This window comes from Acinetobacter sp. IK23 (genome assembly GCF_035615275.1).
GTDB lineage: Bacteria > Pseudomonadota > Gammaproteobacteria > Pseudomonadales > Moraxellaceae > Acinetobacter > Acinetobacter seifertii.
Window position 1 is genome coordinate 57,457 of the sequence record NZ_JANBNX010000001.1, and the last position, 54,974, is coordinate 112,430.

Sequence of the window (54,974 nt, forward strand, 5' to 3'; positions counted from 1 at the left end):
ACTATTCAAGAAGCTCAGCAAGCATTAAAAGCGCTTTAGCTTTTAATGCTTTTATATCTTTTTAAAAATTACGAATACCTGCCAAGCCATACGCACCGTGTTGCTGTGCTGTGGCTAAATCATCAGGACTCATCCCCCCCAAAGCAAAGACGGGAATCTGGCATTTCTCAATCAAGTCAGCAAAACGATCCCACCCAAGTGCTCTCGCTTCTGGGTGAGTTTCAGTTACTTTGACAGGACTTACAAAAACAGCATCACAGCCGATTTGCTGTGCGTGTTGTAAAGAAACTGCATCGTGGCAAGCTGCAATAAAACGCACTCCCACCTCTAAATCACCTTTATGCAAACTCATTAATTGGGACTGTTTAAGATGAACTGTTTTTATGTGGCTTTTTAACTCAGGTTTTAGTTTGCGCCAAATATCGATATTTATGATTAATTTTGAAAGCTGCTCTGTATTTAACAGCACTAATTTTTCTATATCTTCTGGATTAAAACTATCTTTTTCACTACGCCAATACACTAAAGTGTCCTTATTTTCGGTTAGTACGAGCGTAGAATTAATTTTAATGAAATGTGGCCAATACAATCTTTTTATGATGTCTTTATTGGCTTTCGGGAAGTTTAAGTTAACTAGCTGATCACGCGTATACCATGTCCAAGGCTGGTGAATAAGATTTAATAACTCATCAGGTACATAGCTATGGAACAAATGAAGATTGACAATAATGTCATCATATTCATGGTGAATATAATCAAATTGATGCCATTCTTTTAAACCGATACCGACTTCTTCATAAATTTCACGGCGGCAGGCTTCTTTTGGTGTTTCACCTTGCTCGACCTTTCCTCCTGGAAACTCATGCTTGCCACCTTGATGCTGCTGCTCCCCACGCCATCCAACTAATATTTTCCCACGATGAATTAAGATAGCTATTGCAACATCGACGATCGGTTTAGGCATTTTTCTACTCACTCAAGTTTTTCACAAGTGTAAGCAAATTTTATCAATTTATAAATTCTTTAAAATCTCATTGACAGATCTATTCGATAATGATTATCATTTAAATCGTTCAAGAATATACCACGGAGCACAACAAATGAACGCACCTTTTAGCTTATTTACTCGTAACACTGATTCAGCTCATGCCTTACCAATGCTGCATTCTAACAACCTATTTGCATTAGGTCGTGAAATTCGAATTATGCATGCTGGCGAGGAATATCGTTTACGCCTTACACGCAATAACCGTCTCATTTTAACTAAATAAGAACCATCCTCGCGTTTCAACAATATTCGTGGGAAAACAAAAAATGGATAGCATGGGCAACCATGCTATTTTTGTATTTCCTGATTAAAAGGCATTATCACTTCAACTTTTAAACCACCTTGGCTTGCATGCATAAATTGTAGTTCTCCACTATGGAGTTGAATAATTTTTTTAGTAATTGAGAGCCCTAGTCCTGACCCTTGCTGCTGCGTACCTAATACCCGAAAAAAACGCTGTCCTAGACGTCTTAAAACTTCATCATCTACCCCATTTCCAGCGTCTTCTATAGAAATTTTCAGTTGTTGCTGGGACTGACTCAGTTCAACATGAATAAATCCTAAAGTAGGACTATAGCGAATCGCGTTATCAAATAGATTTCGAAAAGCAATAAAGAGTAACTCTTCATTCGCAAATACTTTAGTTTCATTTGACAAAATATTGGTCTCAATCATCATTTGTTTGGCTTGCGCATCAATATTTACGGTTTCAATGACTCGAGCCAATATATGGTTTAAATCAATCACACTCTTAAACAGATCTGGCTGTTCTGTTTCATTAGGCTCTAAACGAGCAAGTAGTAGTAAATTTTCAAGAATCTTTGTACTTCTTGAAACGTCTTGTTGGATGCGTTCGAAGTCTTGGTCAAGCTCTGGAACATGCTGGTATTTACGCTGTAAAACTTGAAGCCTCATTTGTATTGCTGATAAAGGTGAACGTAACTCATGTGAGGCATCTGCGGTAAAGCGTTGTTCAGCAACAAGCGCCCGCTGGAGTCTTGCAAGTAACTGATTTAAAGCATCTATGACTGGTTGAATTTCTGTAATGACATCCGGGTCTTGAATAGGTTCTAAATTTGATGCAGTTTTTTGAGCAATACGCTTAGAAAGTAGATTTAAAGCCGCCAATTGTTGTTCTGTACGCCAGCTTACAATCACCCATTGTAATAGCCAGAACAGAACCATAAGACCGCTATATCCAGCGAGTGCTTTGAGTACCTCTTCAACACGTGTACTCATGGGCTGAAAGACTTCAACTTGCAGCTCTGAATCTTTTTGCTGTGTGGCTAGACTACGCCATAATTGACCATCAAACCAAAAGTATGAAAACCCTTTGGATAAATTACCCTGCTCAAAAAGCTCATGTTGATAAGTATGAGAATGGGTAAGCAATTGACCAGAGTCTAATAATTCATACTGAATATCAAATTCATCACTAAGCTCATCAAACTGCTTCATAGGATGGTTAGAAAGATCAGAAACCAACAAAGTATCTGAAATTTCATCCATAATTTGATCTTGCACGGACATGTTGTGGTAAATCGAGAATATAGTCAGCAAACCTAAAGCCAACAGCCCTACCACTACACTGCTCCACATGGTGGTCTTAACCAGTTGAGACTGTAAAGATGAACGGTTCAATTTCATTTTAAATCTCCCATACGGTAGCCTAGTCCCCGTATGGTTTTAATGCTGCTATTGCCGATTTTTTTTCGAAGTTGATAAATAAAAACTTCTATCGCATTACTTTCAATCTCGTCACCCCATGCATAGAGCGCTTCTTCTAACTGATCACGCGTAATAATATGTTCAGGATGAACCATGAGCTTACGTAAGATTTGGAACTCTTTTGCTGTTAAATCAATAGAGATTCCCGCCAATAATACAACTTTTGCTTGAGTATCAAGATGTAAATCTCCCCAAGTTAAAACCGATTGCTGACTCAAAGTTTGTTTACGTAATTGAGCCCGAATACGGGCAGATAACTCTTCTAAGCTAAAAGGTTTAACCAAGTAGTCATTAGCACCTAAATCTAGCCCCTCTACTCGGTCATGAATGCTGTCACGCGCCGTAATAAAAATGACTGGTACATTTTTTTGTTTATAACGTATTGTTGCTAAGACTTTTTCACCCGCCAATTCAGGCAAACCTCGATCAAGTAGAATACAGTCATAGTCATGCTGTTCAATCGCAGTAAGCGCGTAATCACCTCTTTCAACCCAGTCGACTTGATAGCCATCTAACTCTAACCAAGATTGAATACTTTCCGCTTGAGAGCGATCATCTTCTGCAAGCAAAATTCTCATCTATTTATCCTGTTATATTCTGACTTGATCTTGCCAAGCATTTATTAAAAAAGCAAAGCCGCATCATTCGTGCGGCTATAAATGGTATAAGCAAAGTCCAATGCTTAAAATTGGACTTGCTCTACATCAATTTCTACATGTTTTGAGGGTTTAAAGTCTATATCGACTTCACCAACCAGACCAATATTAGTCGTTGGAGAAATAGGATGACCCTGCCAAAGTTCATCATCTACATTAATAATGATAGTGCCTGTTTTATCTCGGAACTGATATTTCTCATCGCCTATAGACTTCACTACTTGCCCATGTAATTTTACAGGCGTATTGTCTTTTGCCTTTAATGCTTGCTTAACAGTAGTAACCGTTGCAGGTATCGCTGCTGCCTGACTCGTAGATAGATGTGCTATGGCGATACCAGTAATAGCTGTCATCAAGATCACTTTAAATGTTTTCATAAAATCACCTATTTGATTACATCTTGGAATGACATCAGTAAAACAAGCATAAATGAGGTGAATCTTAAGAAAAATTTAATTTAAAGGCACAACACGTAATACCTCTTCCAAAGTAGTAAGTCCTTCAATGACTTTATGCGCTCCAGCAATTCGCAAAGGCTCCACACTTTCTTTTTTAGTTTGGCTTCTTAGTTCATTTAATGTTGCGTGACTACCAATCAAATGCTTAAGCTCAAGACTAACAGGCATAAATTCATAAATACCGACTCGGCCTTTATAGCCTGTATGACGGCATTGTTCACAGCCTACTGCTTGATACACTTTTTCTGGCATTTCCATAATGTAGTCGAAAGTTAGGTGCTGCCATTCATCCTCATTAATATGAGTTTGCTGCTTACAGTGCGGGCAAAGCTGTCGCACTAAACGCTGTGCCAATACACCTAAAATAGTCGCTGCTGTTAAAAAGGGTTGCACGCCCAAATCGTGTAAACGAGTCAAACTTGACGGCGCATCATTGGTATGTAAAGTTGACAGCACCAAATGCCCTGTGAGTGCCGCCTGAATGGCCATGTTCGCAGTGTCTTGGTCACGAATTTCCCCAATCATAATAATGTCTGGGTCTTGACGCATCAGGGCACGCACACCATCAGCAAAGCCCAGATCAATTGCATTATTGACCTGCATTTGGTTAAAACTAGGCTCTAGCATTTCAATCGGGTCTTCAATGGTACAGACATTGACTTGATCGGTTGCGAGTTGCTTTAAAGAAGAATATAACGTTGTGGTTTTACCAGAACCTGTTGGACCAGTAACCAAAATAATGCCGTGACTATTTTGTGTTATGCGTTGCCACTGTTGTAATAAAGACTGATCAAAACCCAATTGCTGAAAAGAACGTACCAATACATCTGGGTCGAAAATACGCATAACCAGTTTTTCACCAAATGCAGTCGGCAAAGTTGATAAACGTAGTTCGGTTTCTTGTCCTTTCGGTGTCCGTGTTTTTAATCGACCATCTTGCGGTTTACGCTTTTCCGCTACATTTAACCGCCCTAAAATTTTAATTCGGGAAATCACGGCGGTCAGTGTATTTGAAGGCATGTTATAAATGGTGTGTAAAACGCCATCAATACGGAACCGAACGTTACCATTGTCTTTACGCGGTTCCATGTGAATGTCACTGGCGCTTTGTTCAAACGCAAACTGTAAAATCCAGTCGACCAATTTCACAATGTGTTGATCATTGGCATCAGGGTTTTGGCTATCACCAAGCTGTAAAAGTGCTTCTACCCCCTTGTTATCACGGTCATGAGCTGCATCTTTCTGAGCTGAGTTTACTGCACGGCTAACCTGATAATACTCTCGCAAATAACGTTGCAACTGTTCGGGATTAAGCAGTACCCGTTCAATTTTCTTCGGTGCCAAACTGCGTTCCAGATTATTTAACCAATCTATTTTAAAAGGCTGGTCGGTACCAATCACAATTCGGTCCGCATGGACTTCTACAGCTAAAATGTGGTTTCGAATCGCAAACTCTTGTGACATGACTTGAGTTAAAGCGCTGACATCTGCCTTTAAAGGATCAATCACAAATAATGGTAATTGCGCCCGATCGGCAAACCATTGGCACAGGCGGTTTAAACTTAAATGTGCCTGTACGTGGTGTTGATCTTTTAAATTAAAATGGGCAATCCACTGTAATGGATGCCATTTCAATTGATCTTTTTGTCTATTTGTCGTTTGTACCAGTAATTTATCACGCTCAGTAATACGGCCTTCTTGTAATAGTTGTTCTAGGCACCAATGTGCGTCTATTTCTACATGTGCATTCATGTGTTATCCCCAATATATTTTTATAATATAGCAGAGATGTTTTAGATTTAACTGGTATGAAAATTTCCAAATTCAGCTTTTAAATACCTTTTAACTTCAATTAATTAAACCAATTCTCAACTTATTATTGTTTTGTGGCATAGATCATATTTATAAAGATATTTATTGTGATAGTTTGATTAAAAAAGAGAATAGGCTCAATACAATAAAAAGCATACACTGCATATGAATACATGATTTAAATATGATTAACACCTGTATATAACAATAAACCAAAGAGGAAGTATTATGAATCTTCCAATGACAATGTCATTACAAACTGCATCTTTTGAAGAATTTATCACCATTATTGCAGCGGCATTAGGCTGTGGGTTATTAATTGGTTTGGAACGTGAACGCAGCAAGCTCAAACATGAATACAAAACGTTTGCAGGTTTTCGATCTTTTGCAATTAGCTCCCTACTTGGTGCAATCTGCTTTTTATTTGGTACTGAAATTGGAATTGTAGGCGCTCTACTTATTGGCGCAATCAGCATAGTCTCCCTTAAAAATCAGCCGAATGACCCCGGTGTTACTACAGAACTCGCTTTTATTATGACTTACTTTATAGGAGCACTTTGTATCTGGAATATTTCGTTAGCTGCGGGTCTCGCCGTCATCATGACGATTATTTTATTAGCAAAACAATCCATGCATGGCATAGCCAGTCAATGGATTACAGAATCAGAATTGCGTGATGGGATTTTTTTACTGGCATTACTTTTAATTGCCTTACCGTTAGTCCCCAATAAACCATTTTGGGGACCTGTTTTAAACCCACATGTGATTTTAAAATTACTGACTTTGATTTTATTTGTTCAAGCGCTCGCACATATTGCAAAGCGGCTTTTGTCATCGAAAAATGCTCTATTACTTTCTTCTTTAGCATCTGGTTTTGTATCGAGTACAGCGACTATTGCAACTCTAGGTTTAGAAGTTCGTTCTGGTCGTGCGAACGCCACCACAAATGCAGGTGCTGCATTGATGTCGTGTGTTTCTACACTCATTCAGACCTTAATTATTGTGATTGGAATTAGCTTAGCATGGTTCAAAGTCATTATATTTCCAATGCTGATTGCATTGGTTTTTTTAGCGGTGTGGGCCTTTATTTTATTGCGTAAGGCGGAACCAAGTACGACTTCAGCCGAATTAGACTCCAGAATGTTCAGCTTAAAAGAAGCCGTGATTATTGCGGGAACACTCACACTCATTCAGATTGGTGTTTATGGTCTAAGTCTATATTTAGGAGATGCAGGCTTAATCGCAGGGACCTTACTTGCCTCTTTATTCGAAATACATGCAGCTATTGCAGCAGTAATTGTACAAGGAGAACCGAATAACGCTCACACATCGCTACTAATCGCTTTTATGAGTGGTTTTGCAGTGCATGCAATTGCCAAGAGTATTAATTCGGCTATTTCAGGTGGAATACGCTATGCCCTTGCTTTTATTCCCGCACAACTCACTCACATGGCGATATTAATTTGCCTACTCTGGATGAACATACATTGGTTTTGAAATGAGATGTTTAAGCGAGTAAAACATCTTCTACCATATCAACCACTGTAATTACATTATCATTCACTTTAAAATGAATATCAAAATTAGAAAACTTCATTTTATAGACTCGTTCAGGGTCTTCTTGATAGGCAGGCCTTGGGTCTAAAGCTAGAACTTGCTCTAATTCATCCAGATATTGCCCGTTAATTTTTTTATTTTTTAGAAGATTTTGCTGGATATTCACTGCACTTTCCGACCAGATGACTTGCTTTCGTTCTGGTTCAGCTTGTGCATAGCCACTTTGAGCATCAACAATGGCATCTGAATATTGAATATAAGGTTTAATATCTAAAATTGGCGTGCCATTTAGTAAATCACTGCCCGTAACATACACTCTTAAAGACTTACCGACTTTTTCAACCTTTTTTAAACGTACTACAGATAAACCTACAGGCGCTGGACGATACATACTGCGTGTTGCAAATACACCAATTTTTTCATTCCCCCCTAAACGTGGTGGGCGAACCTGAGGTCGAAACTTAGTTGCAGTCTCCTGATTTTTATTGTCATGAAACTGCCAGATGAGCCAGAGATGAGTAAATTGCTCAATTCCCTCAAAAGCCAATAAGTCATTATAAGGTTCAACCATTTCGATATAAGACTCGATATTGACCAAGTTGGGCTGACGTGGAATACCAAATTTTTCTCGAAAAGGTGAGCACATGTGCCCGACTATTGGGAGGGTGACAGAGTTCATCATCACTTTTTCTTATAAACACAATTAAATATATTCAGTTTATCGGGAATGAAATTAGATTAGAATAGCAATCTGTTTTCTTTTAATCGTGATCGAGACCTTTAATGGCTGCTTTTAACGTTGAACGCATTACTCATGTGCACCACTGGAATGACACCCTTTTCAGTTTTAAAACTACACGCGACACTAGCTTACGTTTTAAAAATGGTCAGTTCGTGATGATCGGACTTGAAGTGAATGGCAAACCGTTAATGCGTGCGTATTCGATTGCAAGTGCGAACTACGAAGAAGAGTTAGAATTCTTCTCAATTAAAGTACAAGACGGTCCTTTAACTTCGATTTTGCAAAAAGTACAAGTTGGTGACGAAATTTTAGTTTCTAAAAAACCAACAGGTACATTGGTTCATGATGATCTTTTACCGGGTAAAAACTTGTACCTTTTATCTTCTGGTACTGGTCTTGCTCCATTCTTATCAATTATTCGTGACCCAGAAACTTACGAACGCTTTGAAAAAGTCATCGTTGTTCATGGTACACGCTATATTTCTGAATTAGCGTATCAAGACCTGATTTTGAACGAATTACCAAACCATGAATTCTTTGAAGAATTAGGTATTAAAGACAAACTTGTTTACTACCCTACTGTTACTCGTGAACCTTTCCACACTCAAGGCCGTGTAACAACTGCAATTGAAACTGGCGCTTTATTTGAAAAAATTGGTTTACCACGTTTTAACCGTGAAACTGACCGTGCAATGCTTTGCGGTAGCCCCGCATTCTTAAAAGACGTTGCTGCGTTACTTGACCAACATGGTTTAGTTGAATCACCTCGTATGGGTGAAATGGGCGACTACGTAATTGAACGTGCGTTCGTAGAAAAATAAGATTTTTCTAAATAAAAAAACCGAGGTAAAGTCCTCGGTTTTTTATTTCTTTTTATAAGGTGATACTGCCATCAATACAGGTAACAGCTGTTCCACCCACTAAAATTTTATCTTGGTGCAATTCAAGTTGAAGCTGTCCATCTCGGCCTAAAGCCCGACCTTGTGAAGAAAGCACCACATCATTTTGTGCTGGCAAAATTTCATGGTAACGAATAAATGAAGCTACGCTACCATTACCACTCCCACAAACTGGATCTTCATTTATTCCAATAGAAGGAGCAAATGAGCGGACTTCTATATGTTTTTGCTCATCATTATTTTCATAAAAACCATAAACCGTCGCTCCACCAACTTTCATTTCTAAATCATGTTCTTTTAAAGCAGCAAAGTCTGGTTGGCTATCTAAAACAGCTTCGGCATTCACCGCTTGTAATACAATCCAACGTGCGCCTACATCAACCAATGTAGCATTCCATTGAGTATCAATCTGACATTTTAAAATTTCAGCCAGTTTTTCAGTGTGCATTGGGTCAAGTGGAGTAATTTTAGGCTTAGGTAGTTCAAATGAAATATGCTTTGAGTCACTTACGGTCAGAGTCACCAAACCCGCAGCACATTGCTGTACCAGTTTACCATCTTTAGGTGTCACGAGGCCTGCTTCAAGCAAAGCATAGGCAGTACCAATTGTAGGATGTCCTGCAAATGGCAACTCACTTTGCGGAGTAAAAATTCGAACCTGATAGTCAGCTTGAGAATCGGTCGCAGGGAGCACAAATGTTGTTTCAGAAAGATTAGTCCAATTCGCAATTTCCTGCATCTGTTCAGATGTTAAGGCACTGGCGTCCATAATGACTGCAACAGGATTACCTTTAAATGCTTGTGAAGTAAAAACATCAACTTGTTTAAATGCAACAACAGACATAGACCACTCCTACTGATTTTGTAATTAAAAATTATGGCTTTTAAATCCTTACCATTTTTTGATCTTACTGATTTATTTTTAATGGTTACAGTATCAGTTCATATGAAAAATAATAGACACAGTTTTTAAGTTAGATTTGTGTTAAATGAACTAATCAAAAGCAATCACTATATTTGAGTTAAATATAAGATCACTATAAAGTGTATCCATTGCTTTGGCTTTTTAATGAATTGACATGTACAAATATAAAAAAGTGAGTGATGACCTCACCCTGCAAATTCAGAATGGCAGACAGCCTATCGGCTCTCGCTTACCATCAATTCGCGACTGCGCAAATCATTATCAGGTCAGCATTAACACCGTAAAAGAAGCTTATCGTCAGCTTGAAGACCAAGGTTTAATTTCAGTTCGTCCACAGTCTGGCTATTATGTTTGTCATGCACCTTCAAACTTACTCGAACTCGAAGAACGTTATGTCAGTGAAGAAAAAGTATCTCTTTCAGGAATTAGCTGTTTTCTCGCGCAAATTATTAAAAAGCAGATGGACACCGACTATGTCAATTTGGCCTTAGCTTGCCCTACAGGTGAAAACTTCTATCCAATTGAACGCTTAAAACGCTTAACTGCTCAAGTTTTACGGACGCAGCCAGACATTTTTAAAAACTATACTTTACCGCCCGGCTCTATGCGTTTACGTACTCAAGTTGCGAGGCGAAGTTTACAACTTGGTATGTTTCTTTCAGCAGATGATATTGTGCTGACTCACGGCACAATGGAGGCTTTGAGTCTTGCGATTATGGCAACCACACAAGCAGGTGACAGCATTGCTCTTGAGATTCCTACTTTTCATAACCTGTACCCGCTTCTTCATAATTTAGGCCGAAAAATCGTAGAAGTGCCGACTTCGCCGCATACAGGTATGTGCCTTGATGCTCTTGAAGAACTGTTAAAATCTAAAAGTGTAAAAGTTATATTAACCATTCCAACAGGTCACAATCCTCTCGGTTTTAGCATGCCTGAAACTAACCGTCGTCGCTTGGCAGAGTTAGCTAATCAGTTTCAAGTTCCTGTCATTGAAGATGCGATGTACGCCGAATTGCAACTGACAGAACCGCTTTTACCCAACATTAAGGCGTTTGATCAAAATGGATGGGTTTTGGTGTGTGGTAGCTATACGAAAACCGTAGCACCCGACTATCGAATTGGTTGGGTAGAAGCTGGGCGCTTTCGTAATATTGTGCAGCAACTTAAATTTACGACCACTGTTGCTGAACCGGCTTTGCTCACGGAAACGTTGGGACTTTTTTTAGAAAATGGCGGATATGATCTACATTTAAGGCAGCTCAAAAAACGCTATCAACAGCAAATCGATACCGTCAAATCTTATATTTGCCGTTATTTTCCACTCGGTACTCGAGTCAGTCGACCACAAGCAGGATTTATTTTATGGTTAGAGCTACCCGAATCAATTGATACTCTAGAACTGTTTCATCAGGCCATGGATGAAAAAATCTTATGTATGCCGGGAATTTTATGTTCGGCTGATAAACGTTTTAGACATTGTTTACGTATTGCAGCTTGTTTTGAGCCAAATCCTAAAATGTTAAATGCTTTGATGCGCTTAGGAGAGTTAGCAAAAAATATGCTACCCGCGCAAAATGATATAGATCAAATCCCTACTAATTCAGTAGGTTGAATCCAACATGTGGAGTTAATAAAATAAAACCATATATTTTTTATGCCTTTTTATTTTATGAAAACTGAACTCCTCTCTCCCGCAGGTTCACTAAAAAACATGCGCTATGCATTTGCCTATGGAGCAGATGCCGTATATGCAGGCCAACCACGTTACAGTTTACGTGTGCGTAATAATGCTTTTGATCATGACAACTTAAAAATTGGAATTGATGAAGCGCATGCTTTGGGTAAAAAGTTTTATGTTGTGGTGAATATTCAGCCTCATAACAGCAAATTAAAGAACTTTATTCGTGACCTTGAACCGATTGTAGCGATGCAGCCAGATGCACTTATTATGTCTGATCCGGGTTTAATTATGATGGTGCGTGAGCATTTCCCAGAAGTGCAAATTCATCTATCGGTTCAAGCCAACGCTATTAACTGGGCCACTGTTAAATTTTGGAAAGACTACGGTCTAAGCCGCGTGATTTTATCACGTGAGTTGTCATTAGAAGAAATCGAAGAAATCCAGCAACACGTCCCAGATATTGAACTCGAAGTTTTTGTACATGGCGCACTATGCATGGCCTACTCAGGTCGCTGCTTACTTTCTGGTTATATGAATAAACGTGATGCCAACCAAGGTGCTTGTACCAATGCTTGCCGTTGGGACTATAAGTTGCATGAAGCTCAAGAAGATGTGAACGGCGATGTGATTCCAGTCACTCAGCTCAACACCTTAGAAAAGTCTTGCTGCTCATCTGCACAATCAGAGACAACTTCAGCTCAAACTTTGCTTGTACAACGTAATGATGAAGAAATGTTTGCTGCCGAAGAAGATGAACATGGCACCTATTTTATGAACTCTAAAGATTTACGTGCGGTACAACATGTAGATCATTTAACCAAAATGGGCATCGCCTCACTGAAAATTGAAGGCCGTACTAAGTCGTATTTTTACTGTGCGCGTACTGCTCAAATTTATCGAAAGGCCATTGATGATGCTTTAGCAGGTAAACCATTTGACCCAAGCTTAATGACTCAGCTCGAAGGGTTGGCAAATCGCGGTTATACCGAAGGTTTTTTAAGACGTCATGTTCATAGCGAATATCAAAACTATGCTGATGGTTCATCACATTTTGACTATCAACAATTTTGTGGAGAGGTTTTAGAACGTCGCGGTGATTATATTCGCATTGAAGTTAAAAATCGTTTTGTGGTTGGCGACTCACTTGAACTCATGACACCTCAAGGCAATATCACCTTTACCTTAACCGAAATGCGCGATTTAAAAGGTAACCCAATTATAGATGCTAAAGGTTCGGGGTATTTTGTTGAAATTCCACTCTCACAAGATGTTGATATCAGTTATGCCCTACTCGTACGCAATTTGCCGCATGCGAAAGAAAGTATTACTGCATCTACATTGGCTTATTCAGCGAGTTAAACATGGCACTTTTGATTACGAGTGACTGCATCAACTGTGATATGTGCTTACCTGAATGTCCCAACATCGCTATTTTTGAAGGGAGCAAAGTTTATGAAATTGATCCACTTCGTTGTACCGAGTGCGTAGGTTTTTACGATGCGCCAACATGTAAAGCGGTTTGCCCTATCGATTGCATAAAACCAGACCCTGCGCATATTGAAAATAAAGAGCAACTGTTAGAGAAATTTAAAGGGTTAAATTTACTCAACTAATTTATCTCATTAAAAATTCTATAGAGGATCAAGCTAAGGTTGCTGATTCTCTTAAATGACTATACAGATCAATGATTAAATAAATGAATAAATAGCTTAAGCCACTTTGCTAATATAAAATCAAATGATCAGTTCAGTTTGGTTTACTGGTAATGTTGTACCAAAAAAATTGCACAATCGTTAAAACTGGCAAACCATTTCAACATTTCATATAGATTGATTAAAACTCATTCTGGCGCAGTTCCCCATGTCTTATCTTTATTTAGCAATTGCGATTGCTTGTGAAGTCATTGCAACTTCAGCCTTAAAAGCATCTCAAGGTTTTACTGTTCCCATTCCATCCATCGTTACGGTTGTGGGCTATGCGATTGCTTTTTATTTATTGTCCCTGACGCTAAAAACGATCCCAATTGGAATTGCATACGCCATTTGGTCGGGCGCGGGTATTATTTTAATTTCTGCAATTGGCTGGATATTTTACAAACAACATTTAGACTTAGCGGCCTGTATTGGTCTTACTTTAATGATTGCAGGTATTATCATTATTAATGTGTTTTCTAAAAACACTCATCTATAAAATATAACCAAAAAGAAACCGAGTACGATGAAAATCTTTTTATAAAAAATTTCATCTTACTCGGTATCAATGGCTTATTTTAAACTGCCTGTTAAAAATTGCTTTAAACGCTCACTTTTCGGATTGTTGAGTACTTCATCAGGATGGCCCTGTTCCTCAATTTTTCCTTGATGCAAGAAAATCACTTGATTAGACACATGACGTGCAAAGCCCATTTCATGTGTCACCACAATCATGGTACGGCCTTCTTCAGCCAAACTCTGCATAACCTTGAGCACTTCACCCACCAACTCCGGATCAAGTGCACTGGTTGGTTCATCAAATAGCATCACTTCCGGTTCCATTGCCAAAGCACGAGCAATCGCTACCCGTTGTTGTTGCCCACCAGATAAAAATGCTGGATATTTGCTTTCAACACTTTCAGGCAATCCAACTTTGCGTAGATATTTGCGTGCACGCTCTTCTGCTTCTGCACGTTTTACTCCAAGCACATGAATTGGCCCTTCAATGACATTTTCCAGCACTGTCATATGTGACCATAAATTAAAGTGCTGGAACACCATCATCAGTTGAGTACGCATTTTTTGTAGTTGCTTTGGATCAACCACTTTTAAATTGCCTTTTTTATCAAAGACTGTGCGTAGTTTTTCACCATTGAGTTTAATGGTGCCATTGCTCGGTTGTTCTAAAAAATTGATACAACGCAGCAAGGTACTTTTACCCGAACCAGATGAACCGATGATACTAATTACATCACCAGCATTTGCATCAAGTGATATCCCTTTCAGTACTTCATGATCGCCAAATGTTTTGTGTAAATCACGAATCACTAGTTTTGCAACGTGTTCCATTTATGTCTCCTAATGATTCGATGGCTTTAAAAATGCCAACCAACGTTTTTCCAACTTACGAAATATCCAAATCAAAATAAATGCCAACACTGCATACAACACAGCAGCAATTCCAAAAGCATTGAAAGTGTCATAGGTTGCGGCATTCACATCGCGCGCAATTTTTAAAATGTCGGGAACAGTTGCTGTAAATGCAATGGTTGTCGCATGCAACATTAAAATGACTTCATTGCCATAAAATGGCAGAGCGCGGCGTAACATCGACGGAATGATAATCCGTGTGTAGAGTTTCCATCTTGACATACCGAAAGCTTGAGCAGCTTCAATCTCACCATGTGGAATAGAACGGATCGCTCCAGCGAAGATTTCAGTCGTATATGCACCAGTATTGAGCGCGAATGCCAAAATGGTGCAATTTATGCCCTCTCGAAAGAATGCATCGAGCGCTTGATGTTCATGAACATAATCAAAGCTATAAATGCCCGAGTAAATAATTAACAATTGGATGTACAGTGGTGTTCCACGAAACACATAAGTAAACAGCCAAACTGGGCCACGCAACCAGATATTTTCTGATACTCGTGCAAGTGATAAAGGCACAGCAAGCACAAACCCAATACCGATTGAAAGCACCAATAACCAAGCAGTCATCGCGACACCGGTCATCTGTAGGCCATCGGTCCAAAGGTATGCCTTCCAATATTGTTGAAGGATTTCAATCATAATTGCCCCTTCCTTACACCAGCAGAATAACGACGTTCAAGCCACATTAAAATCAGGTTTGACACGGTGGTAATTGCCAAATAAATTGCAGCAGCGACGATGCTGAAAAAGAACAATTGCATGGTACTTCTACCTGCATCTTGCGTAATTTTTACAATGTCAGTTAGGCCAATAATGGAAACCAGTGCGGTCGCTTTAATCAAAACTTGCCAGTTGTTACCAATACCAGGCAATGCAAAACGCATCATTTGAGGGAATAAAACACGTCGAAAAACCTGCCACGGCGTCATCCCATAGGCCATTGCTGCTTCAATTTGTCCCGTTGGAACAGATTGAAATGCACCACGAAAGGTCTCTGTAAAATATGCACCATAAATGAACGCTAAGGTAATCACACCAGCCACAAATGGGTTGATATCAATCTGATCCATTTGCAGTGCTTCAGTAATTTGATTTAGACCCAACTGCAAGCTATAAAATAACAGCAGCATAATCACTAAGTCAGGCACACTACGAATGAGCGTGGTATAGCCGGTCGCAATATAACGTAAAGCTTTAATATTAGAGAGTTTTGAACTCGCACCAATTAAGCCAATAATGACAGAAAGCAAGAGTGACAACAGCGCAAGCTGTATGGTCATCCATGTTCCGCTGAGAAGGAGTGGCCCATAGCCAGAAAAAGACATGACTCATCTTCTCCTTAAAAACAATATCTAATATTGATGAGATGAGAATAGATTTAAAAATGTCGGCACTTAGCCGACATTTTTCACATCATTAGTAAATGCTAAAAGAGAAGTATTTTTTCTCGAGTTTCTTGTATGTGCCATCAGCAATGATTGCAGCCAAAGCTTTGTCGATATTCGCTTTCAAATCTGCATCTTCTTTGCGTAAACCAATAGCCGCACCTACACCCAATGTTTTGACATCAACCACATTGCCACCAGCAAAAGCGAAGTTTTTGCCTTTCGGTTGTTTTAAGAAAGCACCATCAACCATGATTGCATCTTGTAACGTTGCATCTAAACGACCAGACATCATGTCTTGGTAAATCAAGTCTTGAGTTGGATAAGGAACAACACTCACACCTTTTGGAGCCCAATAGGTTTTAGCGTATGTTTCTTGAATTGTGCCCTGTTGTACCCCTACACGCTTACCTTTTAATGAAGTAGGTGTTGGCAATAACGGTGAGCCTTTTTTTGCAACCATACGCGTTGGGGTATTGTAGATTTTGCTACTAAATAAAATTTGTTTCGCACGTTCATCAGTCACTGTCATTGATGAAAGAATGCCATCAAATTTTTTCGCTTTAAGTGCGGGAATCATCCCGTCAAAAGAGTTTTCAACCCAAACACATTTGGCTTTAAGCTTTGCACAAATGGCATTACCTAAATCAACATCAAAACCAGTTAACTTGCCATCTGGTGTTTTATATTCAAATGGAGCATAAGACGACTCAGTACCAAAACGAATCACCTTCCAATCCTTTGCTTGAACATTCGTTGCAACAGCAGCCAAAACTAAGGTTGTTGAAACGAACATTTTTTTCATAAAGCTTGCCATCTTGAAGCTTCTCCTTAAAATCCAAATAAGGTGATAAAAACTTGAGCAATTTCTAAATTACTCTTCTGCCGAAATAATTGCAATTTCTATACCAGTAAATTAAGGATTTATGAATATGTCTAAACAATGGATTGGATTAACTATCTAAATGTTGAAAAATCACTCAAATTTTAAATTAGTTTTTGAGTGTATAGGCTTCTGCCATATTTTCATTTTCAACCAATGTCCGAATAGTATATTCATGGTTATTTTCTTTAGCGCTGGCAAATTCACATTTCGAATCCCATGCCATTGAACAACCACTCAACAATGGACAACTTGCAAATAATTCAGCTACCCAGTCTACAAATACACGAACTTTAGGCGATAAATGACGGTTTTGTAGATAAACGACTGATATTGGCATCGGTGCAGGTAACCATTCAGTCAATACCTCTCTAAGTGCACCAGATTCTAAATGTTTTGCCGCCATGTAATATGGACATTGAATTAAGCCGAAACCTTGCACTGCCAAATCAATATATGAATCACTATCATTGACAGAAACACGCCCTTTCACACCGACGCTATGAATCTCGCCATCCACCATAAAATCCCAGTCAATATTGCGTCCAGTACGACTATTAAAATAATGCACCACTTGATGTTTTTGTAAATCTTCAATGGTTTTTGGTTCGCCATGTTCCATCAAATAACGAGGCGCAGCAACAGTGACACACTGAATTGTTCCGATACGACGTGCAACTAAACTTGAATCTTTCAATTGACCAATACGAATAACACAGTCCACTGCATCTTGAACCAAATCGACTGGACGATCACTCATTCCAATCACCAAATCAATATCGGGGTACTTGGCATGAAAATCACAAAGCATTGGAATAAGGATGAGTCGTCCAATTGACGCTTTAACATCAATGCGCAGTCGACCTCGAGGGCCACGTTCAGAATCATGAAAATTCGATTCTACATCTTCTACGTCGGCTAAAATTCGTGCAGTCCTTTCATAATAAACTGCACCATCTGGTGTCAAACTCAGTTTACGAGTGGTTCGGTTCAATAAACGAACTTGCAAATGTTTTTCTAAACCTTGAATGGTTGTCGTCACAGAAGCACGCGGTAGTCCTAAACTGTCAGCCGCTAAACTGAAACTATTTGTTTCGACAACTTTGTTAAATACTTTCATCGCATGAAATAGATCCACACGCACACTCCTATCAATGCATTTATTTAATCAAACACATCAATTGTTATAAAAATACGAATAGTGTTATCGAATTTAATATATTTATTCGTGATTGACAAACTTTTATGCTCCGTCCATCCCATAAACCCTGTTTCTCCCATACGGACCACAACTAAAAGTCTGAAAACAGGTATCCAAATAACTAGGAGCACCTCATGTCATTTTCCCGCAAACAGTTCGCACTGTCTGCCATCTTTGTCGCCATTTTGGCTACAGGGGGTAGTTTTATGTTTTTACATGAAAATGCCGATGCAAAAGCTGCACCGACCAGTGCCCAACAAGCTGCAACAGTTGATATTTCTAATGTCATTAGCAAAACGATTACCGATTGGCAAGAATATTCCGGTCGCTTAGAAGCGATTGATCAAGTCGATATTCGGCCACAGGTTTCAGGTAAACTCATTTCCGTACACTTCAAAGATGGCAGTCTTGTAAAAAAAGGCGATTTACTTTTTACAATCGACCCACGTCCTTTCCAAGCAGAACTCAATCGTGCTCAAGCTCAACTTGCTTCGGCTGAGGCACAAGTCACTTATACGGGATCTAACCTTTCTCGTATTCAACGTTTAATTCAGAGTAATGCTGTATCACGCCAAGAGCTGGATCTAGCTGAAAATGATGCACGTTCAGCCAATGCCAACCTACAAGCTGCTAGAGCCGCTGTTCAGTCTGCACGTTTAAATCTTGAGTACACTCGTATTACTGCACCAGTCAGCGGCCGAATTTCCCGTGCCGAAGTAACCGTTGGTAATGTGGTGTCTGCCGGTAATGGCGCACAGGTCTTAACAAGCTTGGTGTCTGTATCTCGCCTTTACGCCTCTTTCGACGTTGATGAACAAACTTATCTAAAATATATCAGTAATCAGCGTAATTCAGCACAAGTTCCTGTCTATATGGGGCTTGCCAATGAAACAGGTTTCTCTCGTGAAGGAACCATCAACTCCATCGATAACAACCTGAATACGACCTCAGGTACGATTCGTGTTCGCGCAACTTTTGATAATCCTAACGGCGTTTTATTACCGGGTTTATATGCTCGAATCCGTTTGGGTGGTGGTCAACCTCGTTCAGCAATTCTGATTAGCCCAACTGCAATTAGTGTCGATCAAGATAAACGTTTTGTTGTGGTCGTCGATGCTAAAAATCAAACTGCTTACCGTGAAGTAAAACTCGGTGCACAACAAGATGGCTTGCAAATCGTAAATAGCGGATTACAAGCGGGTGACCGTATTGTGGTGAATGGTTTACAGCGGATTCGTCCGGGTGACCCTGTTACACCTCATCTTGTACCTATGCCAAACGCGCAAATCACTGCGAACAGCACTACTCCTCAACCTCAGCCAACAGAAAAAACTTCAACTCCGGCAAAAGGTTAATCACATATGAATATCTCTAAATTTTTTATTGATCGGCCGATCTTTGCTGGCGTGTTATCAGTACTGATTTTACTTGCCGGTCTTCTTTCGGTATTTAAATTACCGATTTCAGAATATCCGGAAGTTGTTCCACCCTCTGTGGTGGTACGTGCTCAATATCCGGGTGCAAACCCGAAAGTGATTGCTGAAACTGTTGCTTCTCCGCTTGAAGAATCCATCAACGGCGTTGAAGACATGCTGTATATGCAATCTCAGGCAAACAGCGACGGTAATTTAACCATTACGGTGAACTTTAAGCTCGGTATCGACCCAGATAAAGCACAGCAATTGGTTCAAAACCGTGTATCTCAAGCCCTGCCTCGTTTACCTGAAGACGTACAGCGTTTAGGCGTTACTACTTTAAAAAGCTCACCGACTTTAACCATGGTTGTGCATCTGACCTCACCAGATAATCGCTATGACATGACTTACTTACGTAACTACGCGGTGCTCAACGTAAAAGACCGTTTGGCACGCTTACAAGGTGTAGGTGAAGTCGGTTTATTTGGTTCTGGTGACTATGCGATGCGTGTGTGGCTCGACCCACAGAAAGTAGCGCAACGTAATCTCACAGCCACTGAAATTGTCAGTGCAATCCGCGAACAAAACATTCAAGTTGCAGCAGGAACCATTGGTGCATCACCAAGTAATTCCCCTTTACAACTTTCGGTAAACGCTCAAGGTCGTTTAACCACTGAGCAAGAATTTTCCGATATCATTTTAAAAACGGCTCCTGATGGCGCGGTTACTCGATTGGGTGATGTTGCACGCGTTGAACTTGCAGCTTCACAATATGGCTTACGTTCATTACTTGATAACAAACAAGCGATCGCCATTCCAATTTTCCAAGCACCAGGTGCTAATGCTTTGCAAGTTTCTGATCAAGTGCGTAGCACAATGAAAGAACTTTCAAAAGATTTCCCATCTTCAATTAAATACGACATTGTGTACGATCCGACTCAATTCGTACGTGCCAGTATTAAAGCAGTCGTTCATACCTTACTTGAAGCGATTGCACTGGTTGTTGTGGTTGTTATTTTATTCTTACAAACATGGCGTGCCTCAATCATTCCATTACTTGCTGTACCAGTTTCAATTATTGGTACATTCGCTCTCATGCTTGCTTTTGGTTACTCAATCAATGCGCTTTCGCTATTCGGGATGGTGCTTGCCATCGGGATTGTGGTCGATGACGCGATTGTCGTCGTCGAAAACGTCGAGAGGAATATTGAAGCTGGCTTAAATCCAAGGGAAGCGACGTACCGTGCCATGCGAGAAGTAAGCGGACCGATTATTGCAATTGCTTTAACGCTGGTTGCTGTATTCGTACCTCTTGCCTTTATGACAGGCTTAACAGGGCAATTTTATAAACAATTTGCCATGACTATTGCCATTTCAACGGTTATTTCGGCATTTAACTCACTTACTCTATCTCCTGCTTTAGCAGCCATGTTACTAAAAGGACATGATGCGAAACCTGATGCATTAACACGCCTTATGAACCGTGTATTTGGACGTTTCTTTGCGCTGTTTAACCGCGTATTTACCCGTGCATCAGACAACTATGGTAAAGGCGTAAGTCGTGTTATCTCCCATAAAGCATCGGCAATGGGTGTCTATGCAGCACTTTTAGGTTTAACCGTTGGTATTTCTTATATTGTTCCGGGTGGCTTTGTTCCCGCTCAAGACAAACAATATTTGATTAGTTTTGCGCAGCTACCAAACGGCGCATCATTAGATCGTACCGAAGCTGTCATTCGTAAAATGAGTGATACGGCACTTAAACAACCTGGTGTAGAAAGCGCGGTTGCCTTCCCTGGTCTCTCAATTAACGGTTTCACCAATAGCTCAAGTGCCGGTATTGTCTTTGTGACCTTAAAGCCATTCGATGAACGTAAGGCCAAAGACTTATCTGCAAATGCTATTGCAGGTGCCTTAAACCAGAAATACTCAGCTATTCAAGATGCTTATATTGCGGTTTTCCCACCACCACCTGTGATGGGCTTAGGGACTATGGGCGGCTTTAAACTTCAACTTGAAGACCGAGGTGCCTTAGGCTATTCAGCCTTGAATGATGCTGCACAAAACTTTATGAAAGCAGCTCAATCAGCTCCTGAGCTTGGTCCAATGTTCTCAAGTTATCAAATTAACGTACCTCAACTCAACGTAGATTTGGATCGTGTAAAAGCCAAACAGCAAGGTGTTGCTGTGACAGATGTTTTCAACACTATGCAGATTTATTTAGGTTCGCAGTATGTTAACGACTTTAACCGCTTTGGACGTGTTTATCAGGTTCGCGCACAAGCCGATGCGCCTTTCCGTTCAAATCCTGAAGATATTTTGCAGCTTAAAACCCGTAATAGTGCCGGACAAATGGTTCCATTATCTTCATTGGTAAATGTAACTCAAACCTATGGCCCTGAAATGGTGGTGCGTTATAACGGTTATACCGCAGCAGATATTAATGGCGGTCCTGCACCAGGTTATTCATCTAGCCAAGCAGAAGCTGCGGTTGAACGTATTGCTGCTCAAACTCTACCACGTGGTATCAAGTTTGAATGGACAGATTTAACTTACCAAAAAATCTTGGCTGGTAATGCAGGACTTTGGGTATTCCCAATTAGCGTATTGCTCGTGTTCTTAGTTTTAGCCGCTCAATATGAAAGTCTAACTTTACCATTAGCAGTCATATTAATTGTACCGATGGGAATTTTGGCGGCTCTGACAGGTGTTTGGCTCACCAGTGGAGATAACAACATCTTTACCCAAATCGGTCTGATGGTACTGGTTGGGCTGGCCTGTAAAAATGCCATTTTGATTGTTGAATTTGCGCGGGAACTCGAAATGCAAGGTGCAACTGCTTTTAAAGCAGCAGTTGAAGCAAGTCGTCTTCGTTTACGTCCAATTTTAATGACCTCTATTGCATTCATTATGGGTGTCGTCCCACTGGTTACTTCAACTGGTGCAGGTTCTGAAATGCGTCATGCCATGGGTGTTGCAGTGTTCTTCGGAATGATCGGGGTAACTTTCTTTGGTTTGTTCCTGACGCCAGCCTTTTACGTCCTTATTCGTACATTGAATAGCAAACATAAATTGCATTCGGCAGCAGTTCATGAAGCACCATTAGCTAACCCACACGATCATTAAGGAGGACATTTAATGACTACAGCAAAACAAAGCTTGTTATTGTCCTCACTGATGGGGAGCCTGCTTCTTGCAGGCTGCTCTTTGGCTCCGGAATATCAACCTGCAAAAGTTATAGTTCCTGTCAAATTCAAGGAGTCAGACCCTAAACTTGAAGACAATAATTGGAAAATTGCCCAGCCTGCCGATCAGCAAGTTCGAGGTGAATGGTGGCGTGTTTTTAATGATGCTCAATTGAATAAGCTAGAACAACAAGCGATTGCCGGCAACCAAAATCTTAAAGCGGTAGCAGCTAATATTCAGGCTTCACGTGCAATACGTTCGGCAGCACAAGCCGAACGTTTGCCAAGTATTGGTGCTGGCTTTGGCCCAACTCGTCAAAAACCTTCTCCTGCTTCATTGGGGTTAGATGACAATGCGCATACATCTGCACAAACCTTATGGCGCGCTCAAGCAAATGTTTCATATGAGCTCGATTTATTTGGTCGTATCGCCAGTAGTGTCAATGCAGCAACAGCGGATCTACAACAGCAAGAAGCGTTATATCAGTCGGCACTTTTAGCGTTACAGGCCGATGTTGCACAAGGTTATTTTCTCATTCGCCAGCTTGATGCTGAACAAGCAATTTATACTCGTACTATTAAATTACTTGGTGAGACACGAGATCTCGTTCAAACCCGATTTAAAAATGGTTTAGTCAGTGAATTAGATGTTTCTCGTGCACAAACTGAACTTGCTACAGCTCAAACCAATGCACTGAGCATTGCTCGTAACAGAGCCAATGCAGAACATGCACTTGCAGTATTGTTAGGCAAAACACCAGCTGACTTTAGCTTAACTGTCCAACCTTTAACTACAAATAGTCTTCGTCTTCCAGCAGGATTACCATCGAGTTTACTTGAAAGGCGACCTGACATTGCTGCTGCTGAACGTGCTATGGCAGCAGATAATGCACGTATTGGAATTGCCCGTGCAGCTTTTTTCCCGAAAGTTAATCTAACGGGTGCCTTAGGTTATGAATCTTCAAGTTTAAGCGAGTTAGGTAAATGGTCGAGCCGTACCTTCTTGCTTGGTCCAGTCGCAGGTACTATTTTATCTTTACCACTATTTGATGGCGGACAACGTAAAGCAGGTATTGCTCAAGCACGAGCAGCTTATGAAGAAAGTGTTGCCAACTATAGACAAACTGTACTAAACGCCTTTCGTGAAGTTGAAAATGGTTTGTCCGATCAACGTATTCTTGATCAGCAAATTCAAGCTCAAAACCAAGCACTCTCATCGTCTCGCCATGCAAATCAACTGTCTCATCTACGCTATCGAGAAGGTGCGATTAGCTATCTTGATGTGATTGACTCCGACCGGACTATTTTGCAGCAAGAACAATTGGCAGCTCAGCTTAAAGGTGGCCAAATCATTGCAAGTGTAAACTTAATCCGTGCTTTAGGTGGGGGTTGGAATAATTGATATAAAAAAAGCGCCTTACGGCGCTTTTTTTATACACTCAAATTATTTTGCATATACAGGGAATTTCGCACAAACAGCTTCAACTTTCGCTTTTACATCAGCAATAACTTTTTCGTCACCTTTGCTGTCAATCACGTCAGCGATCCAACCAGCAAGTTCACGAACTTCAGCTTCACCAAAACCACGAGTTGTTACTGCTGGAGTACCAATACGGATACCAGAAGTTACAAATGGAGAACGTGGGTCATTTGGAACTGAGTTTTTGTTCACAGTAATGTGAGCAGCACCTAACCAAGCGTCAGCATCTTTACCAGTTACGTCTTGTTTGATTAAAGATAATAAGAATAAGTGGTTGTCTGTACCGCCAGAAACAACATCATAACCACGTGCGATTAATACTTCAGCCATTGCTTGAGCATTTTTCACAACTTGTTGTTGGTAAGCTTTAAAGTCATCAGACATTGCTTCTTTGAAGCAGATTGCTTTAGCAGCAATCGCATGCATTAATGGACCACCTTGGTTACCAGGGAATACAGCTGATTGAAGTTTTTTCTCGATTTCTTCATTCGCTTTCGCAAGGATTAAACCAGAACGTGGACCACGAAGTGTTTTGTGAGTCGTCGTTGTAGTTACGTCAGCAATTTGAACTGGGTTTGGATATACGCCAGCAGCAACAAGACCTGCAACATGAGCCATATCAACAAAAAGGTAAGCGCCAACTTTGTCCGCGATGTCACGGAAACGTTGCCAATCTACAACACGGCTATAAGCAGAGAAACCAGCAACGATCATACGTGGCTTGTGCTCTAACGCTAAACGTTCAACTTCTTCGTAATCGATCTCGCCAGTTTCAGAGTTTAAACCATACTGAACAGCGTTATAAGTTTTACCAGAGAAGCTTACTTTTGCACCGTGAGTCAAGTGACCACCGTGAGCCAAGCTCATACCCAAAACTGTGTCGCCTGGGTTAAGAAGTGCTAAATAAACAGCAGAGTTAGCTTGTGAACCAGCATGTGGTTGAACGTTTGCGTAATCAGCACCAAAAAGTTCTTTAGCACGGTCGATCGCCATTTGCTCAATAACATCTACATACTCGCAACCGCCATAATAGCGTTTGCCTGGATAACCTTCTGCGTATTTGTTCGTAAGTTTTGATCCTTGCGCTTCCATCACAGCAGGAGAGCAATAGTTTTCAGATGCAATTAACTCGATATGTGCTTCTTGACGCTCATCTTCAGAAGCAATAGCTTGAGCTAATTCTGGATCAAATTCAGAAATGGAAATATTGGCAAACATTAGCGGGGGTCCTATAAATTAGGGCTTTTAAGCCGTGCTAAGATTGCGGCATATTGTAGCATGAACTTTATAATTAAACAGAATCAAGTTAGCTCAGTTTTAAATAAAAATGGCTCAATTTTTATAAAAAATGAGCCATCAAATCTAAAATAATTTATAAACACTTAAAAAGTATTTATTTAATAATTTTCTAAAGTTAAATTTAGCTTTTCATAGCAACAAAAAAACTTTAAATATCATTACCCTTATTGAGCTGACAATAGGTTTTGTACATTTCCAACAATGTTATCTACATTACTACTCATCGCCGTATTATGGTCCCAGTTACCCGTTACATAGCTATTAATTTTTGTACCTACCACAGTGGCATTAGATATCAAAATATCAGTCGCTACTTTCGGAACTGTTGTATCTGCTAAGCCCTGATAAATAATAATCGGGGTAGTGACTTTTGCCTGTAAAGGTTGAGAATCTTTATCTAAGAATGTTTTAACTAAAGGTACTGCCATAAAATTAGGTTGTGTACGCGTATATCCATCCAGTGTTCCATTATGCTCTGTAGCATACTTAGTCATACCTGCACCAAAGGCTTGACCCAATGGCCCTGCACAAATTGTTTCCGCCTGCTGTGCAGTACTTGCGGTTTGTGAAGTAAATACCTGCGAATAATCAAAGCTTGGTTGTGTATTTCGAATGCCAGCTGTAACTAAAGCAGTATATGTATCAAGCTGTGCATACATTGGGATCTTTTTATCCAAAGTTGCATTGGCAACGGCTTGTTCACCTGCAATTAAAATAAATCCTAGATTTGAAGCTGGTGCTACCGCTACTGTACCTTTATAGTTTAGCTGTGCACGACTTGCATATTGTGCAGCACCCAATGCAGCATGCCCACCCTGAGAGTGACCTACAGTGACCCATTTGTTCGAAGTTAATAAATTACGCTGAGATAAATAATTGCGTGTTGCAACCACGGCGTCCGTAATTGAATAAGCTTCACTTTTAACATTTAAGAATGGATGTATGCCTGGGGTTCCTAAACCCTCATAATCAGGAGCGACAACGACATAACCCGCCGCAAGAAGTTTACTAATTAAATCTTTAGTACTATCTGTTAATGCCGATTTACTTGGTGCACATGCATCTGCAACCCCTGTCGTACCATGAGCCCAAACCACAATTGGCCAACCGCCTGCTGGTGGTGGTGTCGTCGGTGTAAATACTAAACTTGTCGCCTGAACCTCTTGTCCACTTTGGCCTAACATTTTATAAGTCAAAATACTACTTTCAGCGGCAACCGCTCCTAAGTTAGTACTTGTGTAAGCATCAACTTTAACCACTGGATTTTGAATATTATTGGCTGGTGTACCAGATGGATCAGTAGTCGCTGGACTGTCATCACTACTTCCACCACCACATGCCGTCAACAATAAACTTGTGCTAAGAACACTGGTCATGAACAGTTTCATTTTCATTGGTATATCTTCCCTTAAATTCGATTTTTGTTGTGCTTTAGTTTTTAATGAACATTTTAAATGTCTTACAAACAATTACGCCTAATCTTCATTTTTCGCAAGTGATATTTAATCAAAATAAGTGGCGAGATTTTCTACTTTTCAACATAAATTAAATTTCATAGCTATATCTCACCTTAATCTATGTTTTAAAGTCGCTAGTCAACTGTTAACATTGACGGTTACTTGTAATTGTTTAAAGGTTCAAAAGATGCAAGCCATTATTTTAGATACAGAAACTCATACACTAAATGGTTTGCCTATTGAAATTGCATACGCTCCCATTGAACTTAATGCAGGTAAACTGACTTTAGATAAAAGCAAATTATTTGATCAGCTCTATCAGGTTGGAACGCCGATCTCTTATGCTGCGATGGCGGTGCATCATATCTTGGAGTCTGACCTAGAAAACCAGCCTCACTATAAAACATTTAAATTACCTGATAGCACAACTTATATTATTGGTCACAACATTGATTATGATATTGCAGCTATTGCTCGTTGTGGCGTTGATGTATCTCATATAAAACCAATTTGTACTTTAGCTTTAGCACGCAAAGCTTGGCCAGATGCAGAAGCTCATAATATTTCTGCACTCATTTATATGATTTCTCAAGGCAGTAGTAAAGCACGAGAATTACTCAAAGGTGCACACCGTGCCGATGCCGATATTATTTTAACTGCCAATATTTTGATGCATATTATCTATCATTTAAATATTCAAGATATTGAAGAACTTTACCAAGTTTCTGAAGAAGCCCGTATCCCCACGACTATGAACTTTGGTAAGCATAAAGGTACAGCAATTGCTGAACTGCCTAAAGATTATATTCAATGGCTTCTACGTCAAGACGAACTTGATGTCTATTTACGTAAGGCATTAGAAAGTGCATTTTAAAGACTTAAATAGATGATATTCATAAATTCTTCATCATATTGTCATTTTTGAGTTTTATCTTTAACCCCATTTATATTTTATTAAGAACAGTGCTGTTTGATAAAAATTAAACAGTCTGCTTCATTTTTATATTGGGGAAATACAATGTCTGGTTTTTATCGAACCAATTTGGGAAGAGTTGCGCTTCAACAACGTAATATCACGTTAAATGCAAAACAAAGACGTTTACTTCTACTCATTGATCATGAAGATTTTCAAAGCCTTAATAGCGAGTTTAAAAAGCGTATTGCTCCTCCAGAGCTGATTCAACAACTGATTGATTTAAAACTCATTGCTACTTCTAACGAAAGTTACTCAGAGTTGACCGAGCAAACATCTATGCAAGAGTCATCTATAACATCAAATGAAGTAAATCAGAAAAATATTGATGAGAATAAAAGTAACGATTTAGTTGGAGAGATTCAGGTTCCTCAATCAACGTCTGTAACTTCTTCAAATATAGACAATGACCAGCCATCTATTCCAGTTCAGCAACTGTCTTTTGAAGAAATACAATTATTAATGAAACAAAGCTTAGGTCAGTTCTGTGGCCTTATGGCAAAACCCCTTATTCAAAAAATAGAGCAAATCAAAACACTTCAAGAACTTAAAATGTGTCAAATGCAATGGATTACTCACTTACAAGAGTCACGTATTCCCCCTCATGAGCTAGCAAAGACACTTCAATCTATTAACTATTCAATTCAGCTTATTCAGCAACCCATCTAAAAATAGAACAAGCTGCTGTTTAAATAAGCATTAAACTCACTTGGTATGTATTTCGTGCTTTACCTAACGGTGTTTTTTTCCTATGATGTGCCCCACACATGTGCGCTCGTAGCTCAGTTGGATAGAGTACAGGTTTCCGAAGCCTGGGGTCGTGGGTTCGATCCCCGCCGGGCGCACCAATCTATTTTATAAAATCAATAACTTATATATATTTTGGCGTAGATTTGGCGTAATGCGCTTTTTATCCACAGGTTTTTGACCTAATTTTGCTTCTTATCAAAGGTCCATCTTTTGCCATTGTAAGTCACAGTGCCATCTAAATTAATGGTCAACTCTTTTAATGAGTAGTCATAGATTTTAAGAACATTCCCGTTCTTATCTAAATCAGCGGGTAGATTGCAAGTATTTTCCATCCTGCCCGCTTCCGAAACCATGATCATGACTTGCGACATCACAAAGCCCTTACACAAATCGAGACGTTCACATTACTATTTATAGTGTGAGCTGTGCAACCTGAGAAGATTAAGCACAGCAATGTGATGATTGATGCAACTTTGGTACGCTTACACATATAAGTTACTTCTTTAAAAAGAGTGCTCGCTCTGCTTCTCGGCGACGAACTAAACCTTTCATGACTTTACCGCCTGCCTTATTCCAGACAAGGAATTGATCAGCAGCGCCTTGATAATCACCTTTATTTAGTAATTTAAGCAAAGTTGAATTGGCTAAATTGGTTTCACCAAGGTTATAAGTAAAAGATGCTAGAGCATCAAATTGGTTTTGAGTTAGGGAAACTTTAACAAGTTTATTGATAGCTACTTCAAACTTAGTTAAATCATTTTTCAAATAAGTTTCGGCTTGCTGTTCTGTACAGGTGTCACCTTTTTTAACTCTGACACCATTAGGATATTTAATGGTTCCAAAGCCAATTGTCCAAACACCCACCCCATCATCATAAGCATTAAGACGCTTACCTTCAAAACCTTTGATGAGATTTAGCCCTGCATTGCTTGTGGTTTTACTCATTTCTATTCACTCGCTTTTCAATTAAGTTGCTAACAAAATGAGTGCCCATATAACCAATGCCAGAAGCGATACCAACAGATACAATCTGCGGGACATTTAGCCACTCAAGTAAAGACCAGACACCAACTGAAAAAAGCCCACACATAATGGACTCTGCCCAATCAGCCTTACCTAGTTTTTTCTTCGTTCGGAAATAAGCCATAATGAACCCCATAAAAAATGAAGTGATTGCTGTGCCAAAAGTTTGTAGAAACTCCTGAATGAATTTCCAAAATTCCATGCCTTCCCCCTAATTTCGGCAACAAAAAAGCCCTAAGCTATTGAAGCAAAGGGCTTGTGGTGGTTTGGTGTGTGATTAAGTAGATAAGTAGCTTATATCAATATCTTGAATGTAAAGTCGCTCCGCATTAGAAGTTAAGCGCAGTAAAAAAATACTTAAATCTGGCGCAGGAAAATAAATTTCTTTTTGAGCAAACCCCTGTTCATTGACATCAATACCAATATTTGATGAACTCGAACCATTAAATATTGGGAAAAATGAAATACGACCTTTGCCTGAGCAAAAAAGTCTCACACGAATGAGTTTGTTACTTAATTTTCGTTGCAGTCCTGCCTTTGCTGCAATATCAATTACTGTGCCTGCGTTAATATAGACACTATTAATACCTCCTACATTATTCACAGTGTCTTTATTCAGAAACCCGTTGGCATTGCTGAAAGTAAAGTTATCTGTAGCGACAGGCATATTTCCAACAAAAGCGGCTTCAAATGCTGTTTGCAGTTCATTACCAATGCTTGAATAACTACCTTCAACTATCGTGCCCTGACGTCTAAAGATCGCTTCACTTGATGCTGCGAAATAAAATTTATTTTCAAATGCTGCGCCCGACTTTGAAAAGTTATTACGCGAACCAATTACAAGCCCTGCTTCACCCACCTTGTTGCTCTTAGATGTTGAACGTAAAGATGTGATGTTATTTTTAACAGTTGTACCCGTTTTCTTAAACGTGTTTTGATCCACAACACCCACTACACTCATTAAAATGTTTGTATTAAATGCACCGTTTTTGTCGTAACAAAGAGCAGCACGCTCTAAGAAATTACCAACAATGCTGATATTTTCTTGTCCGTGATTGACTGCAATAGACGCATAAAGCGCTTCATTACAAGTATTATTTAAGACACGTACTTCTCGCGGCTCGTCCGATTCTTGAACATTTGCAGGATCTAAAATCCAGTTTGTACCATCAAATCTATAGTCACAACCAATGACGATATTAGAATCACCCGACCCATTCGATGTATTATCTTGAACGACGACATCAACACAACCGCTGTTCACTTGATATGATTCAAGTGCATCTGTGGCATAGAGTTTGAGAGTACGGTCAGAAGCGGGGGTATTGTCTAGCGTAACTGTATAAATGTTGCCGCTATTTGAGATATTAAAAGGAACAGGTATTTCTTCATTAGATGCATTAGTTACAGTTACACCGAAGCGGCTATGTTGGCGACCTAAATCAATCGTATATGTTTTTGAAGAAGTTGTTTTGACCGTTTTTGTTGTGAATAGTGCATTTGAAATATTATCTTTCATGCGCCCACCATCGCACCAGCGCGCCTGAATACCAAAACCCGTGTATTCATCAAGTAAACATTTTTCAATTAAAAAATCTGTTGCACCACTAAACACGAATGGTGTGATTTGCGAATAGCCTTTTGCGTGCTCACATTTCAAAACTTTTGGACGCACCCCCATTGATATAATGTAATGTCCAACATCTCCTTTAAATTTGACATTTTGAATTGTATTATCAATGCCACTTTCTACGATGCCGTAGCTTTTACCGTTTGTATCGATGTATAATTCATCTACATTGCAGTTTGAGCCATTGAGTTGAAGGCCTTTTACACCTGTGAGTTTCATCCATTTTGCTTGTATGCCTTTTAGATTAATATTTTTCGCAGATATATCCACGTCAGCAATATTACAGTTCAGGTCTATAAGTACGTTTGAGCCATCTGGTAATGCTTCAATAACTGCTGAAACGTCTTGATTATCATCAATAGAACCCATCAAAACCGACAGAGGCGTGTAATCAAAATCTTTACTTTTTAACTGCCATTTTTCATTTAAATATGTATAAGTTCCAATATTTTTTACATAAATAGTACGCCCATCCCATTTATCCAAGTTGTTCAAGTCAGCGATTGATTCAACTGTTGTAACGGCCTTTTTATTGAAATCATCTTGATTTGGGCTGTCTACAATGGTTGTTGAGACAATATCTGAAGTCACCCCATCAATACCCACCAAACTGGTTACTGATGGGTTGTCCTCTACTAAAGCTCCATACTTGTCTTCGATCCGAAAACGGTATTTCCCAGAGAAGAAAATTAAGGCTGTTCCCTCATTATCAAGAAGTACAGGGTTAGTGTTTTGAACAGTCAGCGCCTCATCTGACCATGTAACTTTCGGATTTGTGGAATTGGCCTCATAGGTATACACCTTCCCACCAGCAAGAGGCTTGTTGCTTTTGTCAAAAAAGCGGGTTCGTACCGCAGAAAGTAGTGATGCCATATTTCTTTCTCGCAATAAAAAAGCCACCTATTTAGGTGGCTATGTATTGATGTTTAGTTTATTGAGTTGCAGCAGATGCTCCGCTAATTAATCCAGCCTGTACAAGCCGATCAATTAGCGATTGCTGTTGTGGTGAAGGTTTTATAGGTGTAGATGGAGCCCCAGAGATATCTGGTTGGAAAGCCTTATTTACAGACCTAGTACTCCCATAGTTGGCAACTGGATCAACTACATAATCTTTTAGATATGGTAGGTTCATAACCGCTTTAACTTTAGAATTCCCAAAGAAATCCATTAACTTGTTCATCGTTGCTGAAGCAGTATTTGAATTGTTTACATAGGAATGATTAGGTTGCATAACCAAGTATTCACCGGCTTTGCTAATGTTCTTAATATTTTTCAATTCTGATGAATCAAACAAAATTGAAAGTCTTCGATCACCAATACCATCAAGTGCACTCTTCATTCCAGCTGGACTAAATTGGCCATTCTGTTTAATTGCCTTATTGGCAATGAACTCTAAAACTTGTTGCTTAATATCTGAAACGGCTTGTGGGTTGACATTGTTGAGCAAATCAACAGTACGAGCCAATTCATTAACATTTCCATTTAAGATATGTTGATTAAACAATTTGTCTGGCTCAACACCTTTTCTAGCATCTTGTAAGAGTGGCATGCCCTCTATCTGATTTGCATTAAATTGATTTGCTTGGCGCGCAAACTGGTACGCTTTTGCTGCGTCATTACCACCAGATAAAAGGCCTTGCATAGCTTCAGCTTGGCGACCATTTAAGGCATCACGCACCAAACCAATTGAATATGTTGAACTGGTAGGCTGTCCCATTTGAAGTGAAGATTTGTATTCTCTATTGAGAATTTTTACTAATTCTTCCGACTTTCCTAAAGTGAACTTGTCAGGGTTATCAGCTATGTCTTTTAAGATTTTCTGAACACTAGGTGACAAACTAGAAGCTGCATAGTTATTTTCAAGCGCGGTAAACGCATCATTAGCAAAGCCACGCCCATCAATGACTACATCATTGCCAGGAGCTTTCTTTGCTGCTTCATAAGCTGCATTGATAAACTGCTTGTTCTGATCAAGTTGCGAATTAACAGAAGATAACACATTTTGCATTGCCCCGTATTGATCAGTTGCTTTGCCACCCGTTCTTGCATTAGCACTATCCAACAAGCTTGCAAGCTGTTTATTATCATCAATAAACTTCTCTCGTAATGGTGCGCCAACATTTTGAAGTTTTGCCAACTCAGCTTCTTTTTGCCATTGCTGTGCGTTCCCACTTACTTGTGCTTTAGTACCTTTAATTCCTACTTGGTCCAAGACAGCCTTTCTAGCTACAGCTTCTGGATTAAGGTTTTTACCAGATTTCAATGCATCAGCGGCTTCTTTACGCAAGCCATTAGCAACATCATCTGATAATTCACCAAGTGACATACCTTGTTGACGCAGTGCATCATCAAGACTTTTATCAATTGCTTGTGCTGTGCGTTGTGCTGCTTGTGGACCTGTATTTCGAACCGCATTCACAGCTTTTGAAATACCTTGACCAACCTTTTCACCAACTGCTGCACCGGCAGCGCCCCCAATACCACCTAAGACCGCATTATCTAGACGTTGGTTAGCGTCACCAGCAAACCCTGCACCGCCGATAGCTGCACCAACAGCCGCATTCTGTGCTGCTACTCCTGCGCCTGCTTTTGACAATACGTTTGCACCTTGATAGCTACGGCCCAACGCCCCAAGTGGCGCAGTAGCAGCAACTTGTCCCCCTAAGCGAGCCCAATCAAAACCCTGTCCATTTTGCTGTCTTCTGGCCTGCTGAAAGTCTTCAATATCTTGGCGTTGGTTTGTGAATCGCTTATAAGCATTGGTGTCAAAATTTGTCCCTAAAGCTGAGTTAAGGCCTTGTCCTAACTTATCGCCAGCATACGCAAAACCTTGCATAATGCCCGCCCCTAGATCTGATGCTCCAAGTAGTGCAGACTCCCACATCTGTGTAGGGCCTGCTTTCTTAGCTTGATCTTGCATAGACTTTTGCTGTGCTGCTTTCCAGTCAAAAGGTTGGCGAGTCGCTGATACCTTAATTGGTTGTTGCATCCCAAGGTCTTTTTGAACTTTCAAGCCAAGTGTTTGTGCAATTTGCTCATCACTAAAGCCTTCCTTCTTTGCCATAGAGATACGTGAGCTAAATCCTTGATTGCTAGCTAATGTTGAGTAAATATCATCATCACTAAATCCAGCTTTCCTTGCTGCATCAATACGTGCAGAAATATCGTTTTGACTAGCCATATTATCCACCAATACCAACTGACTTTAGATCAATAAATTCAGGCTGAAATTCTGTTTTATGCCCGATTCCTACACTTGCAAGATCAACCATTTCTGGTTGGAAGTTTTGGCCTATTCCAACTTTTTTTAAATCTATAAAATCTGGTTCAAATGATTGCGGTCTGGTTGTAGTTGAACCAAGTTGCTTATCAATAAAATCCCAAGAGCGTTTATTTTGCGCATATGGCGATGTTGGTAGCGATGCCCAAGTACTACCAGATTTTTTAATTGCAGTATTAAAGTCACCCTTTAAAACATAAGGCAATGCACCATTCTGAGCTAGTAGAGCTAAGGCACCAAGATCCTGTGACTGTGGGGAAAAGTCTTTGAGTCCATACTGTTTAGCTACTCCATCCCATGTATCTTTAAGGAATTGATAGCGTCCTGCAGCAGTTGTGTATTTAACCTGCCCATCAGTTTGTGTAAAAGGTTTTTTGATGTTTGGGTGCCAAGAAAGGTCATCAATCTTTTGGTTGCCAAAGAGAGTGTTATAGCTATATTTCACACCCTCTGTTGCTGCAATCAAATCAAGCATTTTTCTTGCATTTGGATTATTCATTAATTGCATTAGCTGCTGTGATGTAGCCATATCTTTTCCTCAGGCAATAAAAAACCGACCATTTAAGGGTCGGCTTTTAGGCTTTAATCGCTGCAATGATTTCTGGTAATTTCCAGATTAGAATTGGTATGGAAATTATGAGTGATGACTTAAATGCATCCCACCAATTGTATTTTTCTTTCATTTTAATACCTCAATCAACTTAGAAGTTGCTGTCAATATTGGTGCTGCTTGCCAAATCAAAATTCCAATTAAAAATACAAAAGCCATGATGTAAGTCCACACCCTTAATACTTTGCTGCTTGAAAGTTTGTTCATCACTTTATCAACCTGTAAATTTAGGTTAAAATTCATCTATGTTCTGATCCTCAAGTCTGGTTTGTGGGTTAGAAACAAAAACCCCAAGAGCTGTGAACTCTCGGGGTTTTGTTTTTGGTATTAAAAAAGCACACTAGGGTGCTTTAATTAAATCAATTAATTCTATATTTCTGTTTAAGCTTTTGATTTATGAAATTGGTATCAAAGATATTTTGAGATGGATCGGCTTCTGCATTAATGCAGCGCGCATCTAATGTTGTTTTTGCTCTATGCACACTTTGCAATCCACCACCATAAGTGGTGGTGGTTGCATTGGCTGTGGCGTAATTACCATAGGCATATACATTTGCATTAGTAGAGGTTGTACGTGGCAAATCAACATAAGAAGTATTCACTGTATCTTTACCATTTAAAACCTGAAAGCTTTTACATCCTCTTGATAACATTAAGTCTGATGCTCTTAATAAAGCAAACTCATTTACTTTTTCTCTGGATGTAACACCGTTGCCACGGAAAGTTATACGATAATATCCTGGAGATAACTCGGTATCTTCAAAACCGCCAGTTAAACCATTACTTTGATAACTAGTAGCACAAGCTGATAATAAAATTATTGGTATTAAACAAAAAAACTTCATAATAAATCCCCCACCTTGATGAGGGATTTTATAGCATATTTAACGACCAAACAGAATGTTATTCAACTTTGCTTTATCTGCATTTGATTTCACAGCCTGTGGTGTTTTAGGTTGTGGTCTAGAAACGCCATAATTGTCATAAATACTATTCATATTTTGATTAAGGGCAGAAATAGTATTTTGCTGAACTGCTGCTAATCGTTGAAGCACTTGTAAAGCTGCAGCATTATCTCGCGGTGGATTGGCTGCAATAACCTGTGCAGCACGTTGTGCGTCGCCTTCTGTCTGTGTGCCTTTTGCCATCATTAAAACATCATTAACAGCTTGATTAAGTGCAGTCTGGAAGTTTTCAACTCCGCGGCTATTTTCATCAGACAAACCAACAAGGTTTTTAGCCTTCGCACCTAACTGATTTGCTGCACTCAAATTCAGCTTACCACTTTGTATATCTGAAATAAGACTATTAATCTTCTGAGTATTTTGTGTTGCAGTTGAAAGATTAGTATTGATCTCATTAACTGATTTTAATGCTTGGTCACTGATTTGTGGCTTACCATCTCGTTTAGACTGAGGTTGGATTGGATTACCTTTTTGATCCGAAATCCTAACTCCTTTACCACCTGGATAGATGGCATATAAATAACCATCATTCCCAACTTGGGTATCTATTGGCTTATTCTTTGCCAACCATTCTTGCAACTGCTGTTCACGACTGAACTGTTGCGACTGCTGTTCACGATTTTTATCAGCTGTTGATGCTGCTGTATCAGTTGCATAACGTGATGCATCAACTGTTGCCTGGTTATTAGCACGACTTGTAGCGTTATCAGCAGCATTATTTGCAGACTGGTAAAGGAATGGCGCTGTATCCTTATTAGTAAAAGCTATGCCTCTTGCATAGTTTTTCACTTCATCAGGAGTCATAGCCTGAAGTAGCGATGAGTGATGCGAGTAGTCATCAGGAGTAATAGTTCCAGTTCTTTGTAAAGCATCCAAGCCAAGCAAAAGTTGACCTTTGTCGCCTGTCATAGCTGCTTGCTGCATTACATCTTGAATTGCTCCAAACTTCTTCGTAGAGTTATCTAAAGTAAATCCACCTGCTTGAGCATTATTCTTTGTAGCTTCACTGTTAGTTTTACCAATTTCTGCTTGGGCCTTTAAAAGGTCAATTGCATTTTTTTGCGCTGTAAGTTGGTTTGCCTTTAAAACTCTATTCAAATAAGGTGAGAAAATAGAATTATTGGCAAAGGCTTGCTGTTCTTGTGGAGTAGCTAGTTGGCTCATTTGTTGAGCTTTGCGACCAAGCACCAATTGCCCAAGAGCACCTGTTAGCCCTGCAAGTTTATTGCCTATTTCATTTTGCTGCGCTTGCTGTTGTAGTGTTGCATTCGTAATGATGCTTGGATCAATAGCCATAACAATTCCTTAAATAAACATGCCTGCTACAGCAGTACCAATACCCAGTAAGTTGTTAAAGTTATTTGCTGTTTTATTGCCAGCAGCAATTGTTCCAGCAGCTTGAGCATTTGCACCAGCCATGGTGTTGTTAGCAATAGCTTGCCCTGTTTGCATACCAGCATTACCAACACCAGCAGCAGCACTTTGCCCTAAACCAACAAGATTAGATAACCGGTTATACTGGTTAGTTTGGTCTGCGTTATATCGGTTGTAAGCATTCTGATATTCTTGACTAGCAAAGTTTTGGGCATAGTCATTAAGTGCTTTCTGTGTTGCACCACTTAGCAACCAACCTTGTGCAGCCGCTCCTCCTTGCACAGCATCTAAGCCTTGATTTAAGCGGAACTTATAACTTGGGTCGTTATAAATATCTTGGCCATTGTATGCTTGCATGAATTGCCCATTCTGTCCCATTCCACCCATAAGCTGTTTGAGTGCATCATAGCCAGCTTGCATATAGGGTTGCTGATCTTTACGTACTTCATCAAACATTTGCTTTTGTTGGTCAGTAGCGTATTTAGTAGCCTCATACTGCTGATTACTAGCTTCTTGTGCGGCTTTTGCCTGCTTGTTTGAACCAGTGATTGATCCTACGGCATTACCAATAAATGACATGGTTCACCTCATAATTTCTTAAACATAATTGTTTCAATTGGCTCAAATCCTTTTCTGCACCAGACATGCTCACGATCTACTGCTTTTAGATTTGCTAATGTCCAAAAAGAGGCCAATCTTTTTATGTACTGCTCAGAAAATTCAATTAGTTTGTTTGAGTAATTTCGATATTTTGGATCTACAAAAATTGCATCTGTATGTGCTTGAAATAACCCTTTATGTCGGAGCATTGGAGTAATGAAAATCCAATGGAAACCCACAGGCATTCCATTTGAACGCATAACTAGACAATGCAATCGGTCCGCTTCTTCAACTGCTTGATATAGGTCAATGTCAAAGTCTAATTGCAAACCAGTAAATTTAGCTTCTTCCAAGTCAAACACCTGTTGGCAAAGCGGCATAATCTGAACTATACAGTCAATCCACTTTTCACGCCTTACAGTGATCATGTGACCTGTTCCATTACAGATATATACGCATTCAGCCCTTCACCATTGATATAGAGTTTGTCACCAGCTTTAAGCACATGGTTAATGATTTCAGGATTTAAATAGCTGCTTGTTGCTGGGATATTTTTCTGAGCAACTTGATGTTGAGCACCCAGCTTGGCACCACTCGGAACAACTGAAACTTTAAGCGTGATAGGCGCTGCTGATTTGTTATAGAACGTTGAAGCTCGAACCTGCGCTACTGTGTTTGCAGGCACCGTATAAGCAAGGAAATCACCAGCTGGAAGAGTTTGAGGAATTACTGCTTGAGTGTAGTTAATTAGTGCCATTTATAATTACCTGCATATCATTAGTGATCTGTACAGTTGGCAAGGGATAAAGCTTGTCATCACAACAGATGTTTGTTGTTGGAAAGATATTGTCTGACTCAAAATAAAAAACCGATGCAGTTGGCATCGGTTGAATATCTTCGCTTTGAGCAGTTGGACTTATGGGAATGTTCCGCTGTAAATCATCAATATCAGAAAGCACTTCATTGGATACTGTCACAGCGGGTAACTGACTTGAAAGTTGAAGTAGTTGGCCTGTATCAATTTCCTCGCCCTTACTCGCATTTTGGCTAAGGGCATAGAAAAACATATACCATGCTTGATCCATGACTCCATTATTGAACATCTGAGTCGCAGGAATTTCAATGGCAGTGCTTAGTTTCATTTCTATCTCACCCTAGCCTTTGCGCCTAAAATAATTAATCTACTTGAATCAGTTAAACGCAGTCGGAAAACCCTATTAAATGCTTGCCCTAATCGTCTAAATATCAATCTTTTGTTCCATTCCCCAACTTTCCCAAGTGTCTCTTGACGATCAAAAGACCATGTCTGTCCATGATCATCTGACCAGTCAAGCATAACAATAGGCTCTCGATTTGATTTCTGCCCAGCTTGTATAAGAACTTCTAATTCATCAAATATTAGACGTTGTGCTTGAGGATTAATGACAGGGGTAATGCGCTCTCGCATAATTAACCGACCATTGTCAGTTTCAGCATCAAGACTTAACTCATAAATGATCCCATTCGTATGATCACCAACATAGTGTTTACCTTTATAAAAACAATGTACTTGAGACCTATGTCTCTCATGCTGGGCATCTAAATTGTAATAACTTCGCTCATGCCACATACCAGTCGAGCCGTCAAAACACCATGTTTTATTAGCGGTAGGGAAAGAGAGCATATAAAAGGAATGCCCTTCTTGCTGATATGAATATGCAACTGCATCGTCTAGGCGTTCATAAGTTGCAAACTCTTGCTCCATGGCGTGATTTGAAATGCGTTTGACTTGATAACCTTCTGTTAATACAACCTGTCCTTGTCCAACATCAGTCTGTGAAAGCCAAATTAAACCAGTCCCAAACTGTGCTAGAGAGTTCTTTGCAATGCAACCGCAGTTGATATAAGCACCAGATACACGTAAAAATGGCTGATCAGCGTTGCCTGTGCTATGCCAAATTTCAGTTGTTCTCTCACCTATTAACCATAATTGTCCATTTTGAGTGAATATTCGGACCAACTTGTCAGAGCTTGCTTCTGCAGTAGCATAACCTAAGGCGGAAAATTCGGTACTTAATAGACCTGACCACTGGATTTGATCAGAATTAGGGTTTAAAACAATAAAGCGTGAATCTAGAAAAGTTACATCTTCAGCACCTAAGAAACCACCACCAGTTAAAATTTTTAGCTCTTTTGATGCAATGTTAAAAGTATAAGTATATGGATTACTTACGATAAGAATATCTAACCGATTATTAGCAAAGTAGGAAATCCCATTCCCTTGAATATCACTGATTAACTCTGCAGTTTGATTAATCAAGTATAGTTTTGAACCTGCAATTGCAAGAAGTCCTATGCTAGTTGGAAAAAGCCCACGGATTGGTCCAGATAGCTCATATTTAGCAATTAAACCGGGGGTTGGTAGTAATGCAGAAACCTGTGGAGCATTACCACTTTCAACAGATTGGGGGTAAAGATTTAATGTTCTTTGGCAGTCGACTGCCCAGTCTTTCAAATGATAAGACTGACCAACGAAAGGAACATCAATAATAGTCGCCATAACAGTACTGAACTCCTACACCAACAGGTAAATCGTTTTTTACATACAAGGGCGTTACATTGCTGTTCTTTAGCATATTGAATGCTTCAGTCTGTTTTAGTTGCAAGGTTGGAAGTGGCTCAACACCAAACATTGGGCAGATTTCAACCGCAAGTGTGAGCTTTAATGCTCGCTCGTATACTGGCGGAATGTTTAACTCATCATGAGGTTTTAGTTCAAAAGGCATAGTAAATGCTTTGAAACATAGAAGACCTTTTCCACTAAATTCCCACAGTTGCCCTAATACCTTGTATGTAACTTGAGGATAGTCGGCGCTAATATTAAGATCGCGCACTATCTCAACAGGCCGATTGTCTAGCGTCCCCATTTGGGGAATACGTGATATTGCTGCTAATAGGTCCGGATTATCTAATGGATCTGGTGAGACTTTAAAAACTCCATTTAGGTTTAGTGTTAAATCTTCAACCTTGTAAACTAGAAGGTTATCTGTTGCCCACTGTGCTAAAAGGTCTTTTAAAGCATCAATTCCGTCTGCAAGATCCTGTGCCGAAGCATTTTCACCTGTAGCTAAAATGCCCGCACGTTTCATTGCTCCGGTCACAATCTCACTGACGTTCATAGATTATTCCTGCTCAGATTTTAGGACGAGTTGAACAAGTTCAGGATTAGAGTCTCGGGCACCAAATGTCACACCACGCTCATTCAGGATTGCCTTGAGGTCATCTGCTGATTGGCCTTCTAACTCTTTTGTGCGAAGTTGGCGGTGCAATTCGATATTTTCGGCTGAACCTTTTTTGATTACTTTCTCAAGCTCTGTAATTTTGGTAAGAGCCTCATTTCGCTCATTCAGGATTGCTTCATATTCTTCTAATGAAACTAATTCTTTATCGCTGCCTGATGCGTCTTTAATAGTATTCGTTTCTTGGATGGGTTCACCAAGCTCTGAATGCTCGATCCAGCCTTGTTCTTTTAGCTGATCTTCATGTTCATTAGTTTCGGCTACTGCATATTCAAAGTTAACTTTATCGCCCTTATAGAGCATCTTCGGATAATTCATTTTTTACTCCAAAAGGATGGGGCCGAAGCCCCTATTTTTATGGTGCTTGGAAAATACGGCATGAATGGATACCACGAACGACAGTGAATCCATATAAAACGTCAATACGTGTTCTTTCCAAGTCATTCAAGCCATCACCAAACGTCATGACACGAACTGACATACCGTTAGGTAAACGAGCTGTGTAACCTTCACAAGAGGCCAATACTGGCAGTGGTGCAAATGCAGCTGTAAATGCATCCTTCTGGAACATTAAGTTTTGAGCGCCATTAGTAGAAACCACAGTTACAGCAGCAGAAGCAGCTGGTGCAGCAGTTACCGTTTGACCAGGCTGTGCTGTGATGATTTCAGGGTAAATTTTTACTGGGGCAGCTGTTGCGTTAAGAGAGGTATCTTCTGTTACAACGAATTGTTGCAATACACCTGTATTGGCACCAGTCAATGGGTGTACTGCAAAAACTCCAGCAATTGTGATAATTGTCCCTTTAGTAACCGTACCTGCTGTTGAAGCCACCATGGTGATAGATCCACCGGTTTGGCCAGCAGTAGTACTAACTGTAATTCCAGCTGCCGTGCCATTTGTATGGACACCAATTGATTGATGTTCATAGACGTCAGAATTGAAAGCACGACCAATATAGCCTTCTAGATAGGCTTTATCTGACTCAACTTTCGGGTTAAACATTTTTGAAACTTCACCTGAAAGCGCAATGTTCGCTGGAGAGTTAATTAAACTTGTACGATCAGATGGTGGTGCCAAATACTGGTTGAGTTTACCGCGAGCCAGAGCCAAACCCTGACTTGGAGTGTTGGCAGGCATTGTCACAACGTTTGACGTTCCTTTAATGCCTTTTGAAATTAAATCAGCTTCAACTACAGATGAAAGTGTAACAATCTGAGGGCGCAAAATACGCTCTTTAAAATCTGTAATATCCAAAAGTTTTTCTTTAGCACCAAACTTCAGACCAACATGCTTTTGGGTATCAAGATTTAATGAAACTTCTTTCTCCAATACATCAGAACCAGCACCACCTTCAGCATAAACTGCCCCGTTATAAACACGACCAGCAGTAGGGACCTTGATTCCCACTGAATCGCCCTTTTTATAACCCTGCACATCAACACCAAACTCGTCTTGGCGTCCTTTGTTGATATTAGCAATGAAAGGTGATTCTTCAGTAAGCATCTTCGCTGCTTCACGTGCAATCATCTGATGCGTTAAAATTGTATTCGCCATATAGGTTTACCCCTGTTTACGTTTTTGCATTTCTTGTTTGAACCATTCGTCATCACTCATCTTCGCCACATCACGTTTGACAGGCGCATTTGCAGACGTTGGATTAATTGGTTTTGGAGCATTTGGAACTTTTGGAGCCTTTGTAGCAGCTTTCTGAGAGCCGATGATTTGCCCAATTTTCATTGCGGCTTGATAAGGGTTCATTCGAGATAGCTCGTAATAAAGGTCCTCATCTTCAATGAGCTTTTGGGCTAAACCCAAAGTGTCTTTAATTGGCAAACCAAATTGATCAAGAGTTACGGGCAATGGAGGTAAGTTATTTGCTTTCTCAATTAGCCCATTCACATCCACTCCTTCACTTTCAAGCTCTGCAACTGCAGTTTGGTATTCAGCTTCGGCCTGAACTTTTTGCTGTGATGATTTCTCTTGGTTTAGTCTGTCTAGAACACGTTGTTCAGCCTGCTTGATGAACCACTCTTGTTGAGCTTGTTGGAACTCTGAGTAATCCTCAAAGTCCTCAACCTTTGGTGCTTCATCAGTCTGTGCTGGCTGTTTAGCTTTAGCTTCGGCTTCTTCTTTGAACTTTCGTAGCTCAGCATTTTCACGTGCTAAGCGCTCAATTCGCTCTTTAGCTCGGCTTCGCTTCTTTTCCTCGGCTTCTGCTGCCGACTTTGCTTTTTCCTCTTCTGTTTGTTCAACTTCTGAGGTTTGCTCAGGTTCCTGCTGGCCTTCTGGCTCTTGACTTACTTCGCTGTTATTTTCCGTAGTAGCTGTTTCTACGATGTCTTGAGTATCAGAATTGTTCGGATCCATTGTCCTGCTCCATCTGTGGCAATAAATTGCCTTCGTTGATCATTGCGCTTTCCTCAATCTGATCAGGATCGAGAGCGAGGGGTTGAGCATTTTCTTCAGGCATTAAAAAACCCTGATCAATGTCAGGGTTTTGTATGCTTTGCGCTGGCTCTATGGGTTGCTCTTCCTCAATAGGCTGCGAAGGTAAATCTGTTGGTGGGGAAGGTGCATAATTATCTACACCCTCTCCTGTTTGCATCCACTTGGCAGGCATCTGACCAATTGACGCAACTTGCTGCTTCATCAAATCAACTGCACCTTTAAGCTCTTGCACGTCAGCACGGCTTGCTGCATTAATCTGTGCAACTTGGATATCTTTTTCATACTGCAATTGAGCTTTGAACATTTCGAGCTGATGCTCTTTGTCTTTGTCATTTACTTCTTTTTGCAGCATTTCAATGTCAGCTGTCATTTTCTGAACCAGCTGATCAAGTTGCTGGATTTGTGCTTTGGCTTGTTCAGGATCAATCTGTTCACCTTTGCCAAGCACTTGAGGCGGCATAGTAGAGCGAATGCGTTCAGAGATTTCTTTAGCATTAAGAAGTGGTGAGTTTTGAAGCAAAATATCACCAATTAAGCTAAACAACTGCGGATTCATGCTCAACAACTGCATCATCAATGCAAAGTTTTGCTCACGTTGCGTATTAAAGCTTGGGCCTGTATCCATGCGAACGTCATAACGGCCAATGGTCACATCAGCCAAAACACCATCAGCCGTTTTATCAAACAGGTTGATTTGTTTTGCCTCACCGTCGGCGCCAATGATTCGACGCACCATCGGGACTGTGTAAAGTGCTTGATATAACCCAAGTAAAATGCGTCCAGCATGACGAATGGACTTGTTTAGATTGTCTTGCAAATGGAATTGTGCTGTCTCTGATTGTCGTTGACGCATCCCAATTGCTACACCAGATACTTCTTGACTGTCTCCACCCATAATAGGTGCATGCATATTCAAGATGTCTGTAATCGCAACTTTTGCAGATTCTGCGGCATTCAAAACACCAACTGGTGGCTGTGCTGCTCCGATTCTATAAGGTGCTGGGATCGGCTGTTGACTCTCGTCAATATGCTTGTAATGTACAGCAGCAAACTTTGACGGATCACGCCATTCCTCCTCATGCCCTGACACACCTTTTGGATCAACAACAAGGATATCGTCTTGATTCTTTTGCAAGATTTGCGCTTCTGTCGATTTCCAGTAGTTATAAAGACGTTGTGGATCCTTTGCAAAATGCACAAGTGAATGTAAATAGCGCTCTTCACCGATATAAGTCACTTCGCCATAAACTGGAATTACTGGAATATATTTACCTGGGAATACGGTTTCCTCAAGTACCTCTGAACCCGAAGCTTTGTACCACTTAACTTCAGTTCTCGTGGTTGGCCGGAAATTAGTAACAAGCGGCTTTAACTCATCTTCACTTACACCAAATTCGCCAAGTAATACAGATTTATAGTTAGTCGTTCCATCTTCAAGCATCCAAAGCTCATCTGAAACTTCCTCTATCTTGAAGTACTCAACAATTAGAACGGTTTTATCTTCAGTATTGCACCAGTCGGAATATTCAGACATAGCAAAGTCAACTACAGCATTGGCACCATATTTATCTTGGATTATGTCTTTATCAACCCATTCACCACCTACTGCCCAACGAGCATCTGAACCATCTAGTGCTTTAGACTGTGGGTCAATATACCAAGCATGAGGGTTGTGAACCGTCATGAATCTTGGCTCTTGATTGAATGAAAGCTCACTAACGTAATCGGTTACAATACGAAAAAAGCCAATTGCGCCATATACGGCATTTTCTGCGGCCTGATCATATGCTGATTCTGCATCACTCGATTCTTCAGTGTCTTTGATTAGACCTTCAATGATGTTTGCCTTATCCGCATCAGCGCCATTGTCAACCGGAACGACTTTAACTTGCGCACGGTTTTGACGTTGTGTGTTGATCTGCTGGCGGCAGTAAGCACGACAAAGGTTGAATTCTAAACTTGGTTTACCTTCCGCTGTTCGTCTTGCAACCGCACCATCTTCCCACTGTGCACCTTTTACCGTAATAAACTCTTTGTCTTCAACACCACGTTCGTAGTTATCATGCCAATAATCTTCGGCATATCTGAGATTTTTCTTAATCTCATCCAAGATAGAATCTTGATCTTTTTCTTTAGTCATTACATCCATCCGCCACGTCTTGAAAGTGGTATTGGTTTGGCTTGTGTTGGTTTACCAACTAGGCCTTTTCTAATTGCGAAACGACGCATCATGTATGCATAACGCACAGCATCCAATACATCATCACCAGTCTTGACGATTCGCCCCTTGTCATCACGGTGGTATTGGAGGAATTCATCAAAAAATGCTCTTAGACCACGAAATACTTTGAACTTGCCTTTGCGCATCAAATCGAGTATTTCGAATAACCCAGCTTCGACACCATTCCCACCGTCGGGCCATGTTGCGTGATTTGCAAGCATATTGAACCCAGCTTTCTCGTAGTAAGATTTCTGCTGTTTGGTTGAGCCTTTTTCAGTTTGATGACCATCGGCAGGCCAAGCAGTTGGAACATCGCTTGACCAAATCTTTGTGGCTCCCCACGCTTCATCTGGTGACACATGGCGTTGTTTCCACGCATGCGTGACATAGATCGTTTCAGTATCCATATCAATCGCAAGCTGAGCCTGTGCCTGTGGATGATCCCAACCGAAATCCATCCCATCGATCACCATCCAGTGGTCTGGAATCTCAAATGAATCACAGGTGATGTATTCTTCGCTCAGGTCATAGATTCGACCATGGCCAAGCATCGGAACGCCCTTAGTACGCATTTCCTTTTGATGTGGTGGATATGATGCAAGTAATGTTTGCTTTGTTTGCTCGGTTAAGTGAGTGACATCGTCCCAACCTGCGCTAATCAAATATTGACCGGCGCTTGGAGTATCCATAAATTGAATGACGAGATCGGTTCGCCCATTCTCTGGTGTGAACGTTAAAATGCCACGACCACCATTACCACCATCACCTGTTGCAGTACGTGTCAGAACCTGCGGAAAAATGTTTTGATCGCGCGGCTCTTCATCGATGTGATACCAATCCAATGAGTCACCCATCAGGGCATGCTGACCTTGAGAGTATGACCAGAACTGAACTTTCGACGATTGATATTGAACATCACCACCGCCACCATGACGAACATAGATTGTCCGCATTGCGTTTGTAGTGCCTGTCATTGATTCATGATCAAGAATGTATTCAGGCGGGATTAGTCCACCAACCCAATTATTCTCAACTCGACGCCCGAAGATTGGAGTCTGCAAGAGGTCACGACACTTTTCACCTGAGTAGCCAAGCAACCACATCAAAGGCGCCTGGTCAAACGCATGACCATCCCACCAATCAGGATATTGCCCCAATGCGTGAATCGTATCCATATATGTGCCAGTCATGGTTTTACCGACACGGTTTGCTGCCATAAGCATGACTTGAGAGTAATCTTTGGTTGCCCAGACTAATTCGCGCTGAAATGGGTAGAGCTTATCGCCAAGTGTTTTATAACGATCTCTTTTAAGACGCTTTGCTTTTTCTTCAAGTAATGCTAAGTACTCAAGCTTCTCCTCTCTTGTCATCTTGCATTACCTTACTTTCAAGCTCTTTGATGCGCTTATCTAAGTCATCATCGGCTAATTGTTTAATATCAACTTTCCCTGAATGTTCGTGCTGAACTTTATCTGTAAACATATTCATATGCTTACCAAGCAATTCGTTGGCTTTGTTTGCAGCGGAATACTCGCCCTCTTCCATTGCTCTTTCTGCAATGTCTCTAAGGTTTCTAATCACCATGTATTGATCAACGCGAAGGTCTGCCATTCGTTCTAAATTTAAATAAGCAATCCGATCCTGAACATCCTGACGCTTATATACAGCCCAAGCATTTTGACGATGCTCGTATCCTGCTGCTTCTCCTGCCTCAGATATTCTTAACTTAGGATTTGCTATATATTCTTGGCAGAACTTCTCATGGCGTTCGTCTTCAAGGGGTTCTGCGCCTTTGATTTGTTCTTCCATTAGTACCTCTATTTTTCTAATGCGAATTTAAGATCATCAGGTATTTCCAAATAACACCCTTGTTTGTTGCACCATGCGTGAATGTCGTTTAGATATTCTGTGAATTGAGCTGTACTTGCATCTGTGGTGCTCATTAGCTCGCATAGTCCGTTTGATACGTCTTGGTAGAGTGGATGCTTAGAAACCTTTAATTCTCTAACAGCCTTGAACGTTTTCTTGTATTGGCCTACGTCATCCCGATCATAGATTTTTGCTAAGAAGTTCTTCTTAAAGAACAGATGTTCGTAGTCTTTATCTGTTCCTTGACGCTTAGCCCATTGATTAAGCCACATCCAGTACAATCGATTTTGAGCCTTTGTCCGGTCTCTCTCTTGCGGTGCAATTAGAACTACTAACGGCTTACCTTCGCCTGCCGCTTTAGCATGATTCACATTAAGAAAGTTAGTTACTGGTGAGATGTCGCAATGGTTCTTAACAACTTGTCTGAATTCCATTTTGACCTCGCAATAAAAAACCAACCGAGGGTGGCTTGATTTAAATCAAATTACTTTATAAAAATTGGATTGAAATATCTTTTAAAACGTTTAATTGCTATTTCATAGTCAGTTTGGTTTGGAACTAAGAACTCTCTGAAATAAGTTATTTTATTAAATTTTACAAAAGCTTTTCTTTTAAAATAACGTGTTATTACTAAGTTATCTGGAGCCTTTTCTAAACCTCTACTATAATCTAGGTCAGCGAAAACGTCAGGTCTTGCAATAACATAGTCTTGATCTAGACAAGCTAAATGCTTATCCCATTGTCCACCAATCAGTTCATTGTAAAGGTACATAACTTTCACCATTCTTATAATGATCAAATTATATCAAAAAACATCCTGCTCTTTAAGATTAAGCATCCGCTCTGTTTTTTCCAACCACCGCTCAAACATGGCTTCTGATTCTTGTCTTGTGCCTAATTCAAACTTATCGAAAGCAGCGTGGCAGACATAACATAGTGGAACTGTGTATAAATCGTTTGCCTTGATACCACGACCCTTACCATGCTTTGAACTATTTGAATGAGCCGCTTGTGAGTGAGGATAGCCGCATCTAACGCAGGGTAGTGCTCTTATTTCGTTCAGCCTCTTTGTCGAACGCATTTTCTAGGTTCTCTATTCTGGTTCTGAAAGTATTTACTTCACGCTGACATTCAGTCTTAAACGTATGGCTGCTGAATAAATGGTTATAGTTTTCTAACCGGCTAAGATTACGTTTATAGATTTCTAAATTCTTCTTCGCTTCGATTGTGTCCATGTCACCCCAATGCTTCTTGCAAATCCGTTAGCTTGTAATGAGTATGTGGATTGTTTATTCCTACAATGCATTTATCAGCACAATAGCCATGCACTTTAAAGTGATCATTCCATTCGTCTACGTAATACACTGCATCAGGATGGGCTTCTTTCAAGATTTCTGAAACCTTCGCTTTGCCCAGCTTTTCAATTAATTTCTGCGCTTTCATAAACACCCCAAAAAAGAAAACCCTGTCAAACGACAGGGCTACAAACACTTAATCTTCCCACACTTTCTGCATTCTTTCTGATTGAACATGTCGGATTCATATTCCCAAACATGAAAGCAGAATACTTGCCTGATAATTCGGAGCATGTGACCTCCAAAAAGCAAAGGAAACGTAGCGAAAGCTTTTAGAAATGCTTTTTATCTTCAATAGTTAGCGGATGAAAAATCATATAAGCTTCAACTTTTTCCAACTTGATAATATCACCAAGATCAGGACGATCTACTGTAAGAGTGAAATGTTTATCTTCACTATCACACATGTCCCACACAGCAGGCAGGTAATCAATTGACTCACTGTCGACTTTAATAGCCAAGACACATAATTGATTTGGTTTAGTTGGTGCATGTCGGTTTGATAGCCAAGCCATTCTTCTTCTCACTTTTCGATAGGCAATAAAAAAGCCCACGATTAAGTGAGCTTTTTAAATAAGGAAGTGAACCACATACACTACGGTCACTATAACATGAATATATCAAAGTACACCCTGACTTTCAAGCTCCTATTATGAGACTTTTGAATTGATATTTAGTAGCCAAGCGAACCATGCCTAACATTTTGTCGCGAGCTACTGAGAATTCAGACACTCCAAGCTTCTTAGCAATTGTCTCCTCTGACTTGAATTCAACATAAAACATTATGACAATTCTCATCCATTTCTTTGTTTTAGTTGTTTCATTCTGCATTAAGTGAGTAAGCATATCTGCCACTGCATCGGCATGCTCATCATTGATTTTACATAGTGGGGCAACACGTTGACGACGATCAACTACAACACCATTAGCAGTATCAATCAAATGACCTAGTACACTTGATTCACCAAGACTAAAATAATGATCATCCAACAATAACCATGACCCATATTGCTCTAGATGCCATTCAATTGGCTTCTCATGCCAGTTGATTGCCACTGAGAAATGTTTTCTTTTCAATTGTGTATTCACTGCCGCATTCATACCGTCACCCTAAATCATTAAGTACTTTTTAATTTCATCTATGGCTTCATCCGCACCAAAGCAGACTTTGCACATGTAACCCTGTTCTTCTAAGCGTTGAATCATGAGCCTCTGACTTGGTTGTAATTTCCCTTTCTTTGACTTCAACTCAATCCAAAGCCCGTGTACTTCACCATTTGGAATGATAAGTTGAAGGTCTGGAACACCAGCCTTTACGCCTAACTTCTTGAACTTTGCAGCTTCAATTATGTTTCTTGAGCCACCATTAGGAATATGGAATAAGTAATCACTCAAACGACCTGACCCATATTTCACACGATGCGCCCAACTCATGAGCGTCATCTGTTCTTGATCTTCTGTAGGTACTCGGTTGAATCGCTTAGAACGAGCTGCCTTTTGTGACTGGACCCTTTGAGCCTCTTTGAATGTGGTCATTGGTCACCCCATCGCTTTCTTGATTTCATGGATACAGAACTTCAAAGCAAATACTCTCTGATCATTACCGCTCTTTAAGTTCTGCTCTTTTGCCAATTCAAGTTGATTAACAAGCTGACTAGCTGCATTTCTTAACTTGTCGTTTTCAATCTTGGAGTTATGTAATTCTTGAGCTAGGCGATCTACTTCTAAGATTGCTTGCTCTCTTGTTAGCTCTTGGTCAGCAAAGCAAGTTCCGCCTGCATGGCAATAACCGTCTGCGCCACAGTAAGGGCTTCCACCCTTACAGCGCATCACCGCATTAGCCCATGTGTCATCATCCTTACTTAGCAAGTCATGCTCACATGGAATCTTGATTGCTTTCATCCTTCCCCCTTGAGCGCTTGCCTCACTTCTTTAATCAAAATACTTTCAAGTAAGTTTTTGCTTGCTATTGATTTAATTCGGGCTAAAACAAAATAGGACTTCTCTAGCGCATCAATCTGCTTTTGCAACTTCTCAACCTTGCATTGCAATGTCTGAATAAGTTCTTTATCCATACCTTGTTGATATTCAAGATTTGAGATTTTTAAATCTTTGTCTTTGATCTGTTCTTTTAAGAATCGCTCATCTTCGGCGAACTCTTCTTGCAGCTCCTCACTGCTCTTAACCTCTTTCACATACATTTCATCAATAGTTTCAGCCACAAATATGTATTCATTTAATTGCTTTTGTAGCTCATCTTCACGCCCACGAAGTTTTTGATTAAGTTGCTCTTTAATATCCAAAGCTTCATTTAGTAAGTTGATATTATTTTGCAGCTCCTCCACTTTCGCTTGCTGTGACTGCTGACCACCTTCAAAGGCAATACGGCAACAATTGGCATGAAGGAGAACCATATTGCCTTGTGTGCCTAACCATTCGTTAAATGTTATTGGTTTATCCATCTCAAACATCCTTTGATTTACACAGCGTGCTGATGTGGTTTTCTGGTTTGTCTAGGGTTTCTAATTCCCCCGAATCCGAGGGTTTATCAATTCGATGCCCTGCTTTGATTTCTTCGGGTGTGGCATACTCAATCTCTCCTTTAGTTGTATGAAGGCGCCAATTTTCCCCATTCTTTATGAAATTACACTTGATAAGATCCTTATCAATACTGCTTATTTGGTAGATAGACTCGGTTATTTTGTCTGTGCGTTTAACCCAATCCCCGACTTTAAACTCACCCATGGCTGGCTCCTTTGTCCCACTGGACATCTTTAAGACTTGGACGGAATACGACAACACAGCAACCGAATGGCGCATTAGATGAAGAACCACCAAACTTTAAACGCCCACGAATAAAATGGATTTCACGACCTAAACAATAGTCTTGAAACCATCGTGCATCCGTTCTAACTGGAACCAGTGCAACAACTGTATGTCCTTGTTCTGCCGTATAAGCTGCTTTTGATATCCAATCTACAATTTCACGGCCATATGGCGGATTCATCCAGCATGTCCCAGTCCACTCTTGCTTTAGACCATCAATTTCAGGTGTAAAATAACGTTCACATTTAGCGTTTTCAGGCAGAGCACAAACGTCTAAATCAAAGTTAAATACTCGATCCAATTTTTCAAAAAAATCTTGCGGCGTTGACCATACATCTGTTCTATTTTCAGCAAGACCAAACAGCTTGCTTTGCGCCATTGTGTTCATACCGCCTCCTTGTAACGTCTAGTCATGGCTTCCTGCTTGAGTTGGTCTAGCATTTTCAGCTTTCTTAATTTCTCGTATAGGTTCGCTGCTGCTCTTGTTTCTGTAGTTTTAAATCCATAGTTATAAGCGCATCGAAGCGCCATCATTTCCTTGTAGTTCATCTGCCTAGCTCCACCATGTTCAAAATCGAAACTTCCATTTCAGCAAGCACGTAATTTTTTAATTCGTGGTAGGTATTGTTTTTGAATGCCTCACGTACTTCTTTAACCACGATCATGTCGAAGTAAGGGCGCTTTCTTTTTTCCGCGATTGTGATTAATCGGAATTTAATTTCTGTTAGTGTCATACCGCCCTCGCATCTTTCCAGTTGCACTCAATGGTTGTGAGTCCGCCATGTTGGAAACGTGACCAAAGGCGATCACCCAAATCATTTTTGAGTTGTTCAAGTGTCATATTTGAAATGAGCATCGTTGCCTTGCATGCGTCATAGCGTGAGTAAAGAACTTTATGCACTAGCTCTAAGCGCTTATCACGGTCATGCAATCCGTACTCATCAAGAATGAGCAAGTCGTAAGTTGTGAACTCATAAATTACTGACTGCTCTGATTGATCTTTTGTGTCCTTGTCCCACGCCTTCATGATGCGTTGAGCCAATTCCTCGCTTGTGATGTAACGTGCGTAGTTGCCTTTGGCTAAAAGCGTTCTTGCAGTTGCACATGCCAAATGTGTTTTGCCTGTTCCGGTACTTCCGACCATGACCAAGTTTTCAACTTCGCCCTTCACGATTTTTTTGGCAAAGTTTGCTGTTTGGGTTAAAGCGTTCTTTTGACCAGACGAAGGTGTGTTGTAATTTCTAAATCCAGCGTTTTTATGACGTTCTGGAAGCATTGCCCCTGCAAAGTGTTTTTCACGAACTGCCTTCTGAACTTCAAACTCATGTTCTTGATTTGCCTTAGACACATACTCGATTGCACACTGTGGGCAGCCTTGAAAGCCTCCCATGATGATTTCTTTCGCATTGTGCTTAGTGCAGAAACCTGAACCTTGTAAAACTTGTGGATTAAGCATCGCGTTCATAGCATCCAATCCTCCAACTCAACAGGATCACCAGCATTGCTGTAATCTGGATGGATGTTTTCCCATGCTGCATTCACGTTTCTAGAATCGATTGGATCTTGTCCTTTAGGTGCAACCTTACGACTTGAAAAATTGCGTTTAATCCACTTCACGAAGTTTGTGTACATTTGGGTATCTGTAAGCAAACCCGCTTCAATTTTTGTCGAGTAGTAACCGTTGATCTCAAGTAACCAGCCATCAACTTCGGATTGAGTCATTTTTGCTATACCTGATCTTTGCAACCAAGCATTCAACGCATCCAAATTTGGAGTCCAAAGTTTGAGCACTGTATCGACTGGATTTTCGCTACATGTATTTTCTTTAAAGTTTTCTTTAATATTTTCTTTTGTAGTGTCCCCATTTTTGGGAGTAGTCCCCTCCCCATTTTTGGGAGTAGTCCCCTCCCCATTTTTGGGAGTAGTCCCATTTTCAGGTAGTACCTTATTTTGGGATTGGTTTTCTAACAAATAATAGGTGTTTAATCCGCCAGTTTTACGCTCAACTTTGATTAAACTTTTCTGTTCAAGTTCTTTAATTGAGGCATAGACCTTATCTGTTTTTTTGATACCGCACGCTTCTTGAAATTGCGTAGTGGCAATCTTGTCTGAGTTGCGATTAAAACCAGAAGTCTGACGAATTATTAGCATCAAACATTTAAATGCCTTGTCGCTTAATTGCGCCATTATTTGCTCGTCAATTAAAGAGTTAGGCAATCTTGTGTAGCCTTCTTCTTTCTTTGACATATCTTGTCGCTCTTGTTTTGGAAACGGAATAACATCACCTTGTGGTGAGTCATGTTTATGTGCTAAATTCATATTTCAGTTCTCGTTTCATTGCTTTGCAGTGGAATGGCAGATAAGGCTCAATTGGTTACGACAATTGGGCCTTTTTTGTGCCTGTGTTTTATGCGGATTTGGCGCCAGTTCAAGCTCAAACGGCTCAGGCGTATTCCTTGTATCTTCGGTAACTGTGGTCAGATCGATAGGCATTTGTAGACAATTAAGCATCTCCTCAACCTCGAAGATTATGTCCATGGCAGCTATACGCATTAGCTCTGATGAGCCGTTTAACTTTCTAGAACGCGCAATACGCTCTAATTTGATTTTCATTTCTTCCGTGCACTTAAAGGTGACACTTGCGGTTAATTTTTCGGCCATGTCACCACCTAAGCAGCTTTGATCGTGTGTGGGATGTTGGGATTTACAAGCAATAATTTAGAGGCCGAACCTTCAGGAACCATATCGCCCCATAAGCTAACTGCTTGTTTACTAATCCCAATTGCTTTTGCCACACCGACTTTGGTTTTGAACGCCTGAATGGCGTCACTT

The 54,974-nt window shown here is 40.2% G+C and carries 66 protein-coding genes, 1 tRNA gene and 1 pseudogene (2 of these 68 only partly in view); 15 read left to right on the plus strand and 53 right to left on the minus strand.

The features are described from left to right. A protein-coding gene (locus tag MSG95_RS00320) for a tetratricopeptide repeat protein (protein WP_004700519.1) crosses the window boundary here: on the plus strand, window positions 1-39 show its final stretch. Its footprint begins 513 nt before the window's first position; the window shows 39 of its 552 coding nt (coding positions 514-552); its start codon lies off the left edge, out of view; the stop codon is at window positions 37-39. 22 nt (window positions 40-61) lie between these two features. Here MSG95_RS00320 and MSG95_RS00325 read toward each other — a convergent pair whose 3' ends face one another. After that, on the minus strand, window positions 62-964 hold the full coding sequence (locus tag MSG95_RS00325) for an NUDIX domain-containing protein (protein WP_077164464.1): 903 nt from the start codon (window positions 962-964) through the stop codon (window positions 62-64). Between the two features lie 136 nt (window positions 965-1,100). Here MSG95_RS00325 and hemP point away from each other — a divergent pair, with 136 nt between their 5' ends. Continuing rightward, complete coding sequence (gene hemP / locus MSG95_RS00330) at window positions 1,101-1,271, plus strand: hemin uptake protein HemP (protein WP_000993415.1); 171 nt, start codon at window positions 1,101-1,103, stop codon at window positions 1,269-1,271. A gap of 65 nt (window positions 1,272-1,336) precedes the next feature. On the opposite strand, the gene MSG95_RS00335 is transcribed toward hemP, so the two are convergent. The 4 genes from MSG95_RS00335 to MSG95_RS00350 form a co-directional block, all read right to left on the minus strand. After that, window positions 1,337-2,695 (minus strand): ATP-binding protein, encoded by a 1,359-nt coding sequence (locus MSG95_RS00335; RefSeq protein WP_004700515.1) that lies wholly within the window; start codon window positions 2,693-2,695, stop codon window positions 1,337-1,339. Further along, on the minus strand, window positions 2,692-3,354 hold the full coding sequence (locus MSG95_RS00340; protein WP_004700513.1) for a response regulator transcription factor: 663 nt from the start codon (window positions 3,352-3,354) through the stop codon (window positions 2,692-2,694). Before MSG95_RS00340 ends, MSG95_RS00335 begins: the two co-directional genes overlap by 4 nt. Window positions 3,355-3,458: 104 nt before the next feature. After that, window positions 3,459-3,809: a NirD/YgiW/YdeI family stress tolerance protein gene (locus tag MSG95_RS00345; RefSeq protein ID WP_004700511.1), complete on the minus strand. Its 351-nt coding sequence runs from the start codon at window positions 3,807-3,809 to the stop codon at window positions 3,459-3,461. A 75-nt stretch (window positions 3,810-3,884) separates the two neighbouring features. Beyond that, complete coding sequence (locus MSG95_RS00350; RefSeq protein ID WP_077164463.1) at window positions 3,885-5,642, minus strand: GspE/PulE family protein; 1,758 nt, start codon at window positions 5,640-5,642, stop codon at window positions 3,885-3,887. Window positions 5,643-5,930: 288 nt separating this feature from the next. Between MSG95_RS00350 and MSG95_RS00355 the strand changes: the two genes are divergently transcribed. Further along, on the plus strand, window positions 5,931-7,199 hold the full coding sequence (locus MSG95_RS00355) for an MgtC/SapB family protein (RefSeq protein WP_004700508.1): 1,269 nt from the start codon (window positions 5,931-5,933) through the stop codon (window positions 7,197-7,199). A 10-nt stretch (window positions 7,200-7,209) separates the two neighbouring features. Here MSG95_RS00355 and tsaA read toward each other — a convergent pair whose 3' ends face one another. After that, window positions 7,210-7,938 carry a tRNA (N6-threonylcarbamoyladenosine(37)-N6)-methyltransferase TrmO gene (gene tsaA / locus MSG95_RS00360; RefSeq protein WP_004700505.1) on the minus strand — a complete coding sequence of 243 codons (729 nt, stop codon included), beginning with the start codon at window positions 7,936-7,938 and terminating at the stop codon, window positions 7,210-7,212. A 104-nt stretch (window positions 7,939-8,042) separates the two neighbouring features. On the opposite strand from tsaA, the gene MSG95_RS00365 reads away from it, so the two are divergent. Continuing rightward, window positions 8,043-8,822 carry a ferredoxin--NADP reductase gene (locus tag MSG95_RS00365; protein WP_002118187.1) on the plus strand — a complete coding sequence of 260 codons (780 nt, stop codon included), beginning with the start codon at window positions 8,043-8,045 and terminating at the stop codon, window positions 8,820-8,822. 52 nt (window positions 8,823-8,874) lie between these two features. Here MSG95_RS00365 and MSG95_RS00370 read toward each other — a convergent pair whose 3' ends face one another. Then, entirely contained in the window at window positions 8,875-9,744 is an 870-nt protein-coding gene (locus MSG95_RS00370) for a PhzF family phenazine biosynthesis protein (RefSeq protein WP_004700503.1), read from the minus strand. A 229-nt stretch (window positions 9,745-9,973) separates the two neighbouring features. On the opposite strand from MSG95_RS00370, the gene MSG95_RS00375 reads away from it, so the two are divergent. The 4 genes from MSG95_RS00375 to abeS all read left to right on the plus strand — a co-directional run bounded on the left by MSG95_RS00375 (window position 9,974) and on the right by abeS (window position 13,699). After that, window positions 9,974-11,440, plus strand: coding sequence for a PLP-dependent aminotransferase family protein (locus tag MSG95_RS00375; RefSeq protein WP_077164462.1), 1,467 nt, complete (start codon window positions 9,974-9,976; stop codon window positions 11,438-11,440). Between the two features lie 57 nt (window positions 11,441-11,497). Next, window positions 11,498-12,868 carry a tRNA 5-hydroxyuridine modification protein YegQ gene (gene yegQ / locus MSG95_RS00380; protein ID WP_004700498.1) on the plus strand — a complete coding sequence of 457 codons (1,371 nt, stop codon included), beginning with the start codon at window positions 11,498-11,500 and terminating at the stop codon, window positions 12,866-12,868. Window positions 12,869-12,870: 2 nt separating this feature from the next. Next, on the plus strand, window positions 12,871-13,122 hold the full coding sequence (locus tag MSG95_RS00385) for a YfhL family 4Fe-4S dicluster ferredoxin (RefSeq protein ID WP_004700496.1): 252 nt from the start codon (window positions 12,871-12,873) through the stop codon (window positions 13,120-13,122). A gap of 247 nt (window positions 13,123-13,369) precedes the next feature. Next, window positions 13,370-13,699, plus strand: a complete 330-nt coding sequence (gene abeS, locus MSG95_RS00390; protein WP_004700493.1) for a multidrug efflux SMR transporter AbeS — start codon at window positions 13,370-13,372, stop codon at window positions 13,697-13,699. 74 nt (window positions 13,700-13,773) lie between these two features. Here the strand turns inward: abeS and MSG95_RS00395 are convergent, their stop codons facing one another. The 5 genes from MSG95_RS00395 to MSG95_RS00415 all read right to left on the minus strand — a co-directional run bounded on the left by MSG95_RS00395 (window position 13,774) and on the right by MSG95_RS00415 (window position 18,040). After that, the gene (locus tag MSG95_RS00395) at window positions 13,774-14,550 is read right to left on the minus strand and encodes an ABC transporter ATP-binding protein (RefSeq protein ID WP_004700491.1); all 777 of its coding nucleotides are present in this window, start codon (window positions 14,548-14,550) and stop codon (window positions 13,774-13,776) included. A 9-nt stretch (window positions 14,551-14,559) separates the two neighbouring features. Then, on the minus strand, window positions 14,560-15,273 hold the full coding sequence (locus MSG95_RS00400; RefSeq protein WP_004700489.1) for an ABC transporter permease: 714 nt from the start codon (window positions 15,271-15,273) through the stop codon (window positions 14,560-14,562). Next, a complete protein-coding gene (locus MSG95_RS00405; protein WP_004700487.1) occupies window positions 15,270-15,959 on the minus strand; it encodes an ABC transporter permease in 690 nt (229 codons plus the stop codon). Before MSG95_RS00405 ends, MSG95_RS00400 begins: the two co-directional genes overlap by 4 nt. A 91-nt stretch (window positions 15,960-16,050) precedes the next feature. After that, window positions 16,051-16,836 carry an ABC transporter substrate-binding protein gene (locus MSG95_RS00410; RefSeq protein WP_019457144.1) on the minus strand — a complete coding sequence of 262 codons (786 nt, stop codon included), beginning with the start codon at window positions 16,834-16,836 and terminating at the stop codon, window positions 16,051-16,053. A 175-nt stretch (window positions 16,837-17,011) separates the two neighbouring features. Further along, window positions 17,012-18,040: a LysR family transcriptional regulator gene (locus tag MSG95_RS00415; RefSeq protein WP_004700483.1), complete on the minus strand. Its 1,029-nt coding sequence runs from the start codon at window positions 18,038-18,040 to the stop codon at window positions 17,012-17,014. A gap of 197 nt (window positions 18,041-18,237) precedes the next feature. Here MSG95_RS00415 and adeF point away from each other — a divergent pair, with 197 nt between their 5' ends. The 3 genes from adeF to MSG95_RS00430 are packed head-to-tail and all read left to right on the plus strand — an operon-like array spanning window position 18,238 to window position 24,105. After that, a complete protein-coding gene (adeF, locus tag MSG95_RS00420; protein WP_004700481.1) occupies window positions 18,238-19,458 on the plus strand; it encodes a multidrug efflux RND transporter periplasmic adaptor subunit AdeF in 1,221 nt (406 codons plus the stop codon). Between the two features lie 6 nt (window positions 19,459-19,464). Continuing rightward, a complete protein-coding gene (gene adeG / locus MSG95_RS00425) occupies window positions 19,465-22,644 on the plus strand; it encodes a multidrug efflux RND transporter permease subunit AdeG (protein ID WP_077164460.1) in 3,180 nt (1,059 codons plus the stop codon). 12 nt (window positions 22,645-22,656) lie between these two features. Then, window positions 22,657-24,105: an efflux transporter outer membrane subunit gene (locus MSG95_RS00430; RefSeq protein ID WP_004700477.1), complete on the plus strand. Its 1,449-nt coding sequence runs from the start codon at window positions 22,657-22,659 to the stop codon at window positions 24,103-24,105. A 42-nt stretch (window positions 24,106-24,147) separates the two neighbouring features. Here the strand turns inward: MSG95_RS00430 and glyA are convergent, their stop codons facing one another. Then, window positions 24,148-25,401 carry a serine hydroxymethyltransferase gene (gene glyA / locus MSG95_RS00435; RefSeq protein ID WP_004700476.1) on the minus strand — a complete coding sequence of 418 codons (1,254 nt, stop codon included), beginning with the start codon at window positions 25,399-25,401 and terminating at the stop codon, window positions 24,148-24,150. Between the two features lie 60 nt (window positions 25,402-25,461). Between glyA and MSG95_RS00440 the strand changes: the two are divergent. After that, window positions 25,462-25,539 (plus strand): annotated as a pseudogene (locus MSG95_RS00440) (hypothetical protein); the annotation flags it as partial. 107 nt (window positions 25,540-25,646) lie between these two features. On the opposite strand, the gene MSG95_RS00445 reads toward MSG95_RS00440, so the two are convergent. Continuing rightward, window positions 25,647-26,876, minus strand: a complete 1,230-nt coding sequence (locus MSG95_RS00445) for an alpha/beta hydrolase (protein ID WP_004700474.1) — start codon at window positions 26,874-26,876, stop codon at window positions 25,647-25,649. Window positions 26,877-27,126: 250 nt separating this feature from the next. Here MSG95_RS00445 and MSG95_RS00450 point away from each other — a divergent pair, with 250 nt between their 5' ends. From MSG95_RS00450 to MSG95_RS00460, 3 genes are all read left to right on the plus strand, one after another. Then, on the plus strand, window positions 27,127-27,813 hold the full coding sequence (locus tag MSG95_RS00450; protein WP_004700472.1) for a putative quorum-sensing-regulated virulence factor: 687 nt from the start codon (window positions 27,127-27,129) through the stop codon (window positions 27,811-27,813). 144 nt (window positions 27,814-27,957) lie between these two features. Beyond that, window positions 27,958-28,581: a hypothetical protein gene (locus MSG95_RS00455; protein ID WP_004700471.1), complete on the plus strand. Its 624-nt coding sequence runs from the start codon at window positions 27,958-27,960 to the stop codon at window positions 28,579-28,581. Between the two features lie 102 nt (window positions 28,582-28,683). Then, window positions 28,684-28,760: transfer RNA gene (locus MSG95_RS00460), tRNA-Arg, on the plus strand. An 81-nt stretch (window positions 28,761-28,841) separates the two neighbouring features. Here the strand turns inward: MSG95_RS00460 and MSG95_RS00465 are convergent. The 39 genes from MSG95_RS00465 to MSG95_RS00655 all read right to left on the minus strand — a co-directional run. After that, window positions 28,842-29,033, minus strand: a complete 192-nt coding sequence (locus tag MSG95_RS00465) for a hypothetical protein (RefSeq protein WP_005119941.1) — start codon at window positions 29,031-29,033, stop codon at window positions 28,842-28,844. Window positions 29,034-29,157: 124 nt separating this feature from the next. Further along, window positions 29,158-29,607, minus strand: a complete 450-nt coding sequence (locus tag MSG95_RS00470) for a lysozyme (RefSeq protein WP_324644858.1) — start codon at window positions 29,605-29,607, stop codon at window positions 29,158-29,160. After that, window positions 29,600-29,887: a phage holin family protein gene (locus MSG95_RS00475; RefSeq protein WP_000397631.1), complete on the minus strand. Its 288-nt coding sequence runs from the start codon at window positions 29,885-29,887 to the stop codon at window positions 29,600-29,602. The genes MSG95_RS00470 and MSG95_RS00475 overlap by 8 nt, the downstream gene beginning before the upstream one ends. Window positions 29,888-29,962: 75 nt before the next feature. Beyond that, window positions 29,963-32,188 carry a hypothetical protein gene (locus MSG95_RS00480; protein ID WP_324644861.1) on the minus strand — a complete coding sequence of 742 codons (2,226 nt, stop codon included), beginning with the start codon at window positions 32,186-32,188 and terminating at the stop codon, window positions 29,963-29,965. Between the two features lie 58 nt (window positions 32,189-32,246). Then, on the minus strand, window positions 32,247-34,496 hold the full coding sequence (locus MSG95_RS00485; protein WP_324644862.1) for a hypothetical protein: 2,250 nt from the start codon (window positions 34,494-34,496) through the stop codon (window positions 32,247-32,249). Window position 34,497: 1 nt separating this feature from the next. Next, a complete protein-coding gene (locus MSG95_RS00490; RefSeq protein WP_324644864.1) occupies window positions 34,498-35,124 on the minus strand; it encodes a glycoside hydrolase family 104 protein in 627 nt (208 codons plus the stop codon). 150 nt (window positions 35,125-35,274) lie between these two features. Then, entirely contained in the window at window positions 35,275-35,448 is a 174-nt protein-coding gene (locus tag MSG95_RS00495; RefSeq protein WP_001010500.1) for a hypothetical protein, read from the minus strand. A 116-nt stretch (window positions 35,449-35,564) separates the two neighbouring features. After that, on the minus strand, window positions 35,565-36,050 hold the full coding sequence (locus tag MSG95_RS00500; RefSeq protein WP_004712169.1) for a CC0125/CC1285 family lipoprotein: 486 nt from the start codon (window positions 36,048-36,050) through the stop codon (window positions 35,565-35,567). Window positions 36,051-36,089: 39 nt separating this feature from the next. Next, the gene (locus tag MSG95_RS00505) at window positions 36,090-37,466 is read right to left on the minus strand and encodes a hypothetical protein (RefSeq protein WP_324644870.1); all 1,377 of its coding nucleotides are present in this window, start codon (window positions 37,464-37,466) and stop codon (window positions 36,090-36,092) included. 9 nt (window positions 37,467-37,475) lie between these two features. Further along, window positions 37,476-38,123 carry a DNA transfer protein p32 gene (locus MSG95_RS00510; RefSeq protein ID WP_324644872.1) on the minus strand — a complete coding sequence of 216 codons (648 nt, stop codon included), beginning with the start codon at window positions 38,121-38,123 and terminating at the stop codon, window positions 37,476-37,478. Between the two features lie 8 nt (window positions 38,124-38,131). Then, the gene (locus MSG95_RS00515; protein ID WP_324644874.1) at window positions 38,132-38,572 is read right to left on the minus strand and encodes a GNAT family N-acetyltransferase; all 441 of its coding nucleotides are present in this window, start codon (window positions 38,570-38,572) and stop codon (window positions 38,132-38,134) included. Continuing rightward, window positions 38,569-38,901, minus strand: coding sequence for a hypothetical protein (locus MSG95_RS00520; protein ID WP_324644876.1), 333 nt, complete (start codon window positions 38,899-38,901; stop codon window positions 38,569-38,571). Before MSG95_RS00520 ends, MSG95_RS00515 begins: the two co-directional genes overlap by 4 nt. After that, window positions 38,888-39,286 (minus strand): hypothetical protein, encoded by a 399-nt coding sequence (locus MSG95_RS00525; protein WP_324644878.1) that lies wholly within the window; start codon window positions 39,284-39,286, stop codon window positions 38,888-38,890. Before MSG95_RS00525 ends, MSG95_RS00520 begins: the two co-directional genes overlap by 14 nt. Before the next feature lie 2 nt (window positions 39,287-39,288). Further along, window positions 39,289-40,683, minus strand: a complete 1,395-nt coding sequence (locus tag MSG95_RS00530; protein WP_324644881.1) for a packaged DNA stabilization protein — start codon at window positions 40,681-40,683, stop codon at window positions 39,289-39,291. Continuing rightward, window positions 40,667-41,302: a hypothetical protein gene (locus tag MSG95_RS00535; RefSeq protein WP_324644883.1), complete on the minus strand. Its 636-nt coding sequence runs from the start codon at window positions 41,300-41,302 to the stop codon at window positions 40,667-40,669. Before MSG95_RS00535 ends, MSG95_RS00530 begins: the two co-directional genes overlap by 17 nt. 3 nt (window positions 41,303-41,305) lie before the next feature. Beyond that, window positions 41,306-41,740, minus strand: coding sequence for a hypothetical protein (locus MSG95_RS00540; protein ID WP_324644885.1), 435 nt, complete (start codon window positions 41,738-41,740; stop codon window positions 41,306-41,308). A 37-nt stretch (window positions 41,741-41,777) separates the two neighbouring features. Beyond that, window positions 41,778-42,977: a P22 phage major capsid protein family protein gene (locus tag MSG95_RS00545; protein WP_324644887.1), complete on the minus strand. Its 1,200-nt coding sequence runs from the start codon at window positions 42,975-42,977 to the stop codon at window positions 41,778-41,780. A 6-nt stretch (window positions 42,978-42,983) separates the two neighbouring features. Next, the gene (locus MSG95_RS00550; protein ID WP_324644888.1) at window positions 42,984-43,790 is read right to left on the minus strand and encodes a hypothetical protein; all 807 of its coding nucleotides are present in this window, start codon (window positions 43,788-43,790) and stop codon (window positions 42,984-42,986) included. After that, window positions 43,771-46,011, minus strand: coding sequence for a portal protein (locus MSG95_RS00555; protein WP_324644889.1), 2,241 nt, complete (start codon window positions 46,009-46,011; stop codon window positions 43,771-43,773). The genes MSG95_RS00550 and MSG95_RS00555 overlap by 20 nt, the downstream gene beginning before the upstream one ends. Then, the gene (locus MSG95_RS00560; protein ID WP_324644891.1) at window positions 46,011-47,462 is read right to left on the minus strand and encodes a terminase large subunit domain-containing protein; all 1,452 of its coding nucleotides are present in this window, start codon (window positions 47,460-47,462) and stop codon (window positions 46,011-46,013) included. The genes MSG95_RS00555 and MSG95_RS00560 overlap by 1 nt, the downstream gene beginning before the upstream one ends. After that, window positions 47,440-47,901 carry a terminase small subunit gene (locus tag MSG95_RS00565; protein ID WP_324644892.1) on the minus strand — a complete coding sequence of 154 codons (462 nt, stop codon included), beginning with the start codon at window positions 47,899-47,901 and terminating at the stop codon, window positions 47,440-47,442. The genes MSG95_RS00560 and MSG95_RS00565 overlap by 23 nt, the downstream gene beginning before the upstream one ends. 8 nt (window positions 47,902-47,909) lie before the next feature. Next, on the minus strand, window positions 47,910-48,395 hold the full coding sequence (locus tag MSG95_RS00570; protein WP_324644894.1) for a hypothetical protein: 486 nt from the start codon (window positions 48,393-48,395) through the stop codon (window positions 47,910-47,912). Between the two features lie 50 nt (window positions 48,396-48,445). Beyond that, window positions 48,446-48,733 (minus strand): hypothetical protein, encoded by a 288-nt coding sequence (locus MSG95_RS00575; RefSeq protein WP_324624561.1) that lies wholly within the window; start codon window positions 48,731-48,733, stop codon window positions 48,446-48,448. A gap of 33 nt (window positions 48,734-48,766) precedes the next feature. Further along, a complete protein-coding gene (locus MSG95_RS00580; RefSeq protein WP_324624562.1) occupies window positions 48,767-49,042 on the minus strand; it encodes a hypothetical protein in 276 nt (91 codons plus the stop codon). Then, window positions 48,993-49,196, minus strand: coding sequence for a hypothetical protein (locus MSG95_RS00585; RefSeq protein ID WP_324644896.1), 204 nt, complete (start codon window positions 49,194-49,196; stop codon window positions 48,993-48,995). Before MSG95_RS00585 ends, MSG95_RS00580 begins: the two co-directional genes overlap by 50 nt. 1 nt (window position 49,197) lies before the next feature. Next, complete coding sequence (locus MSG95_RS00590; protein ID WP_324624564.1) at window positions 49,198-49,404, minus strand: hypothetical protein; 207 nt, start codon at window positions 49,402-49,404, stop codon at window positions 49,198-49,200. Window positions 49,405-49,588: 184 nt separating this feature from the next. Then, complete coding sequence (locus MSG95_RS00595; RefSeq protein ID WP_086610874.1) at window positions 49,589-49,831, minus strand: hypothetical protein; 243 nt, start codon at window positions 49,829-49,831, stop codon at window positions 49,589-49,591. A 124-nt stretch (window positions 49,832-49,955) separates the two neighbouring features. Beyond that, complete coding sequence (locus tag MSG95_RS00600; RefSeq protein ID WP_324644898.1) at window positions 49,956-50,417, minus strand: hypothetical protein; 462 nt, start codon at window positions 50,415-50,417, stop codon at window positions 49,956-49,958. A gap of 9 nt (window positions 50,418-50,426) precedes the next feature. Beyond that, window positions 50,427-50,852 carry a VRR-NUC domain-containing protein gene (locus MSG95_RS00605; RefSeq protein WP_060454616.1) on the minus strand — a complete coding sequence of 142 codons (426 nt, stop codon included), beginning with the start codon at window positions 50,850-50,852 and terminating at the stop codon, window positions 50,427-50,429. A gap of 3 nt (window positions 50,853-50,855) precedes the next feature. Further along, complete coding sequence (locus tag MSG95_RS00610; protein WP_317458002.1) at window positions 50,856-51,218, minus strand: hypothetical protein; 363 nt, start codon at window positions 51,216-51,218, stop codon at window positions 50,856-50,858. After that, window positions 51,215-51,778 (minus strand): hypothetical protein, encoded by a 564-nt coding sequence (locus MSG95_RS00615; protein WP_324644904.1) that lies wholly within the window; start codon window positions 51,776-51,778, stop codon window positions 51,215-51,217. The genes MSG95_RS00610 and MSG95_RS00615 overlap by 4 nt, the downstream gene beginning before the upstream one ends. Before the next feature lies 1 nt (window position 51,779). Further along, window positions 51,780-52,061 (minus strand): hypothetical protein, encoded by a 282-nt coding sequence (locus MSG95_RS00620; RefSeq protein WP_324644906.1) that lies wholly within the window; start codon window positions 52,059-52,061, stop codon window positions 51,780-51,782. After that, window positions 52,054-52,530 carry a DNA N-6-adenine-methyltransferase gene (locus MSG95_RS00625; RefSeq protein WP_324644908.1) on the minus strand — a complete coding sequence of 159 codons (477 nt, stop codon included), beginning with the start codon at window positions 52,528-52,530 and terminating at the stop codon, window positions 52,054-52,056. The genes MSG95_RS00620 and MSG95_RS00625 overlap by 8 nt, the downstream gene beginning before the upstream one ends. Next, entirely contained in the window at window positions 52,527-52,691 is a 165-nt protein-coding gene (locus MSG95_RS00630; RefSeq protein ID WP_324644909.1) for a hypothetical protein, read from the minus strand. The genes MSG95_RS00625 and MSG95_RS00630 overlap by 4 nt, the downstream gene beginning before the upstream one ends. Then, window positions 52,688-52,876, minus strand: coding sequence for a hypothetical protein (locus tag MSG95_RS00635; protein ID WP_324644910.1), 189 nt, complete (start codon window positions 52,874-52,876; stop codon window positions 52,688-52,690). The genes MSG95_RS00630 and MSG95_RS00635 overlap by 4 nt, the downstream gene beginning before the upstream one ends. Further along, entirely contained in the window at window positions 52,873-53,607 is a 735-nt protein-coding gene (locus tag MSG95_RS00640; protein WP_324644911.1) for an ATP-binding protein, read from the minus strand. The genes MSG95_RS00635 and MSG95_RS00640 overlap by 4 nt, the downstream gene beginning before the upstream one ends. Further along, window positions 53,604-54,461 carry a replication protein gene (locus tag MSG95_RS00645; RefSeq protein WP_324644913.1) on the minus strand — a complete coding sequence of 286 codons (858 nt, stop codon included), beginning with the start codon at window positions 54,459-54,461 and terminating at the stop codon, window positions 53,604-53,606. The genes MSG95_RS00640 and MSG95_RS00645 overlap by 4 nt, the downstream gene beginning before the upstream one ends. Window positions 54,462-54,476: 15 nt before the next feature. Then, on the minus strand, window positions 54,477-54,803 hold the full coding sequence (locus tag MSG95_RS00650) for a ribbon-helix-helix protein, CopG family (protein ID WP_255006818.1): 327 nt from the start codon (window positions 54,801-54,803) through the stop codon (window positions 54,477-54,479). A gap of 8 nt (window positions 54,804-54,811) precedes the next feature. Further along, a protein-coding gene (locus MSG95_RS00655; protein WP_001197739.1) for a Cro/CI family transcriptional regulator crosses the window boundary here: on the minus strand, window positions 54,812-54,974 show its 3' portion. The gene runs 20 nt beyond the window's last position; 163 of the gene's 183 nt are visible here — the last part of the coding sequence; the start codon falls outside the window, past its right edge; it ends in the stop codon at window positions 54,812-54,814.

What these genes read in the sequence shown, in the direction of transcription:
- MSG95_RS00325 (WP_077164464.1), bottom strand. Translation starts at nt 964, where the DNA reads ATGCCTAAACCGATCGTCGATGTTGCAATAGCTATCTTAATTCATCGT.
- hemP (WP_000993415.1), top strand. Translation starts at nt 1,101, where the DNA reads ATGAACGCACCTTTTAGCTTATTTACTCGTAACACTGATTCAGCTCAT.
- MSG95_RS00335 (WP_004700515.1), bottom strand. Translation starts at nt 2,695, where the DNA reads ATGAAATTGAACCGTTCATCTTTACAGTCTCAACTGGTTAAGACCACC.
- MSG95_RS00340 (WP_004700513.1), bottom strand. Translation starts at nt 3,354, where the DNA reads ATGAGAATTTTGCTTGCAGAAGATGATCGCTCTCAAGCGGAAAGTATT.
- MSG95_RS00345 (WP_004700511.1), bottom strand. Translation starts at nt 3,809, where the DNA reads ATGAAAACATTTAAAGTGATCTTGATGACAGCTATTACTGGTATCGCC.
- MSG95_RS00350 (WP_077164463.1), bottom strand. Translation starts at nt 5,642, where the DNA reads ATGAATGCACATGTAGAAATAGACGCACATTGGTGCCTAGAACAACTA.
- MSG95_RS00355 (WP_004700508.1), top strand. Translation starts at nt 5,931, where the DNA reads ATGAATCTTCCAATGACAATGTCATTACAAACTGCATCTTTTGAAGAA.
- tsaA (WP_004700505.1), bottom strand. Translation starts at nt 7,938, where the DNA reads ATGAACTCTGTCACCCTCCCAATAGTCGGGCACATGTGCTCACCTTTT.
- MSG95_RS00365 (WP_002118187.1), top strand. Translation starts at nt 8,043, where the DNA reads ATGGCTGCTTTTAACGTTGAACGCATTACTCATGTGCACCACTGGAAT.
- MSG95_RS00370 (WP_004700503.1), bottom strand. Translation starts at nt 9,744, where the DNA reads ATGTCTGTTGTTGCATTTAAACAAGTTGATGTTTTTACTTCACAAGCA.
- yegQ (WP_004700498.1), top strand. Translation starts at nt 11,498, where the DNA reads ATGAAAACTGAACTCCTCTCTCCCGCAGGTTCACTAAAAAACATGCGC.
- MSG95_RS00385 (WP_004700496.1), top strand. Translation starts at nt 12,871, where the DNA reads ATGGCACTTTTGATTACGAGTGACTGCATCAACTGTGATATGTGCTTA.
- abeS (WP_004700493.1), top strand. Translation starts at nt 13,370, where the DNA reads ATGTCTTATCTTTATTTAGCAATTGCGATTGCTTGTGAAGTCATTGCA.
- MSG95_RS00395 (WP_004700491.1), bottom strand. Translation starts at nt 14,550, where the DNA reads ATGGAACACGTTGCAAAACTAGTGATTCGTGATTTACACAAAACATTT.
- MSG95_RS00400 (WP_004700489.1), bottom strand. Translation starts at nt 15,273, where the DNA reads ATGATTGAAATCCTTCAACAATATTGGAAGGCATACCTTTGGACCGAT.
- MSG95_RS00405 (WP_004700487.1), bottom strand. Translation starts at nt 15,959, where the DNA reads ATGTCTTTTTCTGGCTATGGGCCACTCCTTCTCAGCGGAACATGGATG.
- MSG95_RS00410 (WP_019457144.1), bottom strand. Translation starts at nt 16,836, where the DNA reads ATGGCAAGCTTTATGAAAAAAATGTTCGTTTCAACAACCTTAGTTTTG.
- adeF (WP_004700481.1), top strand. Translation starts at nt 18,238, where the DNA reads ATGTCATTTTCCCGCAAACAGTTCGCACTGTCTGCCATCTTTGTCGCC.
- adeG (WP_077164460.1), top strand. Translation starts at nt 19,465, where the DNA reads ATGAATATCTCTAAATTTTTTATTGATCGGCCGATCTTTGCTGGCGTG.
- MSG95_RS00430 (WP_004700477.1), top strand. Translation starts at nt 22,657, where the DNA reads ATGACTACAGCAAAACAAAGCTTGTTATTGTCCTCACTGATGGGGAGC.
- glyA (WP_004700476.1), bottom strand. Translation starts at nt 25,401, where the DNA reads ATGTTTGCCAATATTTCCATTTCTGAATTTGATCCAGAATTAGCTCAA.
- MSG95_RS00445 (WP_004700474.1), bottom strand. Translation starts at nt 26,876, where the DNA reads ATGAAAATGAAACTGTTCATGACCAGTGTTCTTAGCACAAGTTTATTG.
- MSG95_RS00450 (WP_004700472.1), top strand. Translation starts at nt 27,127, where the DNA reads ATGCAAGCCATTATTTTAGATACAGAAACTCATACACTAAATGGTTTG.
- MSG95_RS00455 (WP_004700471.1), top strand. Translation starts at nt 27,958, where the DNA reads ATGTCTGGTTTTTATCGAACCAATTTGGGAAGAGTTGCGCTTCAACAA.
- MSG95_RS00465 (WP_005119941.1), bottom strand. Translation starts at nt 29,033, where the DNA reads ATGTCGCAAGTCATGATCATGGTTTCGGAAGCGGGCAGGATGGAAAAT.
- MSG95_RS00470 (WP_324644858.1), bottom strand. Translation starts at nt 29,607, where the DNA reads ATGAGTAAAACCACAAGCAATGCAGGGCTAAATCTCATCAAAGGTTTT.
- MSG95_RS00475 (WP_000397631.1), bottom strand. Translation starts at nt 29,887, where the DNA reads ATGGAATTTTGGAAATTCATTCAGGAGTTTCTACAAACTTTTGGCACA.
- MSG95_RS00480 (WP_324644861.1), bottom strand. Translation starts at nt 32,188, where the DNA reads ATGGCATCACTACTTTCTGCGGTACGAACCCGCTTTTTTGACAAAAGC.
- MSG95_RS00485 (WP_324644862.1), bottom strand. Translation starts at nt 34,496, where the DNA reads ATGGCTAGTCAAAACGATATTTCTGCACGTATTGATGCAGCAAGGAAA.
- MSG95_RS00490 (WP_324644864.1), bottom strand. Translation starts at nt 35,124, where the DNA reads ATGGCTACATCACAGCAGCTAATGCAATTAATGAATAATCCAAATGCA.
- MSG95_RS00495 (WP_001010500.1), bottom strand. Translation starts at nt 35,448, where the DNA reads ATGAATTTTAACCTAAATTTACAGGTTGATAAAGTGATGAACAAACTT.
- MSG95_RS00500 (WP_004712169.1), bottom strand. Translation starts at nt 36,050, where the DNA reads ATGAAGTTTTTTTGTTTAATACCAATAATTTTATTATCAGCTTGTGCT.
- MSG95_RS00505 (WP_324644870.1), bottom strand. Translation starts at nt 37,466, where the DNA reads ATGGCTATTGATCCAAGCATCATTACGAATGCAACACTACAACAGCAA.
- MSG95_RS00510 (WP_324644872.1), bottom strand. Translation starts at nt 38,123, where the DNA reads ATGTCATTTATTGGTAATGCCGTAGGATCAATCACTGGTTCAAACAAG.
- MSG95_RS00515 (WP_324644874.1), bottom strand. Translation starts at nt 38,572, where the DNA reads ATGATCACTGTAAGGCGTGAAAAGTGGATTGACTGTATAGTTCAGATT.
- MSG95_RS00520 (WP_324644876.1), bottom strand. Translation starts at nt 38,901, where the DNA reads ATGGCACTAATTAACTACACTCAAGCAGTAATTCCTCAAACTCTTCCA.
- MSG95_RS00525 (WP_324644878.1), bottom strand. Translation starts at nt 39,286, where the DNA reads ATGAAACTAAGCACTGCCATTGAAATTCCTGCGACTCAGATGTTCAAT.
- MSG95_RS00530 (WP_324644881.1), bottom strand. Translation starts at nt 40,683, where the DNA reads ATGGCGACTATTATTGATGTTCCTTTCGTTGGTCAGTCTTATCATTTG.
- MSG95_RS00535 (WP_324644883.1), bottom strand. Translation starts at nt 41,302, where the DNA reads ATGAACGTCAGTGAGATTGTGACCGGAGCAATGAAACGTGCGGGCATT.
- MSG95_RS00540 (WP_324644885.1), bottom strand. Translation starts at nt 41,740, where the DNA reads ATGAATTATCCGAAGATGCTCTATAAGGGCGATAAAGTTAACTTTGAA.
- MSG95_RS00545 (WP_324644887.1), bottom strand. Translation starts at nt 42,977, where the DNA reads ATGGCGAATACAATTTTAACGCATCAGATGATTGCACGTGAAGCAGCG.
- MSG95_RS00550 (WP_324644888.1), bottom strand. Translation starts at nt 43,790, where the DNA reads ATGGATCCGAACAATTCTGATACTCAAGACATCGTAGAAACAGCTACT.
- MSG95_RS00555 (WP_324644889.1), bottom strand. Translation starts at nt 46,011, where the DNA reads ATGACTAAAGAAAAAGATCAAGATTCTATCTTGGATGAGATTAAGAAA.
- MSG95_RS00560 (WP_324644891.1), bottom strand. Translation starts at nt 47,462, where the DNA reads ATGACAAGAGAGGAGAAGCTTGAGTACTTAGCATTACTTGAAGAAAAA.
- MSG95_RS00565 (WP_324644892.1), bottom strand. Translation starts at nt 47,901, where the DNA reads ATGGAAGAACAAATCAAAGGCGCAGAACCCCTTGAAGACGAACGCCAT.
- MSG95_RS00570 (WP_324644894.1), bottom strand. Translation starts at nt 48,395, where the DNA reads ATGGAATTCAGACAAGTTGTTAAGAACCATTGCGACATCTCACCAGTA.
- MSG95_RS00575 (WP_324624561.1), bottom strand. Translation starts at nt 48,733, where the DNA reads ATGTACCTTTACAATGAACTGATTGGTGGACAATGGGATAAGCATTTA.
- MSG95_RS00580 (WP_324624562.1), bottom strand. Translation starts at nt 49,042, where the DNA reads ATGCGTTCGACAAAGAGGCTGAACGAAATAAGAGCACTACCCTGCGTT.
- MSG95_RS00585 (WP_324644896.1), bottom strand. Translation starts at nt 49,196, where the DNA reads ATGGACACAATCGAAGCGAAGAAGAATTTAGAAATCTATAAACGTAAT.
- MSG95_RS00590 (WP_324624564.1), bottom strand. Translation starts at nt 49,404, where the DNA reads ATGAAAGCGCAGAAATTAATTGAAAAGCTGGGCAAAGCGAAGGTTTCA.
- MSG95_RS00595 (WP_086610874.1), bottom strand. Translation starts at nt 49,831, where the DNA reads ATGGCTTGGCTATCAAACCGACATGCACCAACTAAACCAAATCAATTA.
- MSG95_RS00600 (WP_324644898.1), bottom strand. Translation starts at nt 50,417, where the DNA reads ATGAATGCGGCAGTGAATACACAATTGAAAAGAAAACATTTCTCAGTG.
- MSG95_RS00605 (WP_060454616.1), bottom strand. Translation starts at nt 50,852, where the DNA reads ATGACCACATTCAAAGAGGCTCAAAGGGTCCAGTCACAAAAGGCAGCT.
- MSG95_RS00610 (WP_317458002.1), bottom strand. Translation starts at nt 51,218, where the DNA reads ATGAAAGCAATCAAGATTCCATGTGAGCATGACTTGCTAAGTAAGGAT.
- MSG95_RS00615 (WP_324644904.1), bottom strand. Translation starts at nt 51,778, where the DNA reads ATGGATAAACCAATAACATTTAACGAATGGTTAGGCACACAAGGCAAT.
- MSG95_RS00620 (WP_324644906.1), bottom strand. Translation starts at nt 52,061, where the DNA reads ATGGGTGAGTTTAAAGTCGGGGATTGGGTTAAACGCACAGACAAAATA.
- MSG95_RS00625 (WP_324644908.1), bottom strand. Translation starts at nt 52,530, where the DNA reads ATGAACACAATGGCGCAAAGCAAGCTGTTTGGTCTTGCTGAAAATAGA.
- MSG95_RS00630 (WP_324644909.1), bottom strand. Translation starts at nt 52,691, where the DNA reads ATGAACTACAAGGAAATGATGGCGCTTCGATGCGCTTATAACTATGGA.
- MSG95_RS00635 (WP_324644910.1), bottom strand. Translation starts at nt 52,876, where the DNA reads ATGACACTAACAGAAATTAAATTCCGATTAATCACAATCGCGGAAAAA.
- MSG95_RS00640 (WP_324644911.1), bottom strand. Translation starts at nt 53,607, where the DNA reads ATGAACGCGATGCTTAATCCACAAGTTTTACAAGGTTCAGGTTTCTGC.
- MSG95_RS00645 (WP_324644913.1), bottom strand. Translation starts at nt 54,461, where the DNA reads ATGAATTTAGCACATAAACATGACTCACCACAAGGTGATGTTATTCCG.
- MSG95_RS00650 (WP_255006818.1), bottom strand. Translation starts at nt 54,803, where the DNA reads ATGGCCGAAAAATTAACCGCAAGTGTCACCTTTAAGTGCACGGAAGAA.